The following is a 57671-nucleotide window of genomic DNA, read 5'->3' on the forward strand; positions in this document are numbered from 1 at the left end:
TTCAGCGCAGTCTCGCCGAAGAAGGGCGGTATCCCCCGATCGATCCGCTCGCCTCGATCTCGCGCCTTGCCCGCAAGGCCTGGACGCCGGATCAGGAAAAGCTGGTATCGCGGCTGAAGGTGCTGATCCATCGTTTCGAAGAGACGCGCGACCTGCGCATGATCGGCGGTTACCGCCAGGGTGCTGATCCCGATCTCGACATGGCGATCAAGCAGGTGCCGATTATTTACGACGTCCTGAAGCAGTCTCAGGGCGATCGTGACTCGCTCGACGCTTTCGCCGATCTCGCCGGCGCGCTCAAGGCTGCAGCCGGCATGGGCAATCAGGGCGCCCCTATTCAGAGGAGAGGCTAGACGTGGCTGATTTCGACGACGAACGTATCGCTTCACTGAAGCAGCGCAGGAAAGCCGCCATCCTGGATCGGTTTCTGACCTTTTCCGGCCTGGCGCTTGCCGGCGCCTCCGCCTTCTTTCCCTGGTACGTCTTCTTCAATGCGGACAAATTCGGCATCAATGTCGCCGCCAGCGAGAATTCGCGTGAACTGCCGGATTGGCCGGCCCGCAACGTCTTCAGCGTCTCGCCGCTTGCCATGGTCAACAGGAACGAGGCGGACAAGAAGGCCCCGCCGATCGATCCGCTGACGACGGCGACGGTCTCCGATCTCGGCAAGGAGCGCGATGGCCGCGCCATACAGGAAGATCAGCCTTTCCCCGGCAAATCTTCCTTCCGCCTGCTGCATGTTTCCAACGGCCGGGCGCTGATCGAGGATCCCTCGGGCATGTATGTGGTGCGCATCGGCTCGATCCTGCCCGACGAAAGCCGTCTTGCGACACTCGAGCAGCGCGACGGCAAATGGGTGATCGTCACCTCCAAAGGCGAGATCTACCAGAACAATTGAGCCTGTCCGTAAACGCTGAAGGCAACAGGGGCTCCGCCGTGAACCGGCCGGAGCCCCTGTTTTTTATTCCGTCATTCCTTCGATCAATTCTGATTTATGGAATGACGCAGCAATTCAAACAGTTACAGCGTTCTTGCGTGTCCGAAAGACGCGCGGCGCCGTCATCGCGGCGGCCTTGGCCGAAAACCGCCTCGACGCCTGAATTCCCCGTAAGTCCCACGCAAGATTACCGCACTAGGTTCGGGACAGTAAAAACGGAGAGTTCTCATGCAACCGATCCAACTTTTCGACTTGGCTTCGCGGCAGGCGGAATGGCTGACGATCCGTCAGCAGGTTGTTGCCGGCAACATCGCGAATGCCAATACCCCGAAGTTCCGCGCCAAGGACGTTACGCCCTTTGACGCGGTGCTCGACAATTCCGATATCAACATGGCGCGCACCAATCCGGCGCATCTCAGCGGCAACGATTTCAGCGACAGCGGCGATATCGACGTCAAGGACGCCGCGCTCGATCAGGAAATCGGTGTCCAGGAATCCGGCAATACGGTCGGTTTGGCCGAGGAGCTCTCCAAGTCGGGCGATATCAAGCGTCAGTACGATCTGAACACCTCGCTGGTCAGTTCCTTCAACCGCATGATGTTGATGACGGTCAGGAGGTAAAGTCATGGATCCGCTTTCAGCAGCAATGAAAATCGCCGGTTCCGGGCTCGAGGCGCAGTCGACGCGCCTGCGCATCGTTTCGGAAAACATCGCCAATGCCCGCTCGACCGGCGACACGCCCGGCGCCGATCCCTATCGCCGCAAGACGATTACCTTCGGCCAGCAGATGGATCGCAGCAACGGCGTCGAGACTGTCGGCGTCAAGAAGGTCGGCGTCGACGAAGGCGACTTCAGCACTGAATTCGACCCCAGCAATCCGGCTGCGGACCAGAAGGGCGTCGTCAAACTGCCGAACGTCAATATCCTGGTCGAGATGGCCGACATGCGCGAAGCCAACCGCTCGTATGACGCCAATCTGCAGACCATCAAACAGACCCGCGATCTCATCTCCTCCACGATCGACCTCCTGAAGAGCCAATAATAATGATCAGCAGCGTCCAGAATGTCAGCAACCTTTCGATGACCCGTGCGCTCGGCGCCGTCGACACCGAAAATTCCGCCTCCTCGTCTGCCGCCACCATGTCGGGCGCCGCAGGAGCGGCCAACGGCATGAGCTTCGCCTCCGTCATGGGCAACATGGCGAGTGAGGCGGTCAACAGCCTGAAGGGTGCGGAAAGCATGTCCTTTGCCGGTATCAAGGGCACGGCGACGACGCGTGAAGTCGTCGATTCCATGCTCCAGGCCGAGCAGACGCTGCAGACCGCGATTGCCATCCGCGACAAGGTCGTCTCGGCCTTTCTCGAAGTCACCAAGATGCAGATGTAACTGATTTGAGGACGAACACATGAGAGCGCTCGCCATCGCAGCAACGGGCATGGATGCCCAGCAGACCAATCTGGAAGTCATCGCGAACAACATCGCGAATATCAATACGACCGGTTTCAAGCGCGCCCGCGCCGAATTCTCGGATCTTCTCTACCAGACCGAACGTGCCAAGGGTGTCGCCAACCGCGCCAACCAGGCCGTCGTTCCGGAAGGTGCCAATATCGGCCTCGGCGTCCAGACCTCGGCGGTCCGCAACCTGCATCTCCAGGGCGAACTGACCCAGACCGGCAACGATCTCGACGTAGCGCTGATCGGCAAGGGCTTCTTCCAGATCCAGTCGACCGACGGCACGACGCTTTACAGCCGCGCCGGCGCCTTCAACAAGAACGACCAGGGCCAACTCGTCACCATCGATGGCTACGAGGTCCTTCCCGGCATCACTATTCCGACGGGCTCGACCGAACTGACGATCAGCCGCTCCGGCCAGGTCTCGGCCAAGCTGCCGGGAGCGACGGAGGCGACCGAACTCGGCCAGTTGACCCTTGCCGACTTCGTCAACGAGGCGGGTCTCCAGCCGCTCGGCGACAATCTCTTCCAGGAAACGCCGGCCTCCGGCGAAGCCGTCATCGGCAATCCTGACGAGGAAGGTTTCGCCTACATGAAGCAGGGTTACCTGGAATCTTCCAACGTCGACCCGGTGAAGGAAATCACCGAGCTGATCTCGGCCCAGCGCGCTTACGAAATGAATTCCAAGGTGATCACCACCGCTGATGAAATGGCCTCCATCGTCAGCAAGAACCTGAAGTAAAGGGAAGGGCCGAAACATGATGTTTTGCCGGGCAGGACACATCTCAGGATGGGTGGCGGCAGCCACGATCGCAGTCGCGGGCATTTTCCTGCCCGCGGACGTGGATGCCGGCATGGGTTATGCCGTCGTCCCGACGACGATCATCTACCCCGGCGACACATTGTCGTCGAGCCAGCTTCAGGAGGTAGAGGTCACCAACCCCAACCTCGCCGGCGATTATGCCAAATCCATTTCCCAGGTCGAAGGCATGGTTTCCAAGCGCACGCTGTTGCCGGGCCGCACGATTTCGGTTTCGGGCCTGCGCGAAGCCTATACGGTGACGCGCGGCTCTTCGATCCGCCTGGTCTTATCGCTCGGCGCGATGACGATCTCCGCCGCCGGCACGCCGCTCGAAGACGGCACGATCGGGCAGGTCGTTCGCGCGCGCAATATGGACTCCGGCGTCATCGTCAGCGGCACGGTGCTTGCTGACGGCACGGTCCATGTGAGGGCAAAATGAAATTGTTCTTCCGTTTCCTGACCCTCGTTGCGGTTCTCGCCATGAATTTGGCCGATGTCGCGCCCGCCTGGGCGCTGACCTCCCGCATCAAGGATATTGCCTCCCTTCAGGCCGGGCGCGATAACCAGCTGATCGGTTATGGCCTCATCGTCGGCCTGCAGGGCACTGGCGACGGTTTCCGTGCCTCGCCCTTCACCGAGCAGTCGATGCGGGCAATGCTACAAAATCTCGGCATCTCGACGCAGGGCGGCCAGTCCAACGCCAAGAATACCGCGGCGGTGATGGTCACCGCCAACCTGCCGCCCTTCGCAAGTCCCGGCAGTCGTATCGACGTTACGGTGAGCTCGCTCGGCGACGCGACGTCGCTGCGCGGCGGCACGCTCGTCATGACCTCGCTTTCCGGCGCCGACGGCCAGATCTATGCCGTCGCACAGGGCGCCGTCATCGTCTCCGGTTTTCAGGCGCAGGGCCAGGCGGCGACCGTGACCGAAGGCGTCACCACCGCAGGCCGCGTGCCCGGCGGCGCGATCATCGAACGTGAACTGCCGTCCCGCTTCAAGGACTCGGTCAATCTCGTCCTGCAGCTGCGCAACCCAGACTTCTCGACGGCAATCCGCATCGCCGACATCGTCAACGGTTATGCTTCGGCCCGTTTCGGCGGCCCGGTCGCCGAGGCCAAGGATTCGCAGGAAGTCGTGATCCAGAAGCCGCGCGCGGCCGATCTCACCCGGCTGATGGCCGACGTCGAAAATCTCATCGTCGAAACCGACACGCCGGCCAAGGTTGTCATCAACGAGCGTACCGGAACGATCGTCATCGGCTCGGACGTCCGGGTCTCGCCGGTCGCCGTCAGCTACGGCACCTTGACTGTCCAGGTCACCGAGACGCCGCAGATCATCCAGCCCGAACCCTTCTCGCGCGGCCGGACGGCCGTCCAGCCGCAGACCGATATCGCGGCCGAGCAGACCGGCGGGCGCGTCGCCATCATCGACGGTCCCGACCTCAGGACCCTCGTCGCCGGCCTCAACAATATCGGCGTGAAACCGGATGGCATCATCGCCATTCTCCAGGGCATCAAGTCGGCAGGCGCCCTGCAGGCGGAGCTTGTGCTGCAATGATTGATACCATCAACCCTGACATGACGGTTCTGCAATTGCTGCGCCGGCTGGCGTTGCCGGCCGCAGGCCTCGTCCTTCTGTCGATCCCCAGCGCCTTCGCGCAGGAACATGCGCCGGCAGGCGACATCACCTCCCAGGACGAGATCAAGCAGTTCTGCACCAACATCGCCGAGCCCGCCCGCGACCAGCGTTACCTTCTGCAGAAGCAGGAACTGGAAAAGCTTCGCGCCGACATCGACGCCCGCATGGCGGAAATGGACAAGCGGAAGGCCGAATACCAGGACTGGCTGAAGCGGCGCGACGATTTCCTGAAGCAGGCGGAAGCCGGCCTCACCGAAATCTACAGGAAGATGAAGCCGGATGCGGCTGCGCTTCAGTTGCAGGACATGAAGATCGAGGTGGCCTCCGCCGTGATCATGCGGCTCGGCCCGCGTCAGTCGAGCCTCATCCTCAACGAGATGGACCCCGAGAAAGCCGCGGTCATCGCCAGCGTCATCGCCAGTGCGTCCGATCCCAATACGTCGAAGGATCCTTCATGAATATGCGTTTCCCGGCCGCGATCGCCGCCCTCGCACTCCTTGCAGGTTGCCAGTCTCCGACGGCGGTCAGCGAGATCGGCCGTGCGCCTGCCATGAGCCCGATCGGCAGCGGCCTCGCCTACGGCCAGACACCACAGATGGCGCTTTATCCGAAGCAGCCGCGTGCTGTAGCGCAGGGCTATTCGCTGTGGAGCGATTCTCAGGCCGCCCTCTTCAAGGATGCGCGCGCGCTCAACGTCGGCGACATCCTGACCGTCGACATCCAGATCAACGACAAGGCCTCCTTCGACAATGAGACCAACCGCAGCCGCACGAATTCGAGCGGCATGAATTGGGACGTCAACGCCCAGATCTTCGGCTGGACGCCCGAGTCGAAGACCGACCTGACTTATGGCTCCGACACCAGCACCGACGGCAAGGGCAAGATCGAGCGCACCGACAAGCTCACCCTTCTGGTCGCCGCCGTCGTCACCGGCATTCTCGAAAACGGCAACCTCGTCATCTCGGGCTCGCAGGAAGTCCGCCTGAACCAGGAGCTGCGCATCCTGAATGTCGCCGGTATCGTTCGCCCGCAGGACGTCAATGCCGACAACCAGATCTCCTACGACAAGATCGCCGAAGCCCGCATCTCCTACGGTGGCCGCGGCCGTCTGATGGAAGTGCAGCAGCCTCCGCGCGGCCAGCAGGCCGTCGACCTTTTCTCGCCGCTTTGAGGCTGAACGACGATGGCAGAGCCAGACGCAAGCACAGGTCAACCGAAGAAGAAATCCGGCGCGCTGATGACGATCATCGGCATCGCCGTGCTCACCCTGCTCGGCGCCGGCGGCGGCTGGGCGGTCGGTACGATCGTCGCGCCCAACATCAAGGGGGCCAAGGAGGTCGAGCAGGCCAAGGATGCGGAGGCGAAGAAGAAGGCCGAGGAAGGCCTGGCACGCATCTCGACCGAGGCCAACAACGTCGTCCAGCTAGAGCCGATCACCTCGAACCTCGCCTACCCCTCAGAAAACTGGGTGCGACTCGAGGTCGCGCTGCTCTTCAACGGGCCGCCGGATGTCAAGGTTTCCGAGGATATTCACCAGGATATCCTCGCTTATATCAGGACCGTTTCCCTCCAGCAGATCGAGGGGCCGCGGGGCTTTCAATATCTCAAGGATGACATAAAGGAACGTGTTGACCTTCGCTCGCAAGGGCGGGTATCGAAGGTCATGTTCAGGACATTTGTCATCGAATGATTCGTCTCATAGTTTTCCTTGCCGCCATGATGGCGGTACCGGAACTGGCGGTGGCACAGCAGCTGCCGACTGACTTGTTGAATATACCGGTCGATGGCTCCGTCGCCGCCTGGATCATCCGCACATTCGGCCTGCTGACCATTCTTTCGGTCGCGCCGGGTATCCTGATCATGGTGACGAGCTTTCCGCGCTTCATCATCGCTTTTTCGATCCTGCGTTCAGGGATGGGCCTCTCCTCGACGCCCTCCAACATGATCCTCCTGTCGCTGTCGCTGTTCATGACCTTCTACGTCATGTCGCCGACCTTCGATCAGGCCTGGCAGAACGGCGTGCAGCCGCTGCTTGCCAATCAGATCAACGAGACCGAGGCAGTCCAGCGTATCGGCGAACCCTTCCGCACCTTCATGGCGGCCAATACCCGCGACAAGGATCTGGCACTCTTCGTCGATCTGGCGCGCGAACGCGGACAGAATATCCAGACGACCGATCCGATCGACTACCGCGTGCTGATCCCGGCCTTCATGATTTCCGAGATTCGCCGCGGCTTCGAGATCGGCTTCCTCGTCGTGCTGCCGTTCCTCGTCATCGACCTCATCGTCGCGACCATCACCATGGCGATGGGCATGATGATGCTGCCGCCGACCTCGATCTCGCTGCCTTTCAAGATTCTCTTCTTCGTGCTGATCGACGGCTGGAACCTGCTCGTCGGCAGCTTGGTGCGCTCGTTCAGCTGAACGGCTGCCGCCGTTTGGATATTCGCCAATGAGAAAACCCGTCGGATTGCTCCGGCGGGTTCTTTCATTATGCAGCAATTCAAGGTGCCAAGCGTCGTTTACGCCTCTGAAAGACGCGCGGCGCTGCAGTGGTCGAAAAGCCTCACTCGGCCGCGAACGGCGCCGTGCGCGGTGGCAGCGCCGGAATGTCCATATGATCGGGTGCAAGACGCTGCTTGGCGCGCTCGGCCATGATTTCATAGGCTTGCTCCAGATGGTCGCAGAACCGTTCGGCATCGAAGAGCGGCGCGATATAACGCTTCTCCTTGAGATGCGCTTTGTATTCGGCGATCCGCCCGGGGTTCTCAGCCAATTCGACAGCCATATCCTCATAGGCCTGCAGGTCGGGTGCAACGAGATCGGGCAGGTCGATGGCCCTGAGCAGGCTCTCGCTGACGCGTGACGCGAAGTTGGTGCCCTTGACGGTCAGGACCGGCAGGCCCCCCCAGAGCTGCTCCGAGGTGGTCGTGTGGCCATTGACCGGGAAGGTGTCGATGCCGAGGTCGGCTGCCTGCTGACGGTCTATATGTTCTTCATAAGGGGCGCGCGGGCAGAAGATGATGCGCTTGGGCGAAATGCCCGCCGTCTGGAACTGCTTCAAGAGGTTTGCCTGGTTGCGCGGTGTATTCGCCATCAGCCAGAGCACGCTGTTCGGCGCACGCTTGAGAATGCGGCACCAGCTGTCGATCGTCTCCGGCGTGATCTTGCGGTTGCCGTTGAAGGACGCGAAGATGAAGGCGTCATCAGGCAGGCCGAGCTGCTCGCGTGTAACAGCACGCGGCTTCGGACGATGCATCGGGTCGTTCGGCTGGTAGCTTTCCGGCAGGCGGCAGAACTTCTCGTGATAGAAGGGCTTTGCCACATCAGGCAGCACCGCATGGTCGCCGATGACGTAGTCGAGATCGATATTGACGGTGCTCCCGGGAAAACCGAGCCAGCCGACATGCACCGGTGCCAGCGGCAAATTAAAGGCCGTTGCACGGCTGCCCGACGTATGACCCTTCAGGTCAACCATGATGTCGATATTATGCTGTCGCACCGCCTCCAGCACTGCCTGGTCGGAGAAGCCGTGAACGTCGATGATCCTGCCCCAGCGGCTGCGGTCGGTATCGTTGTGCTTCAAGAACTCCGGGCCCGTGTGGCAGAAAAGGGTGATCTCGAAACGGTTCTTGTCGTGTAGTTCCAGGATGCGCTGCAAGAGCTTCATCGTCGCGTGGCGATCCCAGAAGTCCGATGACATGTAGCCGATCCGGATCTTGTCCGACCATGTGTGCGGCTCGCTGCGGCGGAAGGCCACCCGTTCCGGGTTGAGGGGCGTGGTGCCGATCGTCGCATACCGGTTGAAATCCTCGTTGCCGCACCAGTGCAGATGATAGAACGGGTTGTCCTTACGTAGGATCTCGACATCGCCCTTTGCAAGGGTGGCGTCGATCACTGCCTGATGTCTGCTTGCCTCTTCGAACTCGTTGAATTCGCGGGCGAAAACAAGATGAAGGAAGCGGAATGCGAGATTGCCGGGAAAACGTTTGAAGAGGTTGCGCGCCAGGGCCTGGTTGGTTGCGTCGTGCAGATCGTCGCTCAGCAGCAGGGCTGCCAAGCGCATATGATCGGGATTTTGGCTCTCCGACAGCACCGTCTTGAACGGGCGAATGATATCCCGCTGCTGTCGCTTCAGATAGATCGCCGTGATGATGAAGGCGAGTTCCGGGTCTTCCTGCGCCTTGCTGAGGTTCCGCATGGCGATCAGCAGGGCGTCGTCCTCGCTGCCGGTCTCGTAGTGCAGCTTGGCAGCCTGTTTCTGGTATTCGTAGGCGTTCGGTCCTTCGCAGTTGCCGGCCAGGCCATAGGCTTTCGCGGCATCGGCCTTGAAGCCGAGTTGCACGAGGTTTTTGGCCAGCAACGCATAGGTCTTGGCGTCCTGCTGGATATCCATCAACTGGTTGAGCGTCGCCAAGGACTGTGTGTAGCGGCCCATCTGGTAATCCTTGGATGCCGCAGAGAACGAAACTTTGCTGTTCAAAACTCAACTCCGTGAAGGAAATGTTCTGGCATGGCTGTCGATCGCCGAAGCGCGCATGGCTCGTCCTCCCAAAAACGGGGTCGGTCCGATGATGCTATCCCGGCATCCGCCACACTGGCATTCGAAGCTTGCTTGAAACCGGTGGCGCGATGAGCGCCTGCTTTGTCCGGAAAGCCTTCGACTGTCCCAGGAAAGCGCACCTTTCGGAAGCCAAAAATTATCTTCAGCAGGCATTAACTAAGCCTTGTGAGAAGGCATTAACTATGCCCTGCAAGGAGCCGGCCCAGAGTCGGTATTTTTAAGAAGTTGGCAAGCATTGGCTGCGAGATTGCCCTGGACATGACGGGTTTGGGCCAAACAAAAAAGGCGCCGAGTAGCATGAAGCTGGTCCGTCATCGCCGGTACTATAGTCCGGTATGTCCTCCTTTTTGTATCTTGTTTTCCAGGGGACAGACTTATGACAAGCATTAACACCAATTCTTCCGCAATGGCCGCTCTCCAGACGCTGCGAGCCGTCAACCAGGGCCTCAACCAGACGCAGAACCACGTTTCTTCGGGCTATCGCGTCGAAAAGGCTTCTGACAACGCGGCTTACTGGTCGATCGCAACGACCATGCGCTCGGACAACAAGGCTCTCTCGGCTGTATCAGACGCTCTCGGCGTAGGCGCTGCCAAGGTCGATACCGCTTACACTGCTATGGACAGCGCGATCGACGTTGTCGGCGATATCAAGGCCAAGCTCGTTGCTGCAACTGAAAGCGGCGTCGACAAGGCCAAGGTTCAGGAAGAAATCGGTCAGCTGCAGCAGCAGCTCCTGAGCATTGCTCAGTCGGCTTCCTTCAACGGTGAAAACTGGGTTGCTGGCGCAGCCGGCACCAAGAGCGTTGTTTCCTCCTTCGTCCGCGACGGCTCCAACGCCGTTTCGATCAAGACGACCGATTATGTTCTCTCGAGCGGCTCGCTGGGCAACGTCCTGTTCGGCATGAGCGGCGGTTCGGTTGAAACCTCTACGGGTATCCTCGGTACCTCGACGGGTACGGTCGGCTCGATCTACTCGATGAGCATCACCACCTTCACTGCCGGCCAGATCCAGACGGCTTTGACCAACGTTGAATCGGCTCTGAAGGCCATGACCAGCGCCGGCGCTGCTCTCGGCTCGCTCTCCAAGCGCATCGACAGCCAGGACGACTTCGTCAACGCGCTCAGCGACTCGATCGACTCCGGTGTCGGCCGCCTCGTTGACGCCAACATGGAAGAGGAGTCCTCCAAGCTCAGCGCCCTGCAGACCCAGCAGCAGCTGGCGATCCAGTCGCTGTCGATCGCGAACTCCTCTTCGCAGAACATTCTGTCGCTGTTCCGCTAGGACCAGCCCACAACACTTCCAAGTTTCGCGGCCGGGTCATCCCCGGCCGCGAAATGTTTTAATATAAGGTTAATCAAAATCCTCCTAAGTCTCAGATATTTTTAGTCTATTTCCAATTTGAATTTAGCTTTCCTTAACCATCTTGCTGTCATCTAGGCCCATCGAAACGGCGAGTTAACCCTAACAGGAATGGTTAACAGGCATGATGCTGATCGCTGTGGGCCGGCCCAAAATCCGGAATGTCCCTTCTTAAAATCTGCCAACAAGGGGCACGCAAACTATGACGAGCATCAACACCAATAACGCTGCAATGGCAGCTCTCCAGACTCTCCGCGGCATCAACCAGGGTCTCCAGGAAACCCAGGCTCACGTTTCGTCCGGCTATCGCGTCGGCAAGGCTTCCGACAACGCCGCCTACTGGTCGATCGCAACGACCATGCGTTCGGACAACAAGGCTCTCTCGGCTGTATCAGACGCGCTCGGCCTCGGTGCGGCTAAGGTCGACACCGCTTACTCCGCCATGGATAGCGCCATCGACGTCGTCGGTAACATTAAGGCCAAGCTGGTTGCCGCCACTGAAAACGGCGTCGACAAGGCCAAGGTCCAGGAAGAAATCAGCCAATTGCAGCAGCAGCTCCTGAGCATTGCTCAGTCGGCTTCCTTCTCCGGCGAAAACTGGGTTGCCGGCGCTTCCGGCACCAAGAGCGTCGTTTCCACCTTCGTCCGCGACGCCTCGAATGCCGTTTCGGTCAAGACGACCGACTACGTTCTCTCGAACGGCTCTATGGGTAACGTTCTTTTCGGCATGAGCGGCGGCTCGGTCGAGACCTCTACGGGTATCCTCGGTACTTCGACGGGTACGGTCGGCTCGGTCTTTGCAATGAGCATCACCAGCTTCACGCTCGGCCAGATCCAGACGGCTTTGACCAACGTTGAATCGGCTCTGAAGGCTATGACCAGCGCCGGCGCTGCTCTCGGCTCGATCTCCACCCGCATCGGCCTGCAGGAAGACTTCGTCAACGCGCTCAGCGACTCGATCGACTCTGGTGTCGGCCGCCTCGTTGACGCCAACATGGAAGAGGAATCCTCCAAGCTCAGCGCCCTGCAGACCCAGCAGCAGCTGGCGATCCAGTCGCTGTCGATCGCGAACTCTTCTTCGCAGAACATCCTCACGCTGTTCCGCGGCTAATAGCCCGCCGAAACATCGGCCCGCCGGTCCCCGGCGGGCATCCAGGAATAGAGCCGCGCTTCGATGGAGCGCGGCTTTTTAATTTCCATTAACCAATGATTAACTATAATGCTGTCTTCTGCGGTCAACGAGACGGAGAGTTAACCAAGTTTAAGAACCGGTTAACAGGCATGAGGCTGCTTTCCGTTCCCGGTAGCTTTCCGGAATGTCCCTTTTTTCCATCTGCCAACAAGGGGCAATCATTTTATGACCAGCATTTTGACGAACGTCGCGGCGATGGCCGCTCTTCAGACACTTCGCGGAATCAACGACAGCCTTGAGACTACGCAGAACCACGTATCGTCGGGTTACCGCGTCGAAAAGGCAGCCGATAACGCCGCCTACTGGTCGATTGCAACGACCATGCGTTCGGACAACAAGGCTCTCGGGGCTGTTTCTGACGCTCTCGGTCTCGGCGCCGCCAAGGTCGACACCGCTTACTCCGCCATGGACAGCGCCATCGATGTTATCAGCGAAATCAAGGCGAAAATCGTCGCCGCGACCGAAAACGGAGTCGACAAGACCAAGGTCCAGGAGGAGATCAGCCAGCTGCAGCAGCAGCTCCTGAGCATCGCACAGTCGGCTTCCTTCTCCGGTGAAAACTGGGTTGCCGGCGTCGACGGCACCAAAAGCGTCGTTTCCACCTTCGTCCGCGACGGCAACGGCAATGTCTCGGTCAAGACAACGGACTATGTCCTGGACACGAGCTCGACGGGCAACGTCCTCTTCGGCATGACCTCGGCCGGCGTGATCGAGACGAGCTCGGGCATCATAGGCACGTCATACGGTACGATCGGCTCGGTCTACTCGATGGACATCAGCACTTTCGGCTCGGCTGAGATCTCCATGGCTCTGACGTCAATCGAGGCCGGCCTGGAAGCCATGACCAAGGCTGCATCGCAGCTCGGCTCAATTTCCACTCGCATCGAGTTGCAGGAAAACTTCGTCGGCGCGCTCAGCGACTCGATCGATTCAGGCGTCGGCCGCCTGATCGATGCCGACATGGAAGAGGAATCGAGCAAGCTGACGGCGTTGCAAACGCAGCAGCAGCTGGCCATCCAGTCGCTGTCGATTGCCAACTCCAGCGCGCAAAACATCCTCACGCTGTTCCGCAGCTAAGTCGGGCGCTGAAGCTGGACCGAATCTTGCGCCATCGTCTGGCGGCAAGCGAAAAACTTCCCGGACCGCGCCCGAAACGGCGCGGTTCTTTCTTTTATATCAAAGGCTTGATCGATATGGCGATCGGCGCGCCACGCGTTGCGCTGCGCTCTTGCCGAACAGGTTGATATCGAGTTACCTTCGCCTTGAGTTGATTTGCTTTTGCGACACACCGGCGGAAACCCTGCCGGAGGCATGATGCCACCTCAGTCGCCGCCGGCAATCCGGCCTGCCCTTTCACCTTATTCCGAGACCCTGTCGATGACCGTTAAGATTACCAGCGCGTCCGCGGTGAATGCGCTTGCGGTGCTGCGCAGCATCAACAAAGAAGCCAGCCAGACCCAACAGCAAGTGTCCTCGGGATATCGCATCGAGACGGCCGCCGACGATGCGTCCTACTGGTCGGTCGCGACCGTCATGCGCTCGGACAGCACCAATCTCGGGACGATCGGAGATGCGCTCGGTCTCGGCGCTGCCAAGGTCGATGCGACTTACACGGCGATGACCTCCTCGATCGATCTCTTAAGCCAGATTCGCGCCAAGCTGGTTTCGGCAAGAGAGCCCGGCGCCGACAAGGAAAAGATCAACGCGGAGATCAGCGAATACAAGGAGCAGTTGCAGACGATCGTCGAATCGACATCGTTTGCGGGTGAAAACTGGTTGCTGAACGGCGACACCGCTCCGCCGCCGACATGGCAGGTCATCTCTGGCTTCGTGCGCGCTCCGACCGGCGAATATCAGGCCCAGACCATCGATTTCCCATCCTCGCAGACAATTCTCATCGACAAGAACAATGCAAGCGGCGGCCTATTGACCAAGTCGGTCGATGCCAACGCGATCAACAACAGCGGTGCGACGTCACGCAACTACTACCTTTTGAACGCCAACTCGACCACGCCGGCGACAGGTACGGAAATTGCGATCGGCAAGAACACGACGGATGCGCAACTTACTGACATGCTTGATGTGACCGATTCGCTGCTCGCCTCGCTGACGACGACGGCGGCTTCAATAGGCGTGATGAAGGCACGTATCGACGATCAGATAGACTACACCGCCGATCTGTCCGATTCGATCGACAAGAGTGTCGGCGCACTCGTCGATACCGACATGGACGAGGCTTCTATCCGGCAGAAGGCGATTGAAACCCAGAAGCAGATGGCGGTCGAAGCGATCTCGATCCTCAACACGGCCGCAAGCAAGATCCTGATCCTGCTGGAATAGGGGTGGGTGCGATCACGGGTGGCGGCGGCGCCATTCATCCTCGCGCAAGTTTGACTGCCTAGTTTCCGGCATGAAGGCATCGTCCGAATCCGTGCCGGTCCAAGGTCAGCCCCTTGCCCGTTTCGAAGGGGATGCCGGCGCCAAGGTCACTTTGAGCGGGGGCGGGCATGCCGCATGCCTCCCGAATGCTGGATGGTTTTTTATGAGCATTACGCTTTCCCGGTATTTGAAGGATTTCGGTGAACCGGAATCGTCAGCGCCGATCCTCGACATGAACGATTTCGGCGGCGACGATTTCCCCGAAATGCCGAGCGAACCGGCGATCGACGTCGAGGCGGAGCGCCGCGAAGCCTATGCGGAAGGTTATGCCGCAGCGACCGTGGAATTGACCGAGAAATACGAACGCGAGGCGCGGACGTTGGCGGAGGTCCATGCGCGTGAACTCGAGGAGCTGAAGCTGCGTTACGAAATCGAGGCTGCGGCGGTCATCGCATCCCGCATCCGCGATATTGCAGAAGAGGTCGCTCAGCTGGTCAGCGCCGGCGCTGCCCAAGTCATCGCGCCTGTTATGACGGAAGCGCTCGCGGCCAAGGCTGTCGAAAGCCTCGCCGCCCTGCTGCGTGATACGATCCTCGAAGGCGCGGCCGGAGCGATCGTGGTCAGGGGCCCGACCCGGCTTTTCGATATATTGAAGGCTGAGCTCGGCGAACATGCAGGCGGGGTTCGCCACTTTGAGACCGACGATATCGATCTTGCCATAGAAATCGGTGATTCCGTCATCGTCACCCGTATGTCCGCCTGGGCGGCCAGCTTGAAGAAAGTTCTGGAATGAGCGAAGGCGAAAACCACCACCACGGCAAGAACGAGATCATCATCGTCAAGAGACATGGCGGCGGTGATCACGATGGCGCCCATGGCGGTGCGTGGAAAATTGCCTATGCCGACTTCATGACGGCGATGATGGCATTCTTCCTGGTCATGTGGCTGGTCAATGCCGCGAACGAGGAGACCAAGGCCTCGGTCGCGACCTATTTCAATCCGATCAAACTTTCCGACGAAAAGCCGACCGAGAAGGGCCTGAAGAAGCCCGTCGACAACGCCGAGGGCGAGGAGAAGCAGGAGAAGTCGAAACAGAAGGAAGAAGATCCGAACGACGGCAAGGCCGCGGCGGATGGTGACGACCAGACATCGACCTCCGGTGACCAAACCAATTATTCCGAGGCCGATTTCTTCGAAAACCCTTATTCGGTTCTCGCCGAGATCGCCCAGGAAGTCGGTCAGCAGGCCAATGTCAGCGCCAAGGGTGATGGCGGTGCCGCCGATTCCGGCCCGGCCACCGGCGCCGATGGCGGCGAGGCCTATCGTGATCCCTTCGATCCGGATTTCTGGACGAAGCAGGTCGAGGTCACGACGGCCGGCAAGCCGTTGCCGCCCGGCAAGAACGACGAGCAGGCGGTCGAAAGCGAGACGACCGAGATCGCCAAGCTTGAGGACGCCAAGCCAATACCGCTGAGCACCGATCAGAGGCCCGCCCAGGAGACCAAGGAAACGAAGGAAACCAAGGGCGCGGCCGAGGCCAAGGACGGCAAGACGCCGGGTGGCAAGTCGCCCGAAGACAAGAAGGCCGAAGCTCAGAAGGACGCCGATCATCAGAAGGATGCGGACAAGAGTGCCGCCGAGGCCGAGCAGAAGCAGCAAAAGGAAGCCGAGCAGCTGCAGGCGCAGATCGCCCAGCAGATCGGCGGCGTTGCCGGCAAGCTCGCCGAAGGCCTGACCGTGACGGCGTCCGAAGGCGGATTGCTGGTCAGCATCTCCGACCAGACCGACGATTCGATGTTCAATATCGGTTCTGCGGTTCCGCGCCAGGAAATGGTGCTCGCCATGGAAAAGATCGGCGCGATCCTGAAGGAGAGGGGTGGTGCGGTTGCCATCCGCGGCCACACGGACGGTCGCCAGTATAAGGGCGCGCAGAACGAGAACTGGCGGCTTTCGATGGACCGCGCCCAGAGCGCCTATTACATGCTTTTGCGCGGAGGGCTCGACGAGAAACGTATCTCCCAGGTCTCCGGCTTCGCCGACCGTCGGCTGAAGCTGCCGTCTGAACCGTTCAACGCGACCAACCGCCGGATCGAGATTCTGGTGCAGGCGGATCAAGGATAGTCGAATGGCGCGTCGGCAGCATCGTTACGTCGGATTTATGGCCCTCGGCCTGGCGATGCTTTCGCCGGCCGCAGCCAATGCGCAGGATCCGGACGATCTCGCGCCCTACAAAATGCTGCGGTCGCTGCAATTCGTGCAGGATTCCGTCGTTACCGGCGATCATTCGGCCGGTGAGATGCAGCGCTTCATGCTGGGCACAATCGACACGCGGCTGCGCACCGTCGAACCGTCGATCTTTGACGACGATCGCAATGTCGACGCAGCGCTGATCTACACGATGAGCGGCGGCAATCCCCAGACGCTCGAATATCTGATCGCCCACGACGTCAACGGCTATTTCGACAACCGTGTCACCGACGTGCTGCGCAAATATCTGAGCGGCAAGGGCCTCCTCGTCGCCAAGACGCTGCAGGAGGCGGCGAAGGAATATCGCGACAAGAAGATCGGCCCCTACCTTGCGCTGATCGGCGGCAACGTGCTGATCGCGACGAAACCGACAGACGCGCTGGATCTCTACGACCAGGCGCGTCTTGCCGCGCCGGGCACGATCGTCGAGGAGGCGGCGTTGCGCCGCTCACTCGCCATTTGCGTCGACAAGGGGATGCTCGACAGGGGAATGGCCTATTCGCAGCGCTATGTCCGTCGATTCCTGCATTCGCCCTATGCCAGCCAGTTCGCCGATCTTTTCGTCACCCTCGTCGTTGGCCACGATCACGACGTGAAACCACAGGATGTCATCGACATCCTGTCCTTCATGGACGCACCGCGCCAACGCGAGGTTTATCTGCGCATCGCCCGCGCCGCCGCGATATCAGGCAAGCCGGAGCTGGCGCGCATGGCAGTCGGACGTGTGCAGTCGCTTGGCGGCACCGACAATGCTTTCGGTCCGCTCGCGGATTTCTATGGCGGCATGGCCGGCCTTCCCACGGAGGATATCGATCAGGCAGCAAAGAATGTCAGCGGCATCGACGGCAACGCGCTGTCGCGGCGGGATCAGGCGCTGCAGGACGCGGCGCGATCCGTTGCCGAGCAGATCCTGCGCGCTCCCGACCCGGCAAGCTTGACGCAAGCCTCTAATCCTAACACTGATCATCAAGAAATCACTTCTGAAAAGGCTGCGGCGATAGCCACGCAACCGGGAGCGCCAGGCGCGCTTCCCGAGCCTGTTCCGGGAGGTGTGGCATCGACTGGCCAAAGCCAGGATACCGACCCCTCATTCAACGCATTTGTGACGACCAATCGATCCAAGCTCGACGAGATCGATGGTCTTCTGGCGCAAGAAGGCAACGAACAATGATGGATATAAGCGTCTCGGGCGGAGCCTCCGGTACGGAGACGGCTGCGGTTGCGAAATCCGCGCGACTGGCCGGAAAAGGTGATGCTGACGGCCAAAAGAACGGCTTCTTCGACGCGCTTGCCAAGGCAGGCAGCGATGCCGTCAATGACGAGCCCGACGACGCGCAGCCGGATCAGGGCGTGGCTGCCGATGGCGGCGCCGAGAAAGTGGCGCGGACGATCCGCGGCCGCAGCAGTGCAAAGCCGTTGATCGACCTCGGCGACGCCGCGCTGAAAGCACAGGCCGAGGTGCAGCCGGAAACGATTGCCGGTATTGAAAAGGCCACGACAAAGGCGGTAAAGGCTGAGGTCAAAATGCCGGCCGATCTCGCCTTCGGCAAGCTCGATCCGAAGGACAGTCCCGCAGACGAGGTCGCTCCGGCAGCCAAAGGCGACAAACACACTAAGGCCGCCGCGCTGGAAACCGATACGGACAAGGTCAGCGACGATGATGATGGCGGCATTTCCGATGTTCTGGGTCTGCTGAAGCAGGAGCCTGCCGACGGGACCGTGACTTTGCCGGCGACGACCGCGCATCACGTCTCCGCCAAGGTCGACGAGGCTGGAGCGGGCGACAAGAAACTCGATGGTATCGAAGCCAAGGCGGGCGGCCATGCGTCCGACGCTCTTGCCGCGGTCAGCGGCAACGTTGAGAGCGGCAAGGCGGATGACATCAAGGTCCCCGGATCGGAGACTGCCGAAGCCGCCGATGGCAAGACATTCAGGTTGAGCCGCGCCGATGGCCGCGGCGTGTCGATGGATGTCCACATCGGCACGGATCAGGCCGGGCCGAAAGATGGCTCGAAGAAGGCCGATGTCGAAAACGTTTCGGTGCTCGAATCGCGCCGCTATATCGGCCTGATGCAGAATACGAATTCCGCCGCCGTCACCGCCGCTCTCTCCGGCGATTCCGAATGGGCGCGCGCCATGGAGCCGAGCTCGGCGCTCTCCAACGCGGCGGAATGGACGAGCACCGGCAAGGTGGTCAATACGTTGAAGATCCAGATGAACCCGCTCGATCTCGGCCTGGTGACGGCGACCATGCGCCTGTCCGGCGACGCCCTGAACATCGACCTCAAGGTCGATACCGGAGCGGCCTATCGTCAAATGAAGGAAGATCACGGCAAGATTCTCGAAGCTCTGCGCAGCCAGGGTTACGCGGTCGAAAACGTCACCATCAGCATGGCGCCGGTCGAGCGTCCCGACGCCGGAAATCAGGGCCAGGCCTCCCAGCAGCAGTCGCTCCCCCAGCAGGGGCAGGGCGGTGAGGCGCGCGAGCGCCAAAATCAGACAGCACAGCGGACGGACGGAGGCTTTAATGGCGCAGGCGATACCAGTGTTGAAGATGCTCGTTCTGGCGGCAGCAGCGGCACTGGCGGCGTTTACCTCTGAGGCGATCGCCTCCACCGGCGCCTGCGAACGCGAGATCCAGTCGGCAGCGGCCAAATACGGCATCCCGGAAGGCATCCTCTATTCGGTTGGGCTGACGGAGACCGGCCGCAAGGGCTCACTCTATCCCTACGCCATGAACGTCGAAGGCAAGGCGATCTTTCCGCCCTCGGAGCAGGACGCGATGCGGCAGTTCGATGTCGCCCGCAACAGCGGCGCCAAGCTCATCGACATCGGCTGCATGCAAATCAACCACTACTTTCACGGCGAGAATTTCCGCTCCGCCGAGGAGATGTTCGACCCGCATCGCAACGTGGAGTATGCGGCAAAATTCCTCCGCAATCTGCATGACCGTCACGAGACATGGACGATGGCGGTAGCCAGATACCATGCCGGACCCAACAATAATCCGGCGCAGAAGCAATATGTCTGCCGCGTCATCTCCAATCTCGTCGCCACCGGCTACGGCAAGTGGACTCTCAATGCGAGTAACTTTTGCCGAGATTGATTCAACCAAAGATGGAAGAGGCGTATTGTGACGAAACTGTGTCACAATGTGGCGGGAATCCGGCACGAATCCCGTGCGCAAGTCATATTTAACCGACCGTTAACTTTTCCACGAAATTTTGGTGTGCATAATCAGGCGGACCCACTAGATATAGATCAAATCGCTACGCAGATCTTAATCAATTATTAGTTTCTGCCATTAACTTTAACGAGTTGTCGCCGATTCGTGCGATTCGTACCCATAGATCATCGAAGTGCCACACTGATTCGGAGGCGGACGAATGATCGTAGTGGTTGATGAGCGTGAGCTCGTGAAAGACGGATATACATCTCTGTTCGGTCGTGAGGGCATTCCCTCCACCGGCTTTGATCCAGCGGAATTTGGCGAGTGGGTGCAGACCGCTGCCGATTCCGATATAGCTGCAGTCGAGGCCTTTCTGATCGGTCAGGGCCAGCGCAACTTCGAACTGCCCCGGGCGATCCGGGATCGGTCGATGGCGCCGGTGATTGCGGTCAGCGACCAGCACTCGCTCGAAAACACTCTTGCGCTTTTCGATTGCGGCGTCGACGACGTGGTGCGCAAACCGGTGCATCCCCGCGAAATCCTCGCAAGGGCGGCTGCGATCCGGCGCCGGCTGAAGGCGATCACCAATTACACCGAGATCGGCGGGATCCGCGTCTTCTCGGATGGTCGTGACCCCGAGATCAACGGCGAAGTCTTCGCACTTCCCCGGCGCGAGCGCCGCATCCTCGAATATTTGATCGCCAATCGCGGCCGCCGGGTCACCAAGACCCAGATCTTCAACGCCATCTACGGCATCTTCGACGAAGAGGTCGAGGAGAACGTCGTCGAAAGCCACATCTCGAAGCTGCGCAAGAAGCTGCGCAAAAAGCTTGGCGTCGACCCGGTCGATTCCAAGCGCTTCCTTGGCTACTGCATCGATTGGGCCTGATTTTCTCGGCCGGGCGGCGGCGCCCGGCTGAACCTCAATTTAGCCTCGCAGCCCGCATGACAGACAGCTTCACGCAAGGCCCGACAAATACTCTCGTGCATAACAGGTAAAACGAGGTTTTCAGATGAGCATTTTCGGCAGCATGAAGACGGCAGTATCGGGGATGAACGCTCAGGCCAACCGCCTCAGCACCGTCGCCGACAACATCGCCAACGTTAACACCACCGGTTACAAGGCTGTGTCGACGAGCTTCTCGTCGCTGGTTCTGCCCTCCTCGGGCGGCAATTACAATTCCGGCGGCGTTCAGACCTCCGTCCGCCAGGCCGTCTCCGACCAGGGCGATATTTCCTACACCACCTCGAGCACCGATCTCGCAATCTCGGGCGACGGCTTCTTCATCGTCCAGGGTCCTGACGGCACGCCGGTTCTGACCCGCGCCGGCGACTTCACCAAGGATGACGAGGGCAACCTCGTCAACGCCGCCGGCTTCATGCTGATGGGCTATTCTTACGACTCCGGCGCTCCCGCCGTCGTCGTCAACGGCTTCGACGGCCTGGTTCCCGTCAATGTCAACCAGGATGGCCTGACCGCCATCGCCTCGACATCCGGTATCTTCAAGGGCAACCTCGATTCCAACGCCAAGATCGCTCCGGTCGCTCCCGCGACGGCTCCAAGCGCCAACCTCGCCACGACGACGACCGATACCAAGAAGGTCTCGATGGTCGCCTACGACCGTCTCGGCAACAAGGTGATGTACGACTTCTACTTCACCAAGTCCTCAGTCGCGGCAGCGCCGCCGCCGGCACCTCCCGCTACGGCTGCCACCTGGGAAGTGGCGATGTTCCGCAACGCCGATGCTGCGGTCGGCGGCGCGACCTCTTTCCCTTACTCCACCGCTGCTGTCGGCACGGGAGCGCTCACCTTTGACCGCGATGGCAAGATGACCTCGACCGGCGCCGTTAACATCGTCGACCCGGTGACTGGCCAGACGATTGCCATGGATTTCTCCGCCTTCACGCAGCTCGGTGCCGATTTCTCCGGTACCGGTACGCCGAACGGCCAGGCAGCGACCCCGGTCAAGGACGTTACGGTTGACGGCGACGGCATCGTCTACGCGAAATACGAAGACGGCAGCACTAAGCCGCTCTATCGCATTCCGCTGGCCAATGTCGCAAGCCCCGACAAGCTGACGCTGATGAGCGGCAACGTCTACAGCGCCAACGGCCAGTCTGGCGTCACCGTCACCGGCTTCCCGCAGACCAATGGTCTCGGCACGATCAAATCAGGCGCTCTCGAAGGCTCCAACGTCGACCTCGCCGGCGAGCTGACCGAGATGATTGAATCGCAGCGCAGCTATACCGCCAATTCCAAGGTGTTCCAGACGGGATCCGACATTATGGACGTTCTCGTCAACCTCAAGAGATAAGCAAGGTACCGGGTAAGCCATGTCGCTCACGTCAGCACTTAATACCGCGCAGAACATATTCAACAATACGGGCACTCAAAGCAGTGTCGTATCGAACAATATCTCGAATGCGGGCAACAAAGATTACGTGCGCCGGCAGGCGATGCTCACCACGTCCTTGAATGGCGCGCAGGTCGTCAAGATAGATCGGGCGCAGGAAGAGGCGCTGCTGCGCCAATACCTGAAGACATCCTCTCAGGACAGTGCCCAGCAGGCATTGCTCGGCGGTCTTGAGGACCTCAAGTCGATCGTGGGTGGCAACGACTACGAAACGTCGCCATCCACCTATCTCGGTGTTTTCCAGCAGAAGCTTCAGGCATTCCGCACGACGCCGGGCAGCACCGTCGCCGCTCAGGGCGCCATCACGGCCGCCCAGGATGTCGCCAACTCGCTGAACAATGCCTCGCAATCCGTTCAGAACGTTCGCGCCACCGCCGACAAGCAGATCGCCACCGACGTCGATAAGCTGAATACGCTTCTCAGCGACTTTGAGAAGGCCAACAATGCGGTGAAGACCGCCACGGCCTCGGGTGCGGATGCATCCGGCGCTCTCGACGAGCGTGAGAAGGCTCTTAAGCAGATTTCGCAGATCGTCGGCGTCAACACAACGACGCGCGACAATAACGACATGGTGCTGAGCACGTCTGACGGGACGATCCTCTTCGAGACGATCCCGCGCAAGGTGACGTTCAAGTCTCAGGATGTCTATACCGCGACCATCGCCGGCAATTCGGTCTATATCGACGGTGTGGCACTTCCGCGCGGCAGCGGATCGACGACGACGGGGCAGGGAAGCCTTCAGTCTCTCCTCCAGGTGCGCGACGAGATCGCTCCGAACTTTCAGAAACAGCTTGACGAAGTCGCCCGTGGCCTGGTCTCGCTCTTCAAGGAGCAGAACACGGCAGTCGGCCCGGCCTATGTGCCTGGCCTCTTCACCTGGAGCGGCGGCACGGTCGATACCGGCGCCACCGCGGTTGCCGGCATGGCGGCGACCATCACGGTCAGCAACCGCGTCATCACCTCGCAAGGCGGCGATCCGATGCGCCTGCGCGACGGTGGCGTCAATGCCACTGGCCTCGTCCTGAACACGTCAGGCGCCAGCGGTTATACGACGGAACTCGATCGTCTCTATACCGCATTGGGCTCCGACATCGATTTCGATCCAGCGGCGGGGACGCCAGTCGGGTTCGACGCCACGACAGGCATCGATTCAAACGTCAGCATCATGGAATTCGCCACGAATTCGCTTGGCTGGCTCGAGCAGTACCGCAGCAATGCCACGACGGCGGCGGAAAACACCTCGGCGGCGCTGTCACGCTCCGACGAAGCCTATTCCAACGAGACGGGCGTCAACCTCGACGAGGAGCTGACGCTGCTCCTCGACATAGAGCAGTCCTACAAGGCGGCGACCAAGATCCTGAACGCCGTTGACGAAATGTTGAAGTCATTGCTGGATATTGCGAGTTAAGCCATGAAGAGCTCATTTATTTCAAGTTCGGCCATTCAGAATGCGATGCGGTTGACGATCCGTCAGGCGCAGAACCAGATGACGAAGGCAACGATGGAAGCGACGACGGGAGTCTATGCCGATATCGGCGTCTCGCTCGGCGGCAACGCCGCCAGGAGCGTCGACTTCAGCCGCGAGGTCGACAGGATAGCCTCGATCAAATCAAGCAACTCGCTTGTCACTGCGCGCATGGAATCCTCGCAGCTTGGCCTTTCCAAGATGAAGGATGTCGGCGACGGCCTCGTTTCGAAGCTGACGGCGCTCCAGGGCAGCCACGACCCAGGCAGCATCACCGTCGCCATCCAATCGGCGACCAGCGCCCTGTCTACGATGATGGATACGGCCAATACCATGGTAAACGGCGAATATCTGTTCTCGGGCATCAACACCGATGTGCAGCCGCTGACAGATAAGACGGCCGCGACGAGTGCTGCCATCGTCACGCAGTTGAATGCATACGCCGCCGCTCTTGTCCCCCCGAAGGCAGTCAAGGATCTGACCGGCGCCGAAATGAGCACCTTCATCACCACGACGGTAGAGCCGATGTTCAGTCAGGCAGCCTGGACCGACCCGACGACCGGTTGGTCGCAGGCGTCGAACCAGAACATGACGAGCCGCATCAGCAACTCCGAAGTGATCGAATCCTCGACCAATGCCAATTCCGAGGGCATGCGTTACTTCGCGCTCGCCTCGGTGATGGCCTCGGCACTGTTGGGACAAGGCCTCAGCAGCGATGCGATGAGCACGGTGTCCAAGCAGGCGATCAGCTACACGGCGAAGGCGACCAGTGGCCTGGTCACCCAGGCAAGCCAGCTCGGTCTTTCCCAAGAGCGCGTCAAGAAGTCGAACGACGCTCTCGACGCTCAATCGAACATCATCAAGAACAAGCTCGTCGATCTCCAGGGCGTCGACCCTTACGAGGCGTCGACCCTCGTCAAGACTTTGGAAACGCAGCTTGAAACGGCTTACACGATCGTCTCGAAGATCCAGCAGTTGAGTCTAGTAAACTACCTTTGATGATCAAAGGCGCGCAATAAAGAAGGATGCATGAATGTATCAGTTCTCATATGCCGAAGTCATGCAGGACTCGGTGGCCGACGCGAAAGAGCGGGAATGGCAGGTTCTTGACCGGTCCATAGACCTGCTGGCGGCGGCGCGCGAAAAGGAAAAATACGGCCGGGAAGCCATTGAAGCCCTGTTTTATACCCGCCGGGTCTGGATCAGCTTCATCGAGGATCTCAAACATCCCGACAACCAGCTGGAGATCGGGCTCAGGGCCAACCTCATCTCGATCGCGATCTGGATATTGAAGGAATGCGACAGGATCAGAAAACGTCAGTCTAATAACTACCAGGGCATCATCGACGTTACCACCATCATCAGGGATGGACTTAAATGAAAAGCACACTTCGCATTTCTCTGAAAGCCGGAGAAAGAATCTTCATCAACGGCGCCGTCCTGCGCGTCGACCGCAAGGTCGCGCTGGAATTCCTGAATGATGTGACGTTCCTTCTCGAAAACCACGTCCTCCAGCCGGAGGGCGCCACGACGCCGCTGCGTCAGCTCTATTTCATCGCGCAGATGATCCTCATCAACCCTGAGGGCAAGGACCAGTCGACGGCGTTGTTCCGCAAGTCGATCACCATGCTGCTCTCCTGCTTCAAGAACGAGGAAATCCTCGCCGAACTGAAGCGCATCGATGCGCTCGTCTCGACAGGCCGTGCCTTCGACGCACTCAAGGCGATCCGCGGCCTTTACGCCATCGAAGACAATATCCTCAACAACCACGAAATGCCGCCGACGATGGTCGAGCAGATTCGCAGGGAGATTGCACCATGGCGGTAGATGCAACATCGAACGTGGCCAAAACGAGTTCGACGACCACAACGAACACGGCCCAGACGAAGGCGACGCTGAACTACGACAATTTCCTTCAACTGCTCATCGCGCAGATGAAGAACCAGGATCCGACCGATCCGATGGATGCCAGCGAGCAGATGTCGCAGCTGGCGAGCTTCTCGCAGGTCGAACAGACGATCCAGACCAACACCAAGCTGGACACGCTTCTGGCAAGCTCGAGCCTTACTCAGGCCAGCAGCTACGTCGGCAAATACATGGAAAGCGCCGACGGTAAGGTCAAGGGCACCATCGAATCCGTCAAGGTTTATTCGGACGGAATCATTGCGACAACCACGGCTGGCGGGAATATACTCGTGCAGGCGGGAATCACTATTGCCGACAAGGCGCCGACCACGTCGACCGACACCAGCGATACCTGATACCCACGGCGCCGGCGCGCCGAATAAGTCGGGTGATACCAATCAATGGCGGTCCGGCCACGGCGGGGCCGCTTCAAGGCGATATGAGGTTGCCTTCGGATGAATGAAGCTGATGCATTGGATCTGTTTCAGGCGGCGATCTGGACCGTCCTGATTGCCGCTGGTCCTGCCGTCATTGCGGCAATGGTGGTGGGTCTCGTCATTGCCTTGATCCAGGCGCTGACCCAGGTGCAGGAAGCGACACTGACCTTCGTGCCGAAGATCGTCGCGGTGCTGATCACCGTCGGGGTCACAGCACCCTTCGTCGGCTCGCAGATTTCGATTTTTACCAATCTGGTCTTCTCGCGCATCCAGTCAGGTTTCTAGAGCAATTCCAGCAAAATTGCGCTGCGGTTTTGGCAGGCAAAGCGCGAAGCGCTTTTGCCGGGGGATTGCGTAAAAACAAAGGTTAGAGCGGGTCTACGCTTCCATGAGAAGCTGAACCGCTCTGAGCCACCTTCGCGCAAGCTTCGCCATTTAATTCTCGATCCGAATTGGGCGGGCCGCATGCCCGCCTCCTCTCATGAAGAGACGGAATCGTCATGGCGCAACCACCTGCACTCCCCCTTCCAAAAGTCGCCCCCAACCTGCGCGATGTTGGATTTGCCCTCGGCATCATCGGCATCATCTGCATTCTCTTCCTGCCGATCCCGCCGTTCCTGATCGATATGGGACTGGCCTTCTCGATCGCCTTCTCGGTGCTGATCCTGATGGTCGCGCTGTGGATCCAGAAGCCGCTCGATTTCTCGTCTTTCCCGACCATTCTGCTGATCGCAACGATGACCCGGCTGGCGCTGAACATCGCGACAACACGCGTCATCCTATCCCACGGAAATGAAGGCCATGACGCAGCGGGCGGCGTCATCGCCGGTTTCGCGAGCCTGGTGATGTCCGGCGACTTCGTCATCGGTCTGATCGTCTTCCTGATCCTCATCACCATCAACTTCATCGTCATCACCAAGGGCGCCACGCGTATCGCCGAAGTCGGCGCGCGTTTCACCCTGGACGCCATTCCCGGTAAGCAGATGTCGATCGACGCCGATCTTTCGGCCGGCATCATCGACGAGAGGGAAGCCCAGCGCCGGCGCCGGGAACTCGAGGAGGAAAGCTCGTTCTTCGGTGCGATGGACGGTGCGTCGAAATTCGTGCGCGGCGATGCCGTCGCCGGCCTCATCATCACCTGCATCAACATCTTCGGTGGCATCATCATCGGCTACTTCCGCCACGGTATGCCGATCGGCGAAGCGGCCGACGTCTTCGTCAAGCTCTCCGTCGGCGACGGCCTCGTCTCGCAGATGCCGGCCCTCATCGTTTCGCTCGCCGCCGGCCTTCTCGTCTCCCGCGGCGGCACCACCGGCTCCACCGACCAGGCGGTCGTCAACCAGTTGAGCGGTTATCCCCGTGCGCTTTCCGTCTCGGCGGTGCTGATGTTCATCCTGGCTCTGATGCCGGGTCTGCCGTTTATCCCCTTCGTGGTCCTCGGCGGTCTTCTCGCCTTCGGCGCCTGGTTCATCCCGCGTCAGGTCGAGGCAGAGAACATGCTTCGCCGCGAGCAGGAAGAAAAGAAGGTCGTCCAGAATAAGGAGCTGGAAAAGGATTCGGTCAAGGCGGTGCTGCGCACCTCCGAAATCGAGCTCGCACTCGGCAAGATGGTCTCGACGCGCCTGCTCGGCGCCCACCAGGAGCTCGCCTTCCGCGTTGGCAAGATGCGCAAGAAGTTCGCCACGCAATACGGCTTCGTCGTGCCCGAGATCAAGGTGACCGACGATATCGCCATCGCTGAAAAGTCCTATCAGATCCGCATCCACGGCACGACGGTCGCTTCCAACCTGCTGCGCGTCGGCGAAGTCCTCGTCGTTACCGGTGCTGGCCGCCGGCCGAGCATTCCCGGCGACGAAATCCGCGAACCTGCTTTCGGCATGCCTGCCGTCTCCATCCTCGAAAACTTCGCCGACGATCTGAAACGCGAGGGCTTTCAGCCGATCGACAATGTCTCCGTCGTGCTGACCCATATGAGCGAGGTCATCCGCAACAACCTGCCGCAGCTTCTGTCCTATAAGGACGTCAAGGTGCTGATCGATCGGCTCGATCCCGAATACAAGAAGCTTGCCGACGAGATCTGCTCGTCGCACATGTCCTATTCGGGCCTGCAGGCGGTGCTCAAGCTGCTGCTTGCCGAACGTGTCTCGATCCGCAACCTGCACCTTATCCTCGAGGCGGTGGCCGAGCTCGCCCCGCATGTCAGGAAGACCGAGCAGATCGTCGAGCATGTCCGCATCCGCATGGCCCAGCAGCTCTGCGGCGACCTCGCCGACAACGGCGTGCTTCGCGTGCTGCGGCTGGGCAGCAAATGGGATCTGGCTTTCCACCAGGCGCTGAAGCGCGACGCCAAGGGCGAGGTGATCGAATTCGACATCGATCCGCGCAGCCTGGAGGAGTTCAGCGAGCAGGCCACCAAAGTTATCCGTGAGTTCATGGATCGCGGCCTGCCATTCGCACTTGTCACGTCGCCGGAAACACGCTCCTATGTACGCATGATCATCGAGAGGCTGTTCGCCACGCTCCCGGTCCTGTCGCATGTCGAACTGGCCAAGGGCATCGAGATAAAGATTTTGGGCTCTATTTCATGATAACAGACCCGCAAGGGACCGTTCTCGCGCTGTTTCTGGTTTTCTGCCGGATCGGTGGCTGTGTGCTGGCTCTTCCGGGTTTTTCCTCGGCGCGCGTTCCCGCACAGCTGCGCGTCTTCATCGCCAGCGCGCTTTCGATCGCCGTCATGCCGTTGCTCTGGGATACTGTCTATCCGGCCGTTCACACCGGTGCCGGAACCTATATCGGCCTGATCTTCAGCGAATCGCTGATCGGCGTGATGTATGGCATGCTGGCGAGGATCTACACGCTCGGCATGCAGTTCGCCGCCTCGATCACCGCCATGATGGTCGGCTACACCCAGCCGGGCTCCGCCGACGTCATCGAAGATACGCCGGAGACCAGCCTGTCGGCCTTTATCACCTTTGCCGGCATGATGATCCTCTTCATCATGGATTTCCATCACATCGTCTTCCGCGCGCTGATCGATTCCTACACGACCATGCCATTCGGCGGTATGATGCAGATGCGCGCGACGCTGATATCCTTTACCGACACGCTGGAGCAGACCACCTACATCATGCTGCGGCTGTCGAGCCCGTTTTTGATCTACGGCTTGATCTTCAACGTCTCGATCGGTTTCATCAACAAGCTGGCGCCGCAGATCCCGGTCTACTTCATCTCCACGCCCTATCTGCTGATGGGCGGGCTCTTCCTGATCTATTTCTCGATTGCGGCGATGGTCAGCCAGTTCGGCCAGTCCTTCGCCTCGATCTATATCGGGCGATGAGGCCGATATGATTGAAAAGAAGCGCTCCCAGAAGCTCAAGCGGCTGCTCTCGGTGCAGCGGCATATCGAAAGAATGGCCGAGAACGATCTGGCCGAAACCAGCCGCCAGCGTGTCGAGGTGAATGTGGCGATGGACGACGTCATCCTCGCGCTCGGCTCGATGGACCCCGTCCACCATGCCTTCTCGCAGAATTACGCCGACCGATTCGGCAGGCTCAGCATCAAGGACCAGCAGCTGACCGGCATGCAGCAGATCCACGAGATGCGGCTGGCGCGCGAGCGCGCCAAGGGTGACCGCTTTGAAGAGGGCATGAAGGAAGCACTCGAGGCCGAGCGCCGCGAGGCCGATGACAACGCCGTCTACGATGTCATCGATCAGCAATTCGCAACGCCAGCCTCCAGCAAGCTTCAAAAACCATAGTCGTTACGATCTTAAATTCAGAGGATTGTAACGTGGCTATTTCGCCTCCCAGTGATCTGGTCCTGGACGTTGTCAAAGCTGCCGACCCCATGGAGGTTCAGGCGGCCCAGGAAAAGTTGAAGGCAAATCGTGCGGCCTTTGCCGCAACGAGTCTCGCCGAAAATGGCAAAGGCTTCTCCAATACGGTCGACGTTCTCGATCATGTCGGCCAGAAGAGCGGCCTCGCCAACGTCCAGAACCGCACCAAGACCGAGGAAGTTCCGGAAAGCTACCGGAAGTTCGAAGCCATGGTCCTGCAAAATTTCGTCAAGTCCATGCTGCCGAGCGAAAGCGAAGAGGTCTACGGCAAGGGCGCGACCGGCGATATCTGGAAAGGCATGATGGCCGAGCAGCTCGGCAACACCATCGCCAAGGGTGACGGCATCGGCATTGCCAAGCAGATGTACAGCGAACTTCTGCGCCGGCAGGAAGGCAAGATCGTCAATGCCTCCACAGACGACGATGACCGCAACACCGCGCTCAGCATGATCGACGACTTCCAGCGTAAGACCTTTGGCACGCCGACCGCCGAAGCCAAGACCGATAGAACAGGATGATCTTAGGCCGGTTGGCCAAAAATCCGAATCCCGTTCCAGTTAACAGTTAGAGCATGCTGTTGTCCGAAAACTCCGTACGTTTTTCGCATCATGATCTAAGCGAAGCATAACCGAGGGTATCATGGAAATAATTTCGAACGAATACAGGATCAAATCCGTTCTCGGACGCCTCGAAATGATCATCGACAATGAGAACACCCGGATCGGCAACGACCCGCAGTTCGATCTCAAGGTCTCCAATGCCCACAAGAGCCGCTGCCTCTACGAGCTGTCGACGCTTTTCCGCGACACCGATCCGGCCGAGCTTGCCGCTGCCCATCTCGATCAGCTGCACGGCCTAAAGAAGAAGCTGGTTCTCAATGCCCGTCGCGTTGAGGCGCATCTCGAAGCGGTTCGCGCTGTCGCCGACCTGCTGAAGAATGCAGTTCAGGACGCCGACGCCGACGGCACCTATTCCCAGGAACAATTTGCCGCGCGTGGAAACTGATGGTCAAGCTCGTCCTCACCGGTGTCTGGGTTTGCGCCATCACCTTGGCCTCGGTCTATTTCTCGGTGTACCTGGCGACCGCGCCGGCGCCCGCAGCAACGGATTCCAAGCAGAGCGCGCTTGAACTGGTGAAGGGCGAAACGATCACGGTGCCGATCATCGGCAACGGTGCGATCACCGGCTATTTCCTCGGCCGCGTTTCGTTCATGATGAACAAGGACATGCTGAAAGGCGTGACGCTGCCACTGAGCGAGATGACGACGGACGAGCTTTTCAGCCTGCTGGTCGGCAACAAGATGGTCGATATCGCCCACATCAAATCCTTCGATCCGAAGGCTTTTCGCGAAGAGATCAAGAAGGGCATGAACGAACGCCTCGGTGGCGAATACGTCGCCGACGTGATGCTGGAGCAGCTCGACTATCTTTCCAAGGAAGAGGTCAAGGAAAGCTCCGCCGGTCAGCTGAAGAAGGTGGGTGCACCGGTCAAGATCGTCGAGACCGCACCGGCCGCCGAAGCACCGGCGCCAGCGGCCCATTAACGACTATCATATCATTGACGGCAAACGGCGCCCTCGGGCGCCGTTTGCCGTTGGCGCGCGTGGTTAATAAACTACTTATGCGAGCATGGAAATTCAAGGAATTTTCCTAAGGGTTGTTTGAAACCGTCCTGTTATATCAGGTGTCACAGCTTGGCATGCGCCGCTTCTCCGGGATCGGAGGGACGCGCACCGGCGGGACGCGACCGGTCCTTTCGAGACCTCCGGTGCGGAAATATGGGCTTGTTTTCCGGGATGTCGGGCGCATGCAGCACCCTCGGCAGGAGGTAGGAATGAATCTGATTGCCAACTTCGCGGTGCTCGCATCGCGGCGGACGATCTTCGATCTGCCGGTCTGCGATCTCGGCTGGGACGACGCCCTCGTTTTCATCAACGAGCTGGCCTCCATTCCCGTTGGCCAGACCGTGGTTTGCTTCGTCAACGCCCACAACATGCTGACGACGCTACGCGACGACGAATATTACCGGATTATGTCGCACAATCTGGTGCTGCCTGACGGTATCGGCCTCAACATCGCATCGCAAATCGCCCATGGTGCGCCGTTTCCCGCCAATCTGAACGGCACCGATTTTGTGCCGGCCTTCCTGACCTTCATGGAGGCCCCGCGCCGCATCGGCCTCATCGGCGGCACGCGCACGGTCGTCGAGGCGGCGGCAGAAAATTTCCGCAGGCACACGCCTTGGCATGAATTCGTCGTCGTTTCCGACGGCTATTTCGACAAGGTCGATCCAACTGATGTCATCGAGGAGCTCGAACATCAGAAGCTCGATATCCTGATTGTCGGCATGGGAACGCCGCTGCAGGAGAAATGGGTTCACAACAATATCCGCGCCGATCATGCGCGCCTGGTGTTGACGGTGGGCGCTCTCTTCGACTTCGTCTCCGGCGCCGTGCCGCGCGCGCCGAAGACGGTGCGGATGATGCGTCTGGAATGGGCCTATCGCCTGCTGCAGGAGCCGACGCGCCTCTGGCGCCGTTACATCGTCGGCATCCCGGTCTTCCTCTTCCATGTCCTGCGCTACCGCTTCCGCCGGCGCGAAAGGATCCTCAGCTATCCGGAAGAGCACGGCAACGCGCTGCAGCCGCAGTCGGACCATAAGAAGGCGAGCTGAGCTTATAGCGCCGCGTGTCTAACAGGATGCGCGGCTTAGCAATTCTTGCCCGCCGCGGTTAACCATTTCTTTGCCATGAATATTTAGAGTCGTTTAATCATCTGCATTCGTGCGGATGAGCGAACTCGGCCATCATGTGCATGAGATGTGGCGCAAATGTACGATATCAGGGCCAGAAACAGCTTCCAGGATCGCGCAGCCGCAGGGCCGCGCCCCCATGACGATTCCTATGCTCCGCCCCGGTCGAGCCGGCCTGATATCGCGCCGCCCGAGGCCGAATTGCTGCGCGCCATCGGCCGCGCGCTGGAAGAACAGCGCGCCAGTGCGGCGCGCACCGCACCGCTGGTCGACCGCATCGAAACCATCCTCGGCAACCGCCTCCGGGCCGCCAACGACGTCGGCCATCCGCTTCCTCAGGAGCCGGCGGGCGATGAAGAGCTGGGCGTTCCGGCCGACCAGCCGATGATCTCACCCGCACCCCTGGCCGCGGTCCGTGAAGAGCCCGCCGACCCCCGGTCGGTAGCGCCGCTGCGTCGGGCGAGCGGGATCGGCCTTGCGATGATGGTGGCCGCCGCGACGATCATCGGCGCGGGCTTGCCGGCGCTGATGCCAGCTTCGCCCGCCCTCTATCGTGCCGAGGCGACACTTGCGGTGAAGAGCGATGTAGCAAGTCGCGCTGCCTTCACCCAGGCCGCGGCGAAAGGGCTGCTGTCGGCGCGGGTGGTTGCTTCGACGGTGGCCGCCCTGAAACTCGATCATGATCCCGAATTTGCCGGCGCCAGCGCCAATGCGCTCGGCGTCGCGCTCGATCTGCTCTCGGCGACCGGTGCTGCTGCCGATCCGGCCTCGCGCGCCGAGGCTGCGCTGAAACATGCGGTCGAGATACTGCCCGATGCCGCCGCCGGCACCATCCTCGTCAGGGTGACGACCGGCGACAGCGGCAAATCCATGCGCATCGCCGCAAGGCTTGCCGAAGCGGTGTCCGCAGCAGACGGAGCCGGCGGCAACGTCGAGACCGATGCCGCCTTGCGTAAAACCTATGACGAAGTGAAAGCGGAGCTTGCCGCCTTCACCGCGAAGAGCGGCGAGGGCAATGTCAAGGTAGCGACCGATCTTCGCCGCCAGATCGACCGGCTCGATGCCGATCTGAAAGAGGCAGACCAGAATATCCTTGCCGCCAAGGCGCAGGCCGACCGGCTCAAGGCCGCAAAACTTGCCGAAGTGCTCGACGGCTCGCTCCCCTCTGATATGCTTTCGCCGGCGCTACAGGACTGGCGCGACAAATATTCCGTCGCCAAAACGACGCTTGCGCAGCTTTCGGCCGAGCTTGGTCCGCGCCATCCGCGCCTCTTGCAGCAGCAGGCCGAAACGGACGGTCTCAAGGAGAATATGGGCAAGGAGCTTACCCGTCTTGCCCAGACTGCCAACCTCACTGCTAAGGCCGCCGTCGATGCGCGCAAGGGCCTGAACGATCGCCGCAACACGCTGATCGCCCAGAGCCGGGACACCGGCGTCGATTTGTCACGCCTGACCGAACTCAGCGAAAAGGCGAATGCCGCCCGCTCGCGCCTCGAAGAGGCGACGTCCGCAGCGGTGGAAACGGCCGCCGACGGTCGTATCGTTCTCCTGAAGCCGGCGTTGGCAACCGCAGTATCGGGAAGCGATGGTCTGATCGGCCGAACCCTGACTGGTGCCGCGGCGGGCCTTGCGATAGGCCTTGCTGCGGCTTTCCTGCTCCGGCTGCGTAGGCCCGTCGCCGATTCCGCAAGCGAGAAAAAGCCCGTATCCCGGCCGCAGGCCCCACTGCCCTCAATGCCTGTGCCTGCCCCCGCGCCGCTCGACGAAATGGAGCTGCTGCGCTCCGAAATCTCCGGCCTGCGCGACCGGCTTCGTGTTCATGCGCTCGAAGCGCGGCAGCCGCTGCGCTGAACGAACATTTCCTTGCAAGCTTGCTATTGCATTGCCGCTTTCCGACAGGATAGGGCGTTAGCGGGCAATTGACGCTCGCCGAGTATCCATAGATTGACGCGAAACAGGGCGGAGACACGCGTGACGACAGTAATCGACGGAAAGAACGTAGCTGCATCGGTCATTCAGACGGTCAAGAGTGCGACGGCGGCGCTGGAAAGGAGCAGCGGCGTCACCACCGGCCTTGCGGTCGTCATCGTCGGGGACGACCCGGCAAGCCACGCCTATGTCGGCTCCAAGGGCCGCATGGCCAAGGAGTGCGGCTTCAAGTCCGTTCAGCACACGCTGCCGGCGGAAACGAAGCAGGAGGATCTGGCAGCTCTCGTCGCCACCCTCAACGCCGATCCGTCGATCCACGGCATTCTGGTGCAGCTGCCCTTGCCGAAGCCGCTCGACAGCGAGGCGATCATCCAGTCGATCCTGCCGGAAAAGGATGTCGACGGCCTGAGCGTCGTCAATGCCGGCAAGCTCGCCACCGGCGACCTGAAGACCGGACTTGTCTCCTGCACCCCGGCCGGTGCCATGGTCTTCGTCCGCCGCACCCATGGCGAGGATCTCTCCGGCCTCAACGCCGTCGTCATCGGTCGCTCCAACCTGTTCGGCAAGCCGATGGCGCAATTGCTGCTCAACGCCAATGCGACGGTGACGATTGCTCATTCCAGGACCAGGAATCTCGCCGAGGTCTGCCGCAACGCCGATATCCTGGTGGCCGCCGTCGGCCGGCCGGAGATGGTCAGGGCCGATTGGGTGAAGCCCGGTGCGACGGTCATCGACGTCGGCATCAATCGGGTGGCAGCCCCCGAAAGAGGCGAAGGCAAGACCCGGCTCGTCGGCGACGTCGCCTTCGAGGAGGTCTCGGCGGTCGCCGGCACCATCACTCCGGTTCCCGGCGGCGTCGGGCCGATGACCATCGCCATGCTGATGGCCAACACGGTCATCGCCGCCCACCGCACGGCAGGGCAGACGCCGCCGCAGTTTTGATTAGAACATGATGCCGAAAAGTGTGAGCGGTTTTCGGCATCCTGTTCTAGGACTGGGGAACGGGACCGGTCGAGGCCCTGACGATCAGCTCGGTCTTCCAGAGCTCCTGGTCGGGGAAGGGGCCGGCATGCTTCACCGTGCCGATCAGCCGCTGCGCGATACGCAGGCCGGCCGCCCGCAATGAAGAGCGGGTCGTCGTCAGCGGTACGGAAAAGCTTTCCGGTTTCAGCAGCGGCAGCACGTCGTCATGGGCGATCAGTGAGATATCCTCACCGAGCCGCAATCCGGCCTGGTTGACCGCGCGGATCGCGCCGAGCGCCAGCACCGTGCTGGAGCAGAGGATCGCTGTCGGCCGCTCCGGCAATTGCAGGAAATGTTCCATCGCCAGCAGGCCTTGTTCGTCGGTCATCAGCGCGTGGCTCGTGCAACCCTCCTCGAGCGTGAGCCCGCGCTCGGCAAGGGCTGATAGGACGCCGTTCTTCCTGCGGATGGCGAAATCGAGATGCATCGGCCCGTTCATCAGCGCAAAACGCGTATGGCCGAGTTGCAGCAACAGCCGCGTCGCATCGTAGAAGGCACCTTCGTTGTCGATGTCGAGATAGGGATAATCCGGCTCCGAACCGTATGAGCGACCGTGCACGACATAGGGCATGGAGAGCGATTTCAGCATGGCGAGCCGCGGGTCGTGGCCGCGCATATAGGCGACGAACAGGGCATCGACATTGCCGCTGATCGCAAGGCGGCGCAGCGCCGCCACCTCGTCATCCGGGTCGGCCGGCATGATGACGAAGTGGAAATCGTGGCGCACGGCCTCTTCGCCGAGCCCGGCCAGGAATTCACCGAAATGCACGTCGGACTGGTGGCCGGGCGCCGTCGGCATGACGAGACCGATCGAGCCTGCCTTGCCGGTCGCAAGCCGCTGCGCCGCCTTGTTCGGCCTGTATCCGGTTTCCTTGACAGCCTGAAGCACGCGCTCCCGGGTCGCCTCATTGACCTCGGGATAGCCGTTGAGCGCCCGGCTCACCGTCGTCTGAGACAGCCCCAGCAATTCCGATAGCTGTTTGAGATTCACCTGCTATGCTTCCTCCCAGCCCGCCCGTCAGCCGTCTTGAAAAGGCCTGCCGCCTCCCAGTGGCATCCAAAGCGCTTTCAATTATGTATCATCTGGCGCGCTTGACTCAAGAAAAATCGCTCCATATTTCCCGATAGGCGCTGTTGCGCCGCGATATGCCGCGATATCTGGCGTATTCACAACGGGTTTTCGCGAATTAACTTGACTCCATTCCACCGAAAGTGGAATGAGTTTGGTGTCAAAGCGCTTTGAAATTTCTTTTATTAAGGGAATTCGGCGCGGTTGGGATTGTGATGGGAGGTTGATCACATGAAAAAGTCATTTTTGATGGGCGTTGCCGTGGCAGCGCTTTTTGCCGGTGCTGCGTCCGCGGCCGATTTGAAATTTGCCCCGGGACAGGATTCCAAGTTCAACTGGAAGAGCTATGACGAGTTCAAGGCTGCTCATGCCGATCTGAAGGGTCAGCCGCTGACGATCTTCGGGCCGTGGCGCGGTGAGGACGAGGCGTTCTTCATGAGCGTGCTTGCCTATTTCACCGAAGCCACCGGTATCGATGCCAAATACTCCTCTTCCGAAAACTACGAACAGCAGATCGTCATCGACACGCAGGCGGGTTCGCCGCCGAACATTGCCGTTCTGCCGCAGCCCGGCCTCCTGGCCGATCTCGCCAGCAAGGGCTTCCTGACGCCGCTCGGCGATGACAACTCCAAGTGGATCAAGGACAATTACGGCGCCGGCGACAGCTGGGTCGGTTATGGCACCTACAAGGGCAAGGACGGCAAGGAAGCCTTCTACGCCTTCCCCTACAAGGCCGACGTAAAATCGCTGGTCTGGTATGTTCCGGAGAACTTCGAGGAAGCCGGTTACAAGATCCCGACGACCATGGAAGAGCTGCATGCCCTGACCGACCAGATCGTCAAGGACGGCGGCGTTCCCTGGTGCATCGGTCTCGGTTCCGGCGGCGCCACCGGCTGGCCGGCGACCGACTGGGTCGAGGACATCATGCTGCGCATGCAGCCGCCGGAAGCCTATGACAAGTGGACGACCAACGAGCTGAAGTTCACCGATCCGGCCGTCGTTGCCGCGATCGACGAGTTCGGCAAGTTCGCCAAGAACGCCAAATACGTCGATGGCGGCGTCGCAGCCGTGGCTTCGACCGATTTCCGCGACAGCCCGAAGGGCCTCTTTGCGGTTCCGCCGAAGTGCTACATGCACCATCAGGCCTCGTTCATCCCGTCCTTCTTCCCTGAGGGCACGAAGCTCGGCCAGGATGCCGACTTCTTCTACATGCCGACCTTTGCTTCGCATCCCGAACTCGGCAAGCCGGTTCTGGGCGCCGGCACGCTCGTCTCGATCGCCAAGGACTCGAAGGCTGCTCGCGCCTTCATCGACTTCCTGAAAACCCCGATCGCCCATGAGGTCTGGATGGCGCAGTCGAGCTTCCTGACGCCGTATAAGAGCGTCAGCACCGAGGCCTATGCCAACCCGCAGATGAAGAAGGAAGGCGATATCCTGACCTCCGCCACCACCTTCCGCTTCGACGGTTCCGACCTGATGCCGGGCAAGATCGGCGCCGGCGCCTTTTGGACCGGCATGGTCGATTTCGTCGGCGGCAAGTCCGCTGAAGAGGCTGCAGGCGAAATCCAGAGCGCCTGGGACGGCATCAAGTAATCTTTCAAAATTATGCCGCCGGCTTGCCGGCGGCATGGCTTTGCATGACTGGCCGGGCTCGCAAAGAGCCCGGCCATCGCAGGATATATTGTGATTGGGCAATACAAATAAATTGACGATGACCGGCGTTGACCCGTCAGAATAAAAACCGGTCGGAATAAGATCAGGGGAAGCAGGGGAGGGACGAAATGCTGTTGCAGATAGTATCCGCTTTAAGTGTCGTGGTCGTCGCCGTTGTCGCGTGCTCGGCCTATTTCTATTTTTCGAACAAGATCCTGGATCTCGCTCTGCCGGTGAAGGATGGCGACATCCGCGCCGCATCGCGCAATCTCAACCGGCGTGCACTCGTCCGGCCGTGGTTGTTCATCGGCCCGGCGCTCTTCCTGCTCATCGTCTATCTCGTCTATCCCGTCGTTGCGACCTTCATCCTCTCCTTCTACGACCGCGCCGGTCTGCAGTTCGTCGGCCTCGCTAACTACAAATGGGCGCTCGGCGACCGCGAGTTCCGCCAGTCGATCTTCAACAACATTCTCTGGCTCGCCGTCGTGCCGGCTGCCTGCACCTTCTTCGGCCTCGTTATCGCCGTGATGACCGATCGCATCTGGTGGGGCAATATCGCCAAGAGCATCGTCTTCATGCCGATGGCGATCTCCTTCGTCGGCGCCTCGGTCATCTGGAAATTCATTTATGAATATCGCGGCGGCAACGACGTCCAGATCGGCCTGCTGAACGCCATCGTCCAGACCTTCGGCGGCACGCCGGAGGTGTGGATCTCCATTCCCTTCTGGAACAACTTCTTCTTGATGATCATTCTGATCTGGATCCAGACCGGTTTCGCCATGGTCATCCTGTCGGCGGCTCTTCGCGGCATTCCGGAAGAGACGATCGAAGCGGCCGTCATCGACGGCGCCAATGGCTGGCAGATCTTCTGGCGCATCATGGTGCCGCAAGTCTGGGGCAGCATCGCCGTCGTCTGGACGACGATCACCATCCTCGTCCTCAAGGTCTTCGACATCGTGCTGACCATGACCAACGGCCAGTGGCAGACGATGGTGCTGGCGAACCTGATGTTCGACTGGATGTTCCGCGGCGGCGGCGATTCCGGCCGAAGCGCGGTCATCGCCATCATCATCATGCTCGCCGTCACGCCGATCATGGTCTGGAACGTGCGCCGCGCCAATCGCGAACTGAAGGGGCACTGAGATGACCGCTATCGGAAGCTACTTCAAGATCGGCCCCGCCCGGCTCTTCGTTCACGCAGCCGTTCTCTTAATCGTCATCATCTGGCTCATCCCGACGCTCGGCATCTTTGTCAGTGCGCTGCGCGACAAGGACCAGATCGTCGTCTCCGGCTGGTGGACGGCCTTCGTCGGCTCGACGCAGACCGTTGCCGTTCGCTTGGGCACACCGGACCAGCAGCAGCAGGAAGGTGCCGCCTATGTCATTGTCGGCAATGTGCTGGAAGGCCAGACCGGCCGCGAGGTGAAGGCCTTCGGCAACCGCGTGCAGCAGCCGGCCGCCTTCAAGGCCGGTGAGACCGCCGATCTCGGCGACGGTGAAACCCTCCAGATCAACAGCGACGGCAGTTATCGCTATGTGAAGAACGCCGCCTTTTCGCCCGACCAGCGCCCGCGGCGCATCTATGCATCCGTCTCGGCACCGCCGGAATTCACGATGCAGAACTACAACACGGTTCTAAGAGGCGAGGGCATTGGCCAATCCTTCATCAACTCGCTGACCGTGACGATCCCGGCGACGATCATCCCGATCCTGATTGCCGCTTTCGCCGCTTATGCCCTGAGCTGGATGGAGTTTCCCGGCCGCGCGCTGCTGATCGCGCTCGTCGTCGGCCTCATCGTCGTGCCGCTGCAGATGTCCCTGATCCCGCTGCTGCGTCTCTACAACGAGATCGGCAACATGCTCGGCCAGCCGTCGAAGACCTATCCCGGCATCTGGCTGGCTCATACCGCTTTCGGCATGCCGCTCGCCATCTATCTCTTACGGGCCTATATCGCCGGCCTGCCGAAGGAGATCATCGAATCCGCCCGTGTCGACGGCGCGAGCGATTTCGAGATCTTCGTCCGCATCGTATTGCCTCTCTCCTTCCCGGCACTCGCCTCCTTCGCCATCTTCCAGTTCCTATGGGTGTGGAACGACCTGCTCGTCGCCATGGTCTTCCTCGGCACCGACAAGGACCACATCGTGCTGACCGGCAGCCTGAACGCGCTGCTCGGCTCACGCGGCGGCAATTGGGAGATTTTGACGGCGTCAGCCTTCGTCACCATCATCGTGCCGCTGCTCGTTTTCTTTGGGCTTCAGCGTTACCTGGTGCGCGGTCTGCTGGCGGGTTCGGTCAAGGGAGGCTGACCATTCCCGAACGTGACTTCAAACAGGATATTCCATGAACGTGGCTTCCCAATCGATCTCGACCCCTGACAAGGACTGGTGGCGCGGCGCGGTGATCTATCAGATCTATCCGCGCTCCTACCAGGATTCGAACGGTGACGGCATCGGCGACCTGAAGGGCATCACCGCCCGCCTGCCCCATGTGGCAAGCCTTGGCGTCGATGCGATCTGGATCTCGCCTTTCTTCACCTCGCCGATGCGCGATTTCGGTTATGACGTTTCCGATTACGAGAACGTCGATTCGATCTTCGGCACGCTGGTGGATTTCGACACGATGATATCAGAGGCCCATCGCCTCGGCATCCGCGTAATGATCGACCTCGTCATCTCCCACAGCTCGGATCAGCATCCCTGGTTCGTCCAAAGCCGCTCCAGCAAGACCAACGCGAAGGCCGACTGGTATGTCTGGGCGGACGCCAAACCGGACGGCACGCCGCCGAACAACTGGCTGTCGATCTTCGGCGGCTCGGCATGGGCGTGGGATCCGACGCGCATGCAATATTACATGCACAATTTCCTGACCTCGCAGCCGGACATGAACCTGCATAACCCTGAGGTGCAGGACCGTCTGCTCGATGTCGTGCGCTTCTGGCTCAATCGCGGCGTCGACGGCTTCCGCCTCGACACCATCAATTTCTATTTCCATGACACGCAGCTGCGCGACAATCCGGCGCTTGCGCCCGAGCGCCGCAACGCCTCGACGGCGCCGGCGGTCAATCCCTATAATTTTCAGGAGCATATCTACGACAAGAACCGGCCCGAAAACCTTGCCTTCCTGAAGCGTTTTCGCGCCGTTCTCGAGGAGTTCCCGGCGATCGCCGCCGTCGGCGAAGTCGGCGACAGCCAGCGCGGCCTCGAAATCGTTGGCGAATACACCTCCGGCAACGACAAGATGCACATGTGTTATGCCTTCGAGTTCCTGGCACCCGATCCGCTGACGCCGGAGCGGGTCGAGGAGGTGATGCAGGATTTCGAAGCTGCGGCGCCGGATGGCTGGGCCTGCTGGGCCCTCTCCAATCACGACGTCATGCGCCATGTCAGCCGCTGGGGTGGGCTGGTCGCCGATCACGACGCCTTTGCCAAGCTCTATGCCTCTTTGCTGTTGACGCTGCGCGGCTCCGTCTGCCTCTATCAGGGCGAGGAACTGGCGCTGACCGAGGCCGATCTCGCCTATCAGGATCTGCAGGACCCCTATGGCATCCAGTTCTGGCCGGAATTCAAGGGCCGCGACGGCTGCCGCACGCCGATGGTCTGGGACAGCCAGGTCGCCCAGGGCGGCTTCTCGACGGTCAAGCCCTGGTTGCCGGTGCCCGTCGAGCATATCCTGCGTGCCGTCAGCGTTCAGCTGGGCGACGAGACTTCGGTGCTGGAGCACTATCGCCGCTTCATCGCCTTCCGCAAGCTGCACCCGGCTTTTGCCAAGGGCGAGATCGAATTCGAGGAAACACAGGGCGATAGCCTGGTCTTCACCCGTGAATACGGCAATGAGAAGCTGCTCTGCATCTTCAACATGAGCCCGGCCGAGGTCGGCGTCATCTTGCCGGCGGGAGAATGGCAGGCATTGACGGGCCATGGCTTTACCAGCAACAACTATGGCGACAAGATCGATATTCCGGCCTGGGGGGCGTATTTCGCCCGTCTCGCCTAAAGAACGCAGGGGAGAGAGAAATGACTGGACTGACGCTGAAGGATATTCGCAAATCCTACGGTTCCGTGGACGTTCTCCACGGTATCGACCTCGATATCAAGCAGGGCGAATTCATCGTCTTCGTCGGTCCGTCCGGCTGTGGCAAATCCACGCTTCTGCGCATGATCGCCGGTCTTGAGGCGATCACCGGCGGTGAGATGTATATCGATGGCCATCTCGTCAATGACGTGCCGCCCTCCAAGCGCGGCATCGCCATGGTCTTCCAGTCCTATGCGCTCTACCCGCATATGACCGTCTTCGATAACATGGCGTTCGGCATGAAGATCGCCGGCGAAAGCAAGCAGGAAATCGATCGCCGCGTCAAGGCGGCGGCCGAGAGCCTGCAGCTGACCCAATATCTCGGTCGCCTGCCGAAGGCGCTTTCCGGCGGCCAGCGCCAGCGCGTGGCGATCGGCCGCGCCATCTGCCGCGATCCCAAGGTCTTCCTGTTCGACGAGCCGCTCTCCAACCTCGATGCCGCGCTGCGCGTCGCGACCCGCATCGAGATCGCCCGTCTGAACGAACAGATGGCCGATACGACGATGATCTACGTCACCCATGACCAGGTCGAGGCGATGACGCTCGCCGACCGCATCGTCGTACTCTCCGCCGGCAATATCGAGCAGGTCGGTGCGCCGCTGGACCTCTACGAGCGCCCGGCAAACCTCTTTGTTGCGAAATTCATCGGCTCGCCGGCGATGAACATCATCCCCGCGACGATATCAGGGACTGGAAGCCAGACGACGGTGACGCTGACCGGCGGCATGTCGGTGACGCTCGATATCGCGACCGATGCGTCCGAAATGGGCAAGCAGGCAAGCTTCGGCGTTCGTCCGGAGGATCTCGGGGTTGCCGACGGCGCCGACTACCTTTTCGAAGGTGAGGTGTCGATCGTCGAAGCGCTCGGCGAAGTGACGCTGCTTTATATCGAGGGCCTGGTTCCCGGCGAGCCGATCGTCGTCAAACTGCCCGGCATCTATGATGTGAAGAAGGGCCAGAGGATGCGGTTTGCCGCCGACAGGCAGAAGTTGCATCTCTTTGACGCAACCGGTCATACCTACCGGAAATGAGGCGGCCATTTTTGGGGTGATCACCCCAGGAATTGTGCAGGACGGGCCGAATTCTCACTTTCTGTTAAAGATCGGCTGCTACCTTTTCCTCGTCAATTTATGAGGGGGATAAGCACGTGGCCGCTTCCAATCCGTCACAGCCAAAATCTCATTTCCTGAGCAAGGAAGAATCCTTCATGTATGACCGCGAGGCGCGGTTCAAAATGGAGGACACGATGAATGCCGCGCGCATCGAATATACGGAAAAGGGCGTCATGCACGCGGCTTCGCGCCGCTGCGACATTGTCCGGATCTCGATGAGCAGCGCGACACTCGCGATCCTGACCCAGTTCAGCCTACCGAAGCAGTTCTATCTGGATATTCCGGATGCCCGCATCACCAAGGTCGGCTGCCTGCTGATGAAGGTCAACGCCAACAATACGATCGACGTGCGCTTCCTGCGCCTGCTGACGCAGAAGGAGCTGAACAAGATCTTCGTCTACAGCACCCATCCGGCCCACCGTGACTACGTTCTCGACGTCCGGGCCTGAGGGACCATTCGACTGAAATCAAAAACCCACGGGGTGCTGCGCGCGCCCCGTGGGTTTTTGTCTGTCTCCAGTGACCACGCTCAGTGGTGGAAGAGCACGCTCGCACCCTGGTCCGAAGGTCCGACGGCGCGGCGGAACGGTGCGAAGAGCTCGCGGCCCATCCCGAATTCATTGTCGGAAAGATCGACGACGACAGGTTCACGCTCGGCCATGTCGGCCGCATCGACGAGCAGCTCGAGCGTGCCCTTGATCGCGTCGAGGCGAATGATGTCGCCCTCGCGGATGCGGGCGATCGGACCGCCGTCGACCGCTTCCGGCGTGACGTGGATCGCGGCCGGCACCTTGCCGGATGCGCCGGACATGCGCCCGTCGGTGAGCAGCGCTACGCGGAAGCCGCGGTCCTGCAGCACGCCGAGCGGTGGCGTCAGCTTGTGCAGTTCCGGCATGCCGTTCGCCTTTGGGCCCTGGAAGCGCACGACGGCGATGAAATCGCGGTTGAGCTTGCCTTCCTTGAAGGCATCCTGCAGCTCCTGCTGGCTGTGGAAGATGACCGCTGGCGCTTCGATGATGTGACGCTCCGGCTTGACGGCCGATATCTTGATGACCGCCTTGCCGAGATTGCCGCGCAGCATCTTCAACCCGCCATTCGCCTGGAACGGCGTCTCGATGCTGGAGAGCACTTTGGGATCGACGCTTTTTTCCGGCGACGGCTCGCGCAGGACGGCGCCCTTTTCGCCGAGACGGGCGTCGACCGTATAGGCTTGGAGACCTTGACCGAAGACGGTGCGAACGTCGTCATGCACCAGGCCGTGTTTCAACAGTTCCTTGATGAGGAATCCCATGCCGCCGGCCGCCTGGAAATGGTTCACGTCGGCCAGTCCGTTCGGATAGACGCGGGCAAGCAGCGGGACGATTTCCGAAAGCTCGGCAATGTCCTGCCAGGTGAGCTGGATGCCGGCTGCCCGCGCCATGGCGACGAGGTGCAGCGTATGATTGGTCGAGCCGCCGGTCGCATGCAGGCCGACGACGCCGTTGACGACCGAGCGTTCGTCGATCATCTCGCCCGCCGGCGTGAATTCGTTGCCGAGCGCGGTGATCGCCAGCGCCCGCTTGGCAGCTTCGCGCGTCAGCGCTTCGCGCAGCGGCGTGCCGGGATTGATGAAGGAGGAGCCCGGCATGTGGAAGCCCATGATCTCCATCAGCATCTGGTTGGAATTGGCGGTGCCGTAGAAGGTGCAGGTGCCGGGGCCGTGATAGGATTTCGATTCCGCTTCCAGCAGTTCGGCGCGTCCGACCTTGCCCTCGGCGAAGAGCTGGCGCACGCGCGACTTCTCGTCGTTCGGCAGGCCTGTGGTCATCGGGCCGGCCGGAACGAAGATCGACGGCAGGTGCCCGAAGGACAGGGCTGCGATCACCAGGCCTGGCACGATCTTGTCGCAGACGCCGAGGAAGAGGGCGGCATCGAACATATTGTGCGACAGGCCGACGCCCGCAGACATGGCGATCAGATCGCGCGAGAAGAGCGAGAGCTCCATGCCCGGCTGTCCCTGGGTGACGCCGTCGCACATCGCTGGCACGCCGCCGGCCACCTGCGCCACGCCGCCTGCTTCGGCGGCTGCCTCACGGATGATCGCCGGATAGGTCTCGAACGGCTGGTGGGCCGAGAGCATGTCGTTATAGGCGGTGATGATGCCGAGATTGGCGATGCGGTCGCCGGCAAGCGCATCCTTGTCGGCGGGGGAACAGACCGCGAAGCCGTGGGCGAGGTTGGCGCAGCCAAGCACCGAGCGCTGCACGCCCTGCGAGGCGGCCGCGCGCAGGCGTTCGAGATAGCGTTCGCGGGTGGGCTTCGAGCGTTCGACGATGCGATCGGTGATCGCAGAGATGCGTGCATGAGCGGACATGGAAAATCCCTGCCTTGTTCGTTGTCTCTATCTGTTTCGGCGGCTCCGGCCTAGATCTGAATTTCAAATCTACGGCGGATCAGGGAGCCCAGTAGATCTCGACCGGGGAAGTGGCCCGGCGCAGAATGGCGCGGATCGGCATTTCTGCCTCTTCACCGCTGCCTTCCGCCTTGGCGAGAACGTCTTTTTTGCCTTCGCCCTCGATATGGAGAACCAGGAGTGCGGCATCCTCAAGACTGGAGAAGGTGAAGGTCAGGCGCGGCTCGCCGGCCCCTTCCGCTTCCATGGTGATGATGCCGCGCGGCGTCGATGCGTCGAGCGCCTTGGCAAGATTGCTGCCGCCGGGAAAGAACGAGGCGGTGTGGCCGTCGCCACCCATGCCGAGGATGACGATGTCGAAGGGGATGCCGATCTCGGCGCTTTTTGCCGCCGCAAGTCTTGCAGCTTCCTCGACGGAAGGTGCCGGCTGGTAAAGCGGCACGAAGCGCGCCGCCTTTGCCTTGTTTTGAAGCAGATTGGCGTCGACCAGCAGATGGTTCGAGCGCGGATTGTCGGCCGGCACGAAGCGTTCGTCGACAAGCGTGATCGTCACTTTTTCCCAGGCGATGTCGCGCGTCGAAAGCGCCTGGAAGAAGGCCTTCGGTGTGGAGCCGCCGGAAACGGCGATGGACGCCGTTCCGCGGGCGGCGATCGCTGCCGAAAGCGTATCGGCGACCTTATCGGCGAGACTGCCGGCGAGGTCTGCGGCGCTGGCGAAGGAATGCAGGGTCGATGTCATCGATGTTGTCCTAGATTTCGTCATGCCAGGTGCGGCCGTCACGCTCGATCAGCGCGATGGCCTGGCTCGGCCCCCAGGTGCCGGCCGTATAGCCCTGCACCTGCTGGCCGGTCGTTTCCCAACCCTTGAGGATCGGATCCACCCATTTCCACGCGGCTTCGACTTCGTCGCGGCGCATGAACAGCGTCTGGTTGGAACGGATCACGTCCATCAGCAGGCGCTCGTAGGCGTCCGGATTGCGGACGTTGAAGGCCTGGGCGAAGCTCATGTCGAGCGAGACGTTGCGCAGGCGCATGCCGCCCGGACCCGGATCCTTGATCATCAGCGACTGCTTGACGCCCTCATCAGGCTGCAGGCGGATGATCAGCTGGTTGGCGACGATGCGCCCGGCCGCCTGGTCGAAGATCGCGTGCGGGATCGGCTTGAAGGTGATGACGATCTCGGACATGCGCCCGGTCAGGCGTTTGCCGGTTCGTATATAGAAGGGAACGCCGGCCCAGCGCCAGTTGTTGATCTCGGCCTTGATGGCGACGAAGGTCTCGGTGTTCGAGACGCCGCCTTCCAGCTCTTCGAGATAGCCCTTGACCGGGCCGCTGCGCGATGCGCCGGCGCGATACTGGCCGCGGACCGTCGCCTGCTCCACGTTGGAGGCATTGAGCGGCTTCAGCGCGCGCAGCACCTTCAACTTCTCGTCACGTACGGCTTCCGAATCCATCGACGAGGGCACTTCCATCGCCGTCAGGCAGAGCAGCTGCAGGATGTGGTTCTGCACCATATCGCGCAGTGCGCCCGCCGTGTCGTAATAGCCGGCGCGGCCTTCGAGGCCGACCGATTCAGCCACGGTGATCTGCACGTGGTCGATATAGTTGGCGTTCCACAGCGGCTCATAGAGCGCGTTGGCGAAGCGCAGCGCCATCAGGTTCTGCACCGTCTCCTTGCCGAGATAGTGGTCGATGCGGAAGATCTGCTCTTCCTTGAAGGCGCGGCCGATCGTGTCGTTGAGCTGCAGCGCCGAGGCGAGATCGCGGCCGATCGGCTTTTCGACGACGATGCGGGTCGACTTGGTGATCAGCTTATGGTCTGCGATTTTCTGCGAAATATCGCCGAAGATGCCGGGCGCGACCGCGAGATAGAAGGCGCGCACGCGGTCCTTGCCTTCGTCGAGCAGCTTCTTCAGCTGATCCCAGCCGGTATCCGTGCGGGCATCGACCGAGACGTAGTAGAGGCGGGCACAGAACTTCTCCACCTCAGCCTCGTCATATTCGCCCTTCTTCAGGTGTTCCTTCAGCGCATCGCGGGCAAAATTGCGGTATTCCTCGTGGGTCAACGGGCTGCGCGAGGCGCCGATCACGCGGGTCGGTTCGCTGAACTGGCCTTCGATCTGGCGATGATAAAGGGCGGGCAGCAATTTGCGTTCGGCAAGGTCGCCGCTGCCGCCGAAAACGACGTAATCAAAAGGCTCAACGGGAATGATTTGGCTGCTCATGAGCTTGTCTCTCAATCAGGCTTGGTTGACGGCTCTTTTAATCTAATCGATTTAAAAAAGCCAGTGTGCAGTGCAATGAATCTCTCAGGCACCGGTTTTAGAGCGAATTTCCGGAAGATGAAATCCGCAATCGGACTAAAACTTGTCGCGAAGCGCAAACCACGACAAGGCGAGGAAAAGCAACGGCGCCCGCATGCGCGCACCACCGGGAAAGGCTGGAATATCAAGCGATGTGAAGAGGTCGAGATCGCGAGATTTTCCAAGCACCGTTTCCGCGTAGAGCTTGCCACAGTAGTTTGACAGCATGACGCCATGGCCGGAATAACCGCCGATCGAGATGACACCGGGCATGACCTCGCGCACGAAGAGCTGGCGCGGCATGGTGATACCGACGTTGCCGCCCCAGGCATGGGTGATCTCGATGTCCTTGAGGTCCGGGTAGATCTCGGCAATCTGCCGGCGGATGTGCAGAGAAATGTCCCGCGGATTGTCCGAGGTATAGGCCTCGCGTCCGCCGAACAGCAGGCGGCCGTCGCCGAATTTGCGAAAGTAGCGCACGACGAAGCGCGAATCGGCCACGGCCTCGCCTCCGGGCAGCACATCGGGATGCCCGTCAAGCGGCGCCGTGGCGCCGATGAAGGAGCGGATCGGCATGACATGGCTCGCCGTCACCGGTTCGAGGTCACCGATATGACCGTTGCAGGCGATCAGCGCGCGCTCAGCGGTGATCGTTCCCCTTTCGGTTTCGATCGTCACCTTGCCGCCGCTCTGGCGGACCGCCGTTGCCTTGGTCATCTCGAAGATTTCAGCACCGGCATTGGCAGCGACCCGCGCCAGCCCGACCAGCAGCTTCAGCGGATGGATATGGCCGGTGCCGACATCGCGCACGCCGCAATGGAAACGCTTCGAGCCGAGCCTCTCTTGCGTTTCCTCCTCGTCCATGAAGCTGAGATACGGATAACCGTAGCGTAAGGCGGCGATTTCGGCATTTTCGTAGTAGTCGCGTTTGTAGCTCGCCTTGTGGGCGACGTTGAGCTGGCCGGGCACATAGTCGATCTCGATCTGATGCTCGCGGGCGAAATCGATGAGATGGCGCTTGGCCGCTTCGGCAAGATCGAACAGCGCCTTCGAGCGTTCGTAGCCGATCTTCTCCTCGAGTTCTTCCGGCCACCATCGCTGGCCGGTGCCCAGTTGCCCGCCATTGCGCCCGGACGCCCCGTCGCCGAAGCGGCAGGCCTCGATCAGCACCACTGAAACGCCTGCTTTGGCAAGATTATAGGCGGCCTGCAGGCCGGTATAACCGCCGCCGACGATGGCGACGTCGCATGTTCTCGAGCCGTCGAGAGCGGCATAAGTGGGCCGCTCCCCGACCGTTGCCTGATACCAGGACAGCCCGGGCGCGATGGGGCTCTGCCATGTCTCCTGCGATGCCATGATGGTCCCTCACACGTTGAGCAGAAGGAATTCCCGCTCCCAAGGGCTGATCACCTGCATGAAGGTTTCGAACTCGCCGCGCTTGACGCCGGCATAAAGGCCGATGAACTGCTTGCCGAACATCCCCTCGAAGGCGGGTTCGTCCTCGAGCAGCGCCACGGCCTCCAGCAGGCCGCGCGGCAGGTCGATCGAGCCCTCATTGGCCGAATCCTCCGTCGGCGCCGTCGGCTCGATCTCGTTCATGATTCCGAGCAGGCCGGAGGCGAGCGAGGCGGCGAGTGCGAGATAGGGGTTGGCGTCCGAGCTCGGCAGCCGGTTTTCCACGCGCCGCGCCTGCGGATCGGAAACCGGCACGCGGAACGCCGTCGTCCGGTTGTCGTAACCCCAGGCATTGTTGACCGGGCAGGACATATCGGGCTGCAGGCGCCGGTAGGAATTGACGTAGGGTGCAAGCATCGCCATCGCGCTCGGCACGAATTTCTGCATGCCGCCGATGAAATGGAAAAATTCCTTCGAAGCCGATCCGTCGGGATTGGAGAAGATGTTCTTGCCCGTCTCGATATCGACCACCGACTGATGGATATGCATCGCCGAACCCGGCTGGCCCTGCATCGGCTTGGCCATGAAGGTCGCGTAGATGTCGTGTTTCAGCGCCGCCTCGCGGATCGTTCGCTTGAACAGGAACACCTGGTCGGCAAGTTCGATCGGATTGCCGTGGCGCAGGTTGATCTCCATCTGCGCCGGTCCCTCTTCATGGATCAGCGTATCGATCTCCAGCCCCTGCTTCTCCGAGAAATGATAGACGTCGTCGATCAGCTCGTCGAACTCGTTGATGCCGGCGATCGAATAACCCTGGCCGCCGAGGATCGAGCGGCCGGACCGGCCTTTCGGCGGGTGGAGCGGATAGTCGGGATCGTCGTTCTTGGCGACCAGGTAGAATTCGATCTCGGGCGCCACGATCGGCTTCCAGCCGCGCTCATGATAGAGGCTCATGATCCGCTTCAGCACGTTGCGCGGCGTATAGGGGACTTCCCCACCGTCCGAATCGACGATGTCGCAGATCACCTGCGCCGTCGGGTCGGTCTCCCAGGGCACGACGGAAAGCGTCGAAAGGTCGGGCATCAGCTTCAGGTCGCTGTCGCGCGGCTCATAGCGGAAGCTCTCCGTCTCGTCGGGATATTCGCCCGAAATCGTGTGCCGGTAGATTGCCGAAGGCAGCGCCAGCGAGGTGTTGGAGGTGAATTTCGAACTCGGCATCATCTTGCCGCGCGCAACGCCGGCAAGATCAGGCGTGATGCATTCGATGTCTTCGATGCCCCTGTCCCTCAGCCACCGCGCTGCTTCCTTCCAGTTTGCAACACCGCGCAGGGATCCGGGCTCCGGGGGAGTTTTCTTCGAGGCGGGTACGTTTCTGGCAGGCTTCAGCGTCGTCTTTTTTGGGGACATGACACACCGGTTTGCGTTGATCGTGGCGCCATCATAACCAGACTTTGCCAATTGGCGAGGGGTTGAGAACGTTGACTTTCGCCCTTTGATGGAAAAGAAGACGCGGGGTTTGATCGGGGAAACGGGTTTGCAGCGCAAAAGCGACGTTATCGTCATCGGCGCCGGAGCGGCGGGCATGATGGCCGCCATCCGTGCCGGAAAACGCGGCCGCTCGGTCGTCATCCTCGACCATGCCAGGGCGCCTGGCGAGAAGATCCGCATATCAGGCGGCGGCCGCTGCAATTTCACCAATATCCATGCCGGACCGAAGAATTTCCTCTCCGCCAACCCGCATTTCTGCAAGTCGGCGCTTGCCCGTTTCACGCCCGCCGATTTCATCGCCATGGTCGATCGCCACGGCATCGCCTGGCACGAAAAGACGCTCGGCCAGCTTTTCTGCGACGATAGCGCCAAAGACATCATCCGCATGCTGCTGGCGGAGATGCGCACGGCCGGTGCAGTGCTGCATCTCGGCACAGAAATATCAGCCGTCGAAAAGACCGAAGCCGGCTTCCGTGTATCGACGAGCGAAGGTCACTGTGAAGCATCGTCGCTGATCGTCGCCACCGGCGGCAAGTCGATCCCGAAGATGGGCGCCACCGGCGTTGCCTATCGCCTCGCCGAGCAGTTCGGCTTGGCCGTGCTCGAAACCCGACCCGGCCTCGTGCCGCTGACGCTCGATCCCGGCCTGCTGGAAAGCATCGCGCCGCTCGCCGGCATTGCCGCCCCGGCCGAAATCCGCCACGGCAGGACCGCCTTCCGCGAAGCGCTGCTCTTCACCCATCGCGGACTGAGCGGCCCCGCCATCCTGCAGATCTCCTCCTACTGGCGCGAAGGCGACGAGATCGTCATTGCGATCGAACCGGATATCGACGTCGCGGCCCATCTGAAGGCGGCAAAACAGATCAATGGCCGTCAGTCGCCGCAGACGGCACTCGGCGATATCCTGCCGAAGCGGCTGGCACAATTTCTCGTAGAGCGCGAAAAGATCTCTGGCAATATGGCCGACCTGCCCGACAAGGCGCTGCTGCGTCTTGCCGCCGGCGTCCAGAACTGGGCGGTGAAACCGTCCGGCTCGGAGGGCTACCGCACCGCCGAAGTGACGCTTGGCGGCATCGACACGGCAGCGCTCGATTCCCGCAGCATGGAAGCAAAAGCCGTGCCCGGCCTCTATTTCATCGGCGAATGCGTCGACGTCACCGGCTGGCTCGGCGGCTATAATTTTCAGTGGGCCTGGGCTTCCGGTTTTGCCGCGGGCGAATGCGTCTAATGCATGTCCCCCAAAAAGTGCGCAGCGGTTTTGGGATTATTGCATTCGATGACGAATACGACATGAGACGCCCTATGGCAGGAAATCAGATCAATGACCTATGTTGCTCTCAAAATCCCCAAGTTCCTTAGTGTGTTGACAGTGTTGGCAGCAGGGCTCCTCTCTGGCTGCGCCAGAATGCCACCTGGCGCGACAATTTTATTCAAGGGTGAAAAGTTTAAGTACCGGGCTCCCGGTCAAGCCGAGGTGTCTTGCGAATTTGATAATCAACGAAAATTGGCAGTTCGTGACAATGGCCTAACCTCTGAGTTGGTAACGGCTGGGCTTCCCTCCACGGCGTCGTCTTAGTTGAATTCGATGGGCGGCGGTTTAGGCCCGCAGAACATCCCTAAACGATTGTGCGGTCCAAAAGCTGATCACCGCTATTAAGCCACTCCTCAAGACCAGCCCTGTTTTTGAACGGTCACTTAGAAAGCCGATTCAAGACTTCTTAATAGAGGTGCGCCATCCTGTCTCAATTGGCGGTTTGTAAGGTCGTTCCTAAATTAAGCTTTACCGGCAAGCCGATTTGTTGGATTGTTGTTGTGTCACAGAGAAGTGAGGTTTCGCCATGAACAGAAACGCACGACGCGCCCGCGCCATCGCAATTGCCGAGGCAAAGCCGAACGCCCGGATGGTCGCCCTGCGCTATCTGATGCTTGCAGCCGGCGCCACTGCCGCCAGCCTCGCGCTGCTGCTCTCGCACTTCATCTGATCCTGTCCGCAGACCTGGAACGAACGTTGCGACATGCTCATTGTCGCACCGCGGCGTCGCGGCCCATAACTTGTAACTATTTCACGGCCTTGGCTTAACCCGCCATAACCGCTTATCCGAAAATTAATATCTAATCTGACACAATTGCTCGCGAATATTTGGGCATCTCCAAGTTGTTTGGACATGAATTGGCAATGACTGCCGCCTGGCCTCCGGGTTCCCCAATGTAAAATAAGAACAGCTCGATGTGCACCCGGCTGGCGCCATGTGGCCGCCTGCGGGAGGAGTGGTGTATGAAAGGCCCGGAACGCCATGTTGATTGACAAGATTCTTTCCCGCTTCAGGATCAAGACGAAGGTTCTGATCTTCGTTCTGCCTTTCGTCGTCACCATTTCGGCGGTGGGCCTGACCGGCCTCTACGCTTCGGGACTTCTGCAGGGCCGCATGGAAATATCCAACAGCGTGTTGCAGTCGCTGAGCGGCTTCAAAGATCTCTACGGTTCGATGGACGATTTCCTGCGCGTCACCAGCCCTGAGGCGCGCGACAAGCTGATCGCGGATCTGAAGACCCAGCAAGGTGTGCTCGACCAGACGCTGAACCAGGTTGGTGACGAGGCCGCCGGCCGCGACAGCCTTGCGGAGGCATCGCGACGCACCAAGGAGATTTCGGGCGTCGTCGACAAGCTGTGGGCCTTGCACGAGCAGGAGAAGGCATTGCATGAGCAGATCGACGCCGCCCAGAAGAGCGTGATCAGCACTCGTTTCACCGTGTCCTACCAGGCCGAGGAATTGCAGAACACGGTCCAGAGCGATGAGAGTGCCGCCACCGCTACCCTTCGCACCGCTGATCGCCTGCTGAAGGGCGGGGATTTTCTCGGCACCGTCGCCAGCGGCTTCAGCAAGCCGCAGACACCGCAGGACAAGATCGCCTTCATCAACGAACAGATGCCTGAGATCATCAAATCGCAGCGTCTGATCGCCATCTCGGTTCCGACCAATCAGAAGAATGTCGTCGACGCGCTGGCTGCGACCATCGACGGCATCAAGACGATCGCCCAGACGCCCAATCCGACCGACGAGACCGCCACCGAACTCGGCCGTCTCGTTTCGCGCTTCCGCCAGACCGCGACCTATACGCAGTTGACCGCGACGCAGAAAATGCGTGACGCGACGCAGGAATTTGCCGCGCTCGACGGCCGGATTGCCCAGGCCAACTCGGTCCTGCAGGATACGAGGCGTCTCGAAAATTCGGTCTATTCGCTTCAGATCGTTCTTTCCGACTTTCTCGCCGATTCCAGCAAGGAAAATCTCGTGCGGCTGCAGCAGCAGGCCGGCACGCTCGGTAAGGACATGCAGGTGCTGGTCACCAGCGCCAAGGGCATGGGCTTTGCCGAAGGCATATCCGGCGCGATCCAGCCGGCGCTGGACGTCATCTCCGGCGGCGGTTCGAAGATCGTCGACACGATCGGCCAGCGCGTCGCGGCCTATGCCGCGGCCCGCCAGGAGCTTGACCAGATCTGGAAAAAGCTGACCGATTTCGCCGAACTGCAGAAGCAGACGGCCGGCACCGAGCGCACCCAGGCAAACAGCATCTCCGTCATGACCACCGGTCTCGGCATCCTGCTGTCCATCCTCGGCGGCATTGCCCTTGTGCTGACGCTGCAGCGCCCGATCAGCCATATTACCGGCGCCATGCGCCGCATCGCCGAAGGGGCACTGGATACCAGCATCTCCGGCGAGCAGCGCCACGATGAAATCGGCGACATGGCCCGCGCGCTCGGCATCTTCAAGGAAAATGCCATCTCGAAGATCCGCATCGAGGAGCAGAGCGACGAGGAACGCGCCGCCGCCGAACACGAGCGCCAGCGCAACGACGCCGAAAAGCGCGAGATGGATCGTCAGATCGAATTCGCGGTCAATGCGCTTGCCGCCGGCCTCGAACGCATGTCGCAGGGCGATATCTCGACGACGATCGAAACGCCGTTCATCGGCCGTCTCGAACAACTGCGCCAGGATTTTAACGGTTCGATGATGCGCCTGCAGGCGACGATGAGCCAGATCCGCGACAATGTCGAACTGATCCAGGGCAACGGCAACCAGATGGCCCAGTCGGCCGAGGACCTCTCCAAGCGCACCGAACAGCAGGCTGCCTCGCTCGAAGAGACCGCGGCCGCCGTCGACCAGATCACCGTCACGGTCCGCTCGTCGGCCGAACGCGCTAAGGATGCCGATCAGATCGTCCGCCAGGCCAAGCGCAGCGCCGACGATTCCGCCGTCGTCGTCAGCAATGCGATCGACGCGATGACCCGCATCGAAGGTGCTTCGCGCCAGATCGAGCAGATTATCGGCGTCATCGACGAGATCGCCTTCCAGACCAACCTCCTGGCGCTCAACGCCGGCATCGAGGCAGCGCGCGCCGGTGAAGCCGGCAAGGGCTTTGCGGTGGTCGCGATGGAAGTCCGCGAACTGGCTCAGCGCTCCGCAGCCGCGGCGCAGGAGATCAAGGGGCTGATCAACAAGTCGACCAACGAGGTCAATTCAGGCTCGCAATTCGTGCAGGAGACCGGCACGGTGCTCGCCAAGATCAGCGCCCAGATCGTCACGATCAGCCAGCATGTCGAGATGATCGCCCGCGCTAGCCACGACCAGTCCAACGCGCTGCAAAGCGTCAACGCGACAGTCAACCAGATGGACCAGATGACGCAGCAGAACGCCGCCATGGTGGAGGAGACGACTGCCGCCAGCCGCGAACTGGCCGACGAGGCCGATTCGCTGCGCAGGCTCATCCAGCAGTTCAAGATCGACGGCGAAGCCACCGGTGCGCCGATCTATCGCGCCGCCTGATCATCGACCGACCCGTCTTATTCGAACGGCCCCGGACTTTCCGGGGCCGTTTCTATCTATTTCGCAGAAATCGCGATCGGTCGGATTGCGAGCGCGGCGATCACGCAGAGATGATCCGTCCGAAAACGAGACCGATGAATACCTCCGACAACCCCGATTTACGGAGAATCTTCCTTAACGCTTTTAGTCTAATTTAACCTTGGTCTATCTCCCGGGGGTCTCGATGCTGCGCCTTTTCTCTACGTCGATCGTACGCCAGATCGTTGCGATCACGCTGTTTCTGCTGGCGATCAGCACGGCCGCCATCGTCGGCGTGACCTATTACAATCTGAGCCATCATGTCATGGACGGGGCTGTCTCCGACGCCAGGGATGCCACCCGCGCGATGGCCGTTCTCTACGGTGCGGCCGATCAGGCTGCCAAGATCGAGCTGAAGGGCAATCAGCTCTCCACTGTCACGGAAGACGCTATTCCCGCCCTCGCCGACCATTCGCTCGTCGACCGCACCGCACAATCGATCGCCGGCGTTGCAACCATCTTCCAAAAGCAGGGCAGCGACTACGTCCGCATATCCACCAACGTGAAGAAGGAAAACGGCGACCGTGCCGTCGGCACCAAGCTGGTCGCCGAGCACCCCGCCCAGCCGGTTCTTGCCAGGGGCGAGGCTTATTACGGTCCGGCGGAGCTTTTCGGCCGCAAGTTCATGACCGGTTATTTCCCGATCAAGAATGCCGCGAACGCCAATGTCGGCATTCTCTTCATCGGCATTCCGATGGAGGTCTATTACCAGCGCATGTATGAGCTGCAGATGCTGGTTCTCGGTGTCGGCAGCATCGTCATGCTGCTCGTCGGTGTTCTTGCCTTCTATGCGATCCGCCTGTCGGTGAAGCCTTTGCAGGCGCTGACCGCGAGCGTTCACTCGATTTCCGCGGGCGATCTCGAAGGGACGATCCCTTGTGTCGAAAAGAGGAACGAGTTCGGCGACATCGGCCGGGCCTTGGCGCTTTTCCGCGACAGTGCCCGCGCAAGGCGCGACCTGGAAACCCAGGCTGGCGAACAGCGCGCCTTGAGCGATGCCGAACGCGCCAGGAACGATGCCGACAAGCGCTCGCTCGACGGCCAGATCGACTTTGCCGTTAACCAGCTTGCCGCCGGACTCGGGCGCCTGTCGCAGGGCGATGTCTCGCAGACGATCGGCACTCCCTTCGTCGGCCGGCTGGAGCAGTTGCGCGTCGATTTCAACGCTTCCCTCTTGCGGCTCCAGGATACGCTGTCCGGTATCCGTGACAGCGCCGCGACGATCCAGCGCAACAGCGGCGCCGTCTCCGCCTCTGCCGGCGAGCTTTCCAAACGCACCGAGGCCCAGGCAGCGAACCTCGAGGAGACTGCGGCCGCGGTGGAAGAGATTACCGTGACGGTTCGTTCGTCCGCCGAGCGTGCCCGTGAAGCCAACAATGTCGTGGCTGCGACCAAGAAGACGGCCGACAATTCGGGCGCCGTCGTCGGCGATGCCGTTGCTGCCATGGATCGCATCGAGCAGGCCTCGCAGCGTATCGAGCAGATCATCGAGGTGATCGACGACATCGCCTTCCAGACCAATCTTCTGGCGCTGAATGCCGGCATCGAGGCGGCGCGGGCCGGCGAGGCGGGCAAGGGTTTTGCCGTCGTCGCCCAGGAAGTCCGCGAACTCGCCCAGCGCTCGGCCGATGCGGCGCGCGAGATCAAGTCGCTCATCGAGACATCGAGCCGCGAAGTGACGGCAGGGTCCGAACTGGTCCAGAAGACCGGCAGCGTCCTTGCGTCGATCAGCCAGGAGATCATCGCGATCAGTGGCCATGTCGAGACCATCGCCACCGCCAG

At 60.7% G+C, this 57671-nt stretch carries 55 protein-coding genes (2 of these 55 only partly in view); 48 read left to right on the top strand and 7 right to left on the bottom strand.

Translation table 11 applies throughout. The features are described 5' to 3' along the window. The 12 genes from fliI to fliP all read left to right on the top strand — a co-directional run. A protein-coding gene (fliI, locus tag HFO71_RS08290) for a flagellar protein export ATPase FliI (RefSeq protein WP_168256642.1) crosses the window boundary here: on the top strand, positions 1–353 show its final stretch. The gene continues 1048 nt to the left of window position 1, outside the view; 353 of the gene's 1401 nt are visible here — the last part of the coding sequence; the start codon falls outside the window, past its left edge; it ends in the stop codon at positions 351–353. 2 nt (positions 354–355) lie between these two features. Beyond that, a complete protein-coding gene (locus HFO71_RS08295) occupies positions 356–898 on the top strand; it encodes a flagellar protein (protein ID WP_131642124.1) in 543 nt (180 codons plus the stop codon). A 267-nt stretch (positions 899–1165) separates the two neighbouring features. Continuing rightward, complete coding sequence (flgB, locus tag HFO71_RS08300) at positions 1166–1558, top strand: flagellar basal body rod protein FlgB (protein WP_017958990.1); 393 nt, start codon at positions 1166–1168, stop codon at positions 1556–1558. A gap of 4 nt (positions 1559–1562) precedes the next feature. Continuing rightward, on the top strand, positions 1563–1979 hold the full coding sequence (gene flgC, locus HFO71_RS08305; RefSeq protein WP_003545531.1) for a flagellar basal body rod protein FlgC: 417 nt from the start codon (positions 1563–1565) through the stop codon (positions 1977–1979). Positions 1980–1981: 2 nt separating this feature from the next. Next, positions 1982–2323, top strand: coding sequence for a flagellar hook-basal body complex protein FliE (gene fliE, locus HFO71_RS08310; protein WP_020048480.1), 342 nt, complete (start codon positions 1982–1984; stop codon positions 2321–2323). A gap of 19 nt (positions 2324–2342) precedes the next feature. After that, complete coding sequence (gene flgG / locus HFO71_RS08315) at positions 2343–3131, top strand: flagellar basal-body rod protein FlgG (RefSeq protein WP_003545534.1); 789 nt, start codon at positions 2343–2345, stop codon at positions 3129–3131. Positions 3132–3147: 16 nt separating this feature from the next. Then, a complete protein-coding gene (gene flgA / locus HFO71_RS08320) occupies positions 3148–3630 on the top strand; it encodes a flagellar basal body P-ring formation chaperone FlgA (protein WP_003545535.1) in 483 nt (160 codons plus the stop codon). Then, positions 3627–4748 carry a flagellar basal body P-ring protein FlgI gene (locus tag HFO71_RS08325; protein ID WP_132613016.1) on the top strand — a complete coding sequence of 374 codons (1122 nt, stop codon included), beginning with the start codon at positions 3627–3629 and terminating at the stop codon, positions 4746–4748. Before flgA ends, HFO71_RS08325 begins: the two co-directional genes overlap by 4 nt. Continuing rightward, on the top strand, positions 4745–5287 hold the full coding sequence (locus tag HFO71_RS08330) for a MotE family protein (RefSeq protein WP_077977605.1): 543 nt from the start codon (positions 4745–4747) through the stop codon (positions 5285–5287). Before HFO71_RS08325 ends, HFO71_RS08330 begins: the two co-directional genes overlap by 4 nt. Next, a complete protein-coding gene (gene flgH / locus HFO71_RS08335) occupies positions 5284–6000 on the top strand; it encodes a flagellar basal body L-ring protein FlgH (RefSeq protein ID WP_011650477.1) in 717 nt (238 codons plus the stop codon). Before HFO71_RS08330 ends, flgH begins: the two co-directional genes overlap by 4 nt. A 12-nt stretch (positions 6001–6012) precedes the next feature. Continuing rightward, a complete protein-coding gene (locus HFO71_RS08340) occupies positions 6013–6519 on the top strand; it encodes a flagellar basal body-associated FliL family protein (RefSeq protein WP_221967622.1) in 507 nt (168 codons plus the stop codon). Beyond that, the gene (gene fliP / locus HFO71_RS08345; protein WP_020048481.1) at positions 6516–7253 is read left to right on the top strand and encodes a flagellar type III secretion system pore protein FliP; all 738 of its coding nucleotides are present in this window, start codon (positions 6516–6518) and stop codon (positions 7251–7253) included. Before HFO71_RS08340 ends, fliP begins: the two co-directional genes overlap by 4 nt. A gap of 142 nt (positions 7254–7395) precedes the next feature. On the opposite strand, the gene HFO71_RS08350 is transcribed toward fliP, so the two are convergent. Then, the gene (locus HFO71_RS08350; RefSeq protein WP_221967623.1) at positions 7396–9312 is read right to left on the bottom strand and encodes an O-linked N-acetylglucosamine transferase, SPINDLY family protein; all 1917 of its coding nucleotides are present in this window, start codon (positions 9310–9312) and stop codon (positions 7396–7398) included. Between the two features lie 457 nt (positions 9313–9769). On the opposite strand from HFO71_RS08350, the gene HFO71_RS08355 reads away from it, so the two are divergent. From HFO71_RS08355 to folD, 26 genes are all read left to right on the top strand, one after another. Beyond that, positions 9770–10675 (top strand): flagellin N-terminal helical domain-containing protein, encoded by a 906-nt coding sequence (locus tag HFO71_RS08355; RefSeq protein WP_077977613.1) that lies wholly within the window; start codon positions 9770–9772, stop codon positions 10673–10675. A 280-nt stretch (positions 10676–10955) separates the two neighbouring features. Further along, positions 10956–11864, top strand: a complete 909-nt coding sequence (locus HFO71_RS08360; protein WP_077977616.1) for a flagellin N-terminal helical domain-containing protein — start codon at positions 10956–10958, stop codon at positions 11862–11864. A gap of 246 nt (positions 11865–12110) precedes the next feature. Continuing rightward, on the top strand, positions 12111–13022 hold the full coding sequence (locus HFO71_RS08365; RefSeq protein ID WP_077977618.1) for a flagellin N-terminal helical domain-containing protein: 912 nt from the start codon (positions 12111–12113) through the stop codon (positions 13020–13022). Positions 13023–13322: 300 nt separating this feature from the next. Next, positions 13323–14285 carry a flagellin N-terminal helical domain-containing protein gene (locus tag HFO71_RS08370; RefSeq protein WP_077977730.1) on the top strand — a complete coding sequence of 321 codons (963 nt, stop codon included), beginning with the start codon at positions 13323–13325 and terminating at the stop codon, positions 14283–14285. Positions 14286–14487: 202 nt separating this feature from the next. Further along, positions 14488–15117, top strand: a complete 630-nt coding sequence (locus HFO71_RS08375; RefSeq protein ID WP_131642121.1) for a hypothetical protein — start codon at positions 14488–14490, stop codon at positions 15115–15117. Then, positions 15114–16445: a MotB family protein gene (locus HFO71_RS08380; protein WP_168259398.1), complete on the top strand. Its 1332-nt coding sequence runs from the start codon at positions 15114–15116 to the stop codon at positions 16443–16445. The genes HFO71_RS08375 and HFO71_RS08380 overlap by 4 nt, the downstream gene beginning before the upstream one ends. Positions 16446–16449: 4 nt before the next feature. Next, positions 16450–17742, top strand: coding sequence for a chemotaxis protein MotC (gene motC / locus HFO71_RS08385; RefSeq protein ID WP_170268785.1), 1293 nt, complete (start codon positions 16450–16452; stop codon positions 17740–17742). Further along, the gene (fliK, locus tag HFO71_RS08390) at positions 17739–19172 is read left to right on the top strand and encodes a flagellar hook-length control protein FliK (protein ID WP_168339385.1); all 1434 of its coding nucleotides are present in this window, start codon (positions 17739–17741) and stop codon (positions 19170–19172) included. Before motC ends, fliK begins: the two co-directional genes overlap by 4 nt. Next, complete coding sequence (locus HFO71_RS08395; RefSeq protein WP_168336467.1) at positions 19120–19677, top strand: transglycosylase SLT domain-containing protein; 558 nt, start codon at positions 19120–19122, stop codon at positions 19675–19677. Before fliK ends, HFO71_RS08395 begins: the two co-directional genes overlap by 53 nt. A gap of 280 nt (positions 19678–19957) precedes the next feature. Then, positions 19958–20629, top strand: coding sequence for a transcriptional activator Rem (gene rem, locus HFO71_RS08400; RefSeq protein ID WP_003545558.1), 672 nt, complete (start codon positions 19958–19960; stop codon positions 20627–20629). 124 nt (positions 20630–20753) lie between these two features. After that, positions 20754–22055 (top strand): flagellar hook protein FlgE, encoded by a 1302-nt coding sequence (locus HFO71_RS08405; protein ID WP_027666401.1) that lies wholly within the window; start codon positions 20754–20756, stop codon positions 22053–22055. Between the two features lie 19 nt (positions 22056–22074). Then, on the top strand, positions 22075–23562 hold the full coding sequence (gene flgK / locus HFO71_RS08410) for a flagellar hook-associated protein FlgK (protein WP_168286979.1): 1488 nt from the start codon (positions 22075–22077) through the stop codon (positions 23560–23562). 3 nt (positions 23563–23565) lie between these two features. Next, positions 23566–24618, top strand: coding sequence for a flagellar hook-associated family protein (locus HFO71_RS08415; RefSeq protein ID WP_017959008.1), 1053 nt, complete (start codon positions 23566–23568; stop codon positions 24616–24618). A 34-nt stretch (positions 24619–24652) separates the two neighbouring features. Next, the gene (gene flaF / locus HFO71_RS08420) at positions 24653–25000 is read left to right on the top strand and encodes a flagellar biosynthesis regulator FlaF (RefSeq protein WP_003556569.1); all 348 of its coding nucleotides are present in this window, start codon (positions 24653–24655) and stop codon (positions 24998–25000) included. Then, a complete protein-coding gene (flbT, locus tag HFO71_RS08425) occupies positions 24997–25446 on the top strand; it encodes a flagellar biosynthesis repressor FlbT (RefSeq protein WP_017959009.1) in 450 nt (149 codons plus the stop codon). The genes flaF and flbT overlap by 4 nt, the downstream gene beginning before the upstream one ends. Then, positions 25437–25880, top strand: a complete 444-nt coding sequence (gene flgD / locus HFO71_RS08430; protein ID WP_017959010.1) for a flagellar hook assembly protein FlgD — start codon at positions 25437–25439, stop codon at positions 25878–25880. Before flbT ends, flgD begins: the two co-directional genes overlap by 10 nt. A gap of 99 nt (positions 25881–25979) precedes the next feature. Then, entirely contained in the window at positions 25980–26246 is a 267-nt protein-coding gene (fliQ, locus tag HFO71_RS08435; RefSeq protein ID WP_009992823.1) for a flagellar biosynthesis protein FliQ, read from the top strand. A 215-nt stretch (positions 26247–26461) separates the two neighbouring features. After that, on the top strand, positions 26462–28549 hold the full coding sequence (gene flhA, locus HFO71_RS08440) for a flagellar biosynthesis protein FlhA (RefSeq protein ID WP_077977635.1): 2088 nt from the start codon (positions 26462–26464) through the stop codon (positions 28547–28549). Then, positions 28546–29298, top strand: a complete 753-nt coding sequence (locus tag HFO71_RS08445) for a flagellar biosynthetic protein FliR (protein WP_077977636.1) — start codon at positions 28546–28548, stop codon at positions 29296–29298. Before flhA ends, HFO71_RS08445 begins: the two co-directional genes overlap by 4 nt. A 7-nt stretch (positions 29299–29305) precedes the next feature. Then, complete coding sequence (locus tag HFO71_RS08450; RefSeq protein WP_077977638.1) at positions 29306–29719, top strand: hypothetical protein; 414 nt, start codon at positions 29306–29308, stop codon at positions 29717–29719. A gap of 32 nt (positions 29720–29751) precedes the next feature. Beyond that, on the top strand, positions 29752–30315 hold the full coding sequence (locus tag HFO71_RS08455; RefSeq protein ID WP_221967625.1) for a rod-binding protein: 564 nt from the start codon (positions 29752–29754) through the stop codon (positions 30313–30315). A gap of 121 nt (positions 30316–30436) precedes the next feature. Next, positions 30437–30802, top strand: coding sequence for a hypothetical protein (locus tag HFO71_RS08460; RefSeq protein ID WP_017959015.1), 366 nt, complete (start codon positions 30437–30439; stop codon positions 30800–30802). Continuing rightward, positions 30802–31341, top strand: a complete 540-nt coding sequence (locus HFO71_RS08465; RefSeq protein ID WP_168256652.1) for a hypothetical protein — start codon at positions 30802–30804, stop codon at positions 31339–31341. The genes HFO71_RS08460 and HFO71_RS08465 overlap by 1 nt, the downstream gene beginning before the upstream one ends. A 290-nt stretch (positions 31342–31631) precedes the next feature. Further along, complete coding sequence (locus tag HFO71_RS08470; protein WP_168256653.1) at positions 31632–32471, top strand: WecB/TagA/CpsF family glycosyltransferase; 840 nt, start codon at positions 31632–31634, stop codon at positions 32469–32471. 156 nt (positions 32472–32627) lie between these two features. Then, positions 32628–34400 (top strand): GumC domain-containing protein, encoded by a 1773-nt coding sequence (locus tag HFO71_RS08475; protein WP_168286978.1) that lies wholly within the window; start codon positions 32628–32630, stop codon positions 34398–34400. A gap of 120 nt (positions 34401–34520) precedes the next feature. Then, positions 34521–35420, top strand: coding sequence for a bifunctional methylenetetrahydrofolate dehydrogenase/methenyltetrahydrofolate cyclohydrolase FolD (gene folD, locus HFO71_RS08480; RefSeq protein WP_077977647.1), 900 nt, complete (start codon positions 34521–34523; stop codon positions 35418–35420). A gap of 46 nt (positions 35421–35466) precedes the next feature. Here folD and HFO71_RS08485 read toward each other — a convergent pair whose 3' ends face one another. Next, positions 35467–36492 carry a LacI family DNA-binding transcriptional regulator gene (locus tag HFO71_RS08485; RefSeq protein WP_077977648.1) on the bottom strand — a complete coding sequence of 342 codons (1026 nt, stop codon included), beginning with the start codon at positions 36490–36492 and terminating at the stop codon, positions 35467–35469. A gap of 309 nt (positions 36493–36801) precedes the next feature. On the opposite strand from HFO71_RS08485, the gene HFO71_RS08490 reads away from it, so the two are divergent. The 6 genes from HFO71_RS08490 to HFO71_RS08515 all read left to right on the top strand — a co-directional run bounded on the left by HFO71_RS08490 (position 36802) and on the right by HFO71_RS08515 (position 43856). Further along, positions 36802–38163, top strand: coding sequence for an ABC transporter substrate-binding protein (locus tag HFO71_RS08490; RefSeq protein ID WP_011650499.1), 1362 nt, complete (start codon positions 36802–36804; stop codon positions 38161–38163). A 188-nt stretch (positions 38164–38351) separates the two neighbouring features. Next, positions 38352–39365, top strand: a complete 1014-nt coding sequence (locus HFO71_RS08495; RefSeq protein ID WP_025393183.1) for a carbohydrate ABC transporter permease — start codon at positions 38352–38354, stop codon at positions 39363–39365. 1 nt (position 39366) lies between these two features. Then, positions 39367–40530 (top strand): carbohydrate ABC transporter permease, encoded by a 1164-nt coding sequence (locus tag HFO71_RS08500; RefSeq protein WP_168283540.1) that lies wholly within the window; start codon positions 39367–39369, stop codon positions 40528–40530. Positions 40531–40564: 34 nt separating this feature from the next. Next, positions 40565–42217, top strand: coding sequence for a beta-galactosidase BglA (gene bglA, locus HFO71_RS08505; protein WP_221953984.1), 1653 nt, complete (start codon positions 40565–40567; stop codon positions 42215–42217). 20 nt (positions 42218–42237) lie between these two features. Continuing rightward, the gene (locus HFO71_RS08510; protein ID WP_077977651.1) at positions 42238–43326 is read left to right on the top strand and encodes an ABC transporter ATP-binding protein; all 1089 of its coding nucleotides are present in this window, start codon (positions 42238–42240) and stop codon (positions 43324–43326) included. 176 nt (positions 43327–43502) lie between these two features. Beyond that, positions 43503–43856 (top strand): hypothetical protein, encoded by a 354-nt coding sequence (locus HFO71_RS08515; protein WP_077977652.1) that lies wholly within the window; start codon positions 43503–43505, stop codon positions 43854–43856. Between the two features lie 80 nt (positions 43857–43936). Here HFO71_RS08515 and edd read toward each other — a convergent pair whose 3' ends face one another. The 5 genes from edd to HFO71_RS08540 all read right to left on the bottom strand — a co-directional run bounded on the left by edd (position 43937) and on the right by HFO71_RS08540 (position 50904). Beyond that, positions 43937–45760, bottom strand: a complete 1824-nt coding sequence (edd, locus tag HFO71_RS08520; RefSeq protein ID WP_077977653.1) for a phosphogluconate dehydratase — start codon at positions 45758–45760, stop codon at positions 43937–43939. A 79-nt stretch (positions 45761–45839) separates the two neighbouring features. Beyond that, positions 45840–46538 carry a 6-phosphogluconolactonase gene (gene pgl / locus HFO71_RS08525; protein ID WP_221967626.1) on the bottom strand — a complete coding sequence of 233 codons (699 nt, stop codon included), beginning with the start codon at positions 46536–46538 and terminating at the stop codon, positions 45840–45842. Between the two features lie 10 nt (positions 46539–46548). Further along, on the bottom strand, positions 46549–48024 hold the full coding sequence (gene zwf, locus HFO71_RS08530) for a glucose-6-phosphate dehydrogenase (protein ID WP_221987824.1): 1476 nt from the start codon (positions 48022–48024) through the stop codon (positions 46549–46551). Positions 48025–48159: 135 nt separating this feature from the next. Then, positions 48160–49458: an NAD(P)/FAD-dependent oxidoreductase gene (locus tag HFO71_RS08535; RefSeq protein ID WP_221987825.1), complete on the bottom strand. Its 1299-nt coding sequence runs from the start codon at positions 49456–49458 to the stop codon at positions 48160–48162. Positions 49459–49467: 9 nt separating this feature from the next. Then, positions 49468–50904: a glutamine synthetase family protein gene (locus HFO71_RS08540; RefSeq protein WP_131642109.1), complete on the bottom strand. Its 1437-nt coding sequence runs from the start codon at positions 50902–50904 to the stop codon at positions 49468–49470. 88 nt (positions 50905–50992) lie between these two features. On the opposite strand from HFO71_RS08540, the gene HFO71_RS08545 reads away from it, so the two are divergent. From HFO71_RS08545 to HFO71_RS08560, 4 genes are all read left to right on the top strand, one after another. Beyond that, complete coding sequence (locus HFO71_RS08545; protein WP_168256660.1) at positions 50993–52213, top strand: BaiN/RdsA family NAD(P)/FAD-dependent oxidoreductase; 1221 nt, start codon at positions 50993–50995, stop codon at positions 52211–52213. 610 nt (positions 52214–52823) lie between these two features. Further along, entirely contained in the window at positions 52824–52967 is a 144-nt protein-coding gene (locus HFO71_RS08550) for a hypothetical protein (RefSeq protein WP_012756101.1), read from the top strand. 312 nt (positions 52968–53279) lie between these two features. Then, positions 53280–55811, top strand: a complete 2532-nt coding sequence (locus HFO71_RS08555) for a methyl-accepting chemotaxis protein (RefSeq protein ID WP_221987826.1) — start codon at positions 53280–53282, stop codon at positions 55809–55811. Between the two features lie 223 nt (positions 55812–56034). Next, a protein-coding gene (locus tag HFO71_RS08560) for a methyl-accepting chemotaxis protein (RefSeq protein ID WP_168339379.1) crosses the window boundary here: on the top strand, positions 56035–57671 show its 5' portion. It continues 211 nt past the right edge of the window; only the first 1637 of its 1848 coding nucleotides appear in the window; its start codon is at positions 56035–56037; its stop codon lies off the right edge, out of view.

Source organism: Rhizobium laguerreae, assembly GCF_019778565.1.
GTDB lineage: Bacteria > Pseudomonadota > Alphaproteobacteria > Rhizobiales > Rhizobiaceae > Rhizobium > Rhizobium laguerreae.

Excerpts from the sequence above, each read along its gene's own strand:
- fliQ (WP_009992823.1), top strand. The coding sequence starts at position 25,980 with ATGAATGAAGCTGATGCATTGGATCTGTTTCAGGCGGCGATCTGGACC.
- HFO71_RS08370 (WP_077977730.1), top strand. The coding sequence starts at position 13,323 with ATGACCGTTAAGATTACCAGCGCGTCCGCGGTGAATGCGCTTGCGGTG.
- HFO71_RS08380 (WP_168259398.1), top strand. The coding sequence starts at position 15,114 with ATGAGCGAAGGCGAAAACCACCACCACGGCAAGAACGAGATCATCATC.
- flaF (WP_003556569.1), top strand. The coding sequence starts at position 24,653 with ATGTATCAGTTCTCATATGCCGAAGTCATGCAGGACTCGGTGGCCGAC.
- HFO71_RS08405 (WP_027666401.1), top strand. The coding sequence starts at position 20,754 with ATGAGCATTTTCGGCAGCATGAAGACGGCAGTATCGGGGATGAACGCT.
- flgH (WP_011650477.1), top strand. The coding sequence starts at position 5,284 with ATGAATATGCGTTTCCCGGCCGCGATCGCCGCCCTCGCACTCCTTGCA.
- zwf (WP_221987824.1), bottom strand. The coding sequence starts at position 48,024 with ATGAGCAGCCAAATCATTCCCGTTGAGCCTTTTGATTACGTCGTTTTC.
- HFO71_RS08360 (WP_077977616.1), top strand. The coding sequence starts at position 10,956 with ATGACGAGCATCAACACCAATAACGCTGCAATGGCAGCTCTCCAGACT.
- flgK (WP_168286979.1), top strand. The coding sequence starts at position 22,075 with ATGTCGCTCACGTCAGCACTTAATACCGCGCAGAACATATTCAACAAT.
- HFO71_RS08500 (WP_168283540.1), top strand. The coding sequence starts at position 39,367 with ATGACCGCTATCGGAAGCTACTTCAAGATCGGCCCCGCCCGGCTCTTC.
- HFO71_RS08460 (WP_017959015.1), top strand. The coding sequence starts at position 30,437 with ATGGAAATAATTTCGAACGAATACAGGATCAAATCCGTTCTCGGACGC.
- HFO71_RS08340 (WP_221967622.1), top strand. The coding sequence starts at position 6,013 with ATGGCAGAGCCAGACGCAAGCACAGGTCAACCGAAGAAGAAATCCGGC.
- flgG (WP_003545534.1), top strand. The coding sequence starts at position 2,343 with ATGAGAGCGCTCGCCATCGCAGCAACGGGCATGGATGCCCAGCAGACC.
- HFO71_RS08365 (WP_077977618.1), top strand. The coding sequence starts at position 12,111 with ATGACCAGCATTTTGACGAACGTCGCGGCGATGGCCGCTCTTCAGACA.
- HFO71_RS08540 (WP_131642109.1), bottom strand. The coding sequence starts at position 50,904 with ATGTCCCCAAAAAAGACGACGCTGAAGCCTGCCAGAAACGTACCCGCC.
- HFO71_RS08545 (WP_168256660.1), top strand. The coding sequence starts at position 50,993 with ATGGAAAAGAAGACGCGGGGTTTGATCGGGGAAACGGGTTTGCAGCGC.
- HFO71_RS08475 (WP_168286978.1), top strand. The coding sequence starts at position 32,628 with ATGTACGATATCAGGGCCAGAAACAGCTTCCAGGATCGCGCAGCCGCA.
- flbT (WP_017959009.1), top strand. The coding sequence starts at position 24,997 with ATGAAAAGCACACTTCGCATTTCTCTGAAAGCCGGAGAAAGAATCTTC.
- HFO71_RS08550 (WP_012756101.1), top strand. The coding sequence starts at position 52,824 with ATGAACAGAAACGCACGACGCGCCCGCGCCATCGCAATTGCCGAGGCA.
- flhA (WP_077977635.1), top strand. The coding sequence starts at position 26,462 with ATGGCGCAACCACCTGCACTCCCCCTTCCAAAAGTCGCCCCCAACCTG.
- HFO71_RS08465 (WP_168256652.1), top strand. The coding sequence starts at position 30,802 with ATGGTCAAGCTCGTCCTCACCGGTGTCTGGGTTTGCGCCATCACCTTG.
- edd (WP_077977653.1), bottom strand. The coding sequence starts at position 45,760 with ATGTCCGCTCATGCACGCATCTCTGCGATCACCGATCGCATCGTCGAA.
- HFO71_RS08355 (WP_077977613.1), top strand. The coding sequence starts at position 9,770 with ATGACAAGCATTAACACCAATTCTTCCGCAATGGCCGCTCTCCAGACG.
- pgl (WP_221967626.1), bottom strand. The coding sequence starts at position 46,538 with ATGACATCGACCCTGCATTCCTTCGCCAGCGCCGCAGACCTCGCCGGC.
- HFO71_RS08330 (WP_077977605.1), top strand. The coding sequence starts at position 4,745 with ATGATTGATACCATCAACCCTGACATGACGGTTCTGCAATTGCTGCGC.
- HFO71_RS08515 (WP_077977652.1), top strand. The coding sequence starts at position 43,503 with ATGTATGACCGCGAGGCGCGGTTCAAAATGGAGGACACGATGAATGCC.
- HFO71_RS08375 (WP_131642121.1), top strand. The coding sequence starts at position 14,488 with ATGAGCATTACGCTTTCCCGGTATTTGAAGGATTTCGGTGAACCGGAA.
- HFO71_RS08450 (WP_077977638.1), top strand. The coding sequence starts at position 29,306 with ATGATTGAAAAGAAGCGCTCCCAGAAGCTCAAGCGGCTGCTCTCGGTG.
- motC (WP_170268785.1), top strand. The coding sequence starts at position 16,450 with ATGGCGCGTCGGCAGCATCGTTACGTCGGATTTATGGCCCTCGGCCTG.
- HFO71_RS08535 (WP_221987825.1), bottom strand. The coding sequence starts at position 49,458 with ATGGCATCGCAGGAGACATGGCAGAGCCCCATCGCGCCCGGGCTGTCC.
- HFO71_RS08510 (WP_077977651.1), top strand. The coding sequence starts at position 42,238 with ATGACTGGACTGACGCTGAAGGATATTCGCAAATCCTACGGTTCCGTG.
- HFO71_RS08495 (WP_025393183.1), top strand. The coding sequence starts at position 38,352 with ATGCTGTTGCAGATAGTATCCGCTTTAAGTGTCGTGGTCGTCGCCGTT.
- flgA (WP_003545535.1), top strand. The coding sequence starts at position 3,148 with ATGATGTTTTGCCGGGCAGGACACATCTCAGGATGGGTGGCGGCAGCC.
- fliK (WP_168339385.1), top strand. The coding sequence starts at position 17,739 with ATGATGGATATAAGCGTCTCGGGCGGAGCCTCCGGTACGGAGACGGCT.
- rem (WP_003545558.1), top strand. The coding sequence starts at position 19,958 with ATGATCGTAGTGGTTGATGAGCGTGAGCTCGTGAAAGACGGATATACA.
- flgD (WP_017959010.1), top strand. The coding sequence starts at position 25,437 with ATGGCGGTAGATGCAACATCGAACGTGGCCAAAACGAGTTCGACGACC.
- HFO71_RS08445 (WP_077977636.1), top strand. The coding sequence starts at position 28,546 with ATGATAACAGACCCGCAAGGGACCGTTCTCGCGCTGTTTCTGGTTTTC.
- flgC (WP_003545531.1), top strand. The coding sequence starts at position 1,563 with ATGGATCCGCTTTCAGCAGCAATGAAAATCGCCGGTTCCGGGCTCGAG.
- HFO71_RS08490 (WP_011650499.1), top strand. The coding sequence starts at position 36,802 with ATGAAAAAGTCATTTTTGATGGGCGTTGCCGTGGCAGCGCTTTTTGCC.
- bglA (WP_221953984.1), top strand. The coding sequence starts at position 40,565 with ATGAACGTGGCTTCCCAATCGATCTCGACCCCTGACAAGGACTGGTGG.
- HFO71_RS08470 (WP_168256653.1), top strand. The coding sequence starts at position 31,632 with ATGAATCTGATTGCCAACTTCGCGGTGCTCGCATCGCGGCGGACGATC.
- HFO71_RS08325 (WP_132613016.1), top strand. The coding sequence starts at position 3,627 with ATGAAATTGTTCTTCCGTTTCCTGACCCTCGTTGCGGTTCTCGCCATG.
- HFO71_RS08415 (WP_017959008.1), top strand. The coding sequence starts at position 23,566 with ATGAAGAGCTCATTTATTTCAAGTTCGGCCATTCAGAATGCGATGCGG.
- HFO71_RS08555 (WP_221987826.1), top strand. The coding sequence starts at position 53,280 with ATGTTGATTGACAAGATTCTTTCCCGCTTCAGGATCAAGACGAAGGTT.
- fliP (WP_020048481.1), top strand. The coding sequence starts at position 6,516 with ATGATTCGTCTCATAGTTTTCCTTGCCGCCATGATGGCGGTACCGGAA.
- fliE (WP_020048480.1), top strand. The coding sequence starts at position 1,982 with ATGATCAGCAGCGTCCAGAATGTCAGCAACCTTTCGATGACCCGTGCG.
- flgB (WP_017958990.1), top strand. The coding sequence starts at position 1,166 with ATGCAACCGATCCAACTTTTCGACTTGGCTTCGCGGCAGGCGGAATGG.